This window comes from Aliidiomarina taiwanensis, from assembly GCF_003987015.1.
Taxonomy (GTDB): Bacteria; Pseudomonadota; Gammaproteobacteria; order Enterobacterales; family Alteromonadaceae; genus Aliidiomarina; species Aliidiomarina taiwanensis.
The window spans coordinates 1-50510 of sequence record NZ_PIPQ01000010.1; the positions used below are offsets into that span (position 1 = coordinate 1).

Annotated in this window: 36 protein-coding genes; 22 read left to right on the forward strand and 14 right to left on the reverse strand. The window is 48.8% G+C overall.

Features of this window, described 5'->3' with window-relative positions; all coding sequences use genetic code 11:
* The first annotated feature begins 523 nt into the window (after positions 1-523).
* Positions 524-2218 (forward strand): DEAD/DEAH box helicase, encoded by a 1695-nt coding sequence (locus CWE15_RS10840; protein ID WP_126758113.1) that lies wholly within the window; start codon positions 524-526, stop codon positions 2216-2218.
* Between the two features lie 33 nt (positions 2219-2251).
* Positions 2252-2803 (forward strand): superoxide dismutase family protein, encoded by a 552-nt coding sequence (locus CWE15_RS10845; protein WP_126758114.1) that lies wholly within the window; start codon positions 2252-2254, stop codon positions 2801-2803.
* Here CWE15_RS10845 and CWE15_RS10850 read toward each other — a convergent pair.
* The 5 genes from CWE15_RS10850 to hemC are packed head-to-tail and all read right to left on the reverse strand — an operon-like array spanning position 2800 to position 12219.
* Positions 2800-6372 carry a translocation/assembly module TamB domain-containing protein gene (locus CWE15_RS10850; RefSeq protein WP_126758115.1) on the reverse strand — a complete coding sequence of 1191 codons (3573 nt, stop codon included), beginning with the start codon at positions 6370-6372 and terminating at the stop codon, positions 2800-2802. The genes CWE15_RS10845 and CWE15_RS10850 overlap by 4 nt on opposite strands.
* Complete coding sequence (locus CWE15_RS10855; RefSeq protein ID WP_126758116.1) at positions 6369-8120, reverse strand: autotransporter assembly complex protein TamA; 1752 nt, start codon at positions 8118-8120, stop codon at positions 6369-6371. Before CWE15_RS10855 ends, CWE15_RS10850 begins: the two co-directional genes overlap by 4 nt.
* A gap of 12 nt (positions 8121-8132) precedes the next feature.
* The gene (locus tag CWE15_RS10860) at positions 8133-9290 is read right to left on the reverse strand and encodes a heme biosynthesis HemY N-terminal domain-containing protein (RefSeq protein ID WP_126758117.1); all 1158 of its coding nucleotides are present in this window, start codon (positions 9288-9290) and stop codon (positions 8133-8135) included.
* A complete protein-coding gene (locus tag CWE15_RS10865; RefSeq protein WP_126758118.1) occupies positions 9283-11265 on the reverse strand; it encodes a uroporphyrinogen-III C-methyltransferase in 1983 nt (660 codons plus the stop codon). Before CWE15_RS10865 ends, CWE15_RS10860 begins: the two co-directional genes overlap by 8 nt.
* Positions 11266-12219, reverse strand: coding sequence for a hydroxymethylbilane synthase (gene hemC, locus CWE15_RS10870; protein WP_126758119.1), 954 nt, complete (start codon positions 12217-12219; stop codon positions 11266-11268). It abuts the gene before it with no gap.
* A gap of 106 nt (positions 12220-12325) precedes the next feature.
* Between hemC and lptM the strand changes: the two genes are divergently transcribed.
* From lptM to xerC, 4 genes are read left to right on the forward strand one after another with little or no spacing between them, the layout of a single operon-like run.
* On the forward strand, positions 12326-12463 hold the full coding sequence (lptM, locus tag CWE15_RS10875) for an LPS translocon maturation chaperone LptM (protein WP_126758120.1): 138 nt from the start codon (positions 12326-12328) through the stop codon (positions 12461-12463).
* A gap of 10 nt (positions 12464-12473) precedes the next feature.
* Complete coding sequence (dapF, locus tag CWE15_RS10880) at positions 12474-13301, forward strand: diaminopimelate epimerase (protein WP_126758121.1); 828 nt, start codon at positions 12474-12476, stop codon at positions 13299-13301.
* Complete coding sequence (locus tag CWE15_RS10885) at positions 13298-13996, forward strand: DUF484 family protein (RefSeq protein ID WP_126758122.1); 699 nt, start codon at positions 13298-13300, stop codon at positions 13994-13996. Before dapF ends, CWE15_RS10885 begins: the two co-directional genes overlap by 4 nt.
* Before the next feature lie 3 nt (positions 13997-13999).
* Entirely contained in the window at positions 14000-14887 is an 888-nt protein-coding gene (xerC, locus tag CWE15_RS10890) for a tyrosine recombinase XerC (protein ID WP_126758123.1), read from the forward strand.
* A gap of 15 nt (positions 14888-14902) precedes the next feature.
* Here xerC and CWE15_RS10895 read toward each other — a convergent pair whose 3' ends face one another.
* Positions 14903-15529, reverse strand: coding sequence for a hypothetical protein (locus CWE15_RS10895; RefSeq protein ID WP_126758124.1), 627 nt, complete (start codon positions 15527-15529; stop codon positions 14903-14905).
* Positions 15530-15534: 5 nt separating this feature from the next.
* The gene (locus CWE15_RS10900) at positions 15535-15882 is read right to left on the reverse strand and encodes a hypothetical protein (protein ID WP_126758125.1); all 348 of its coding nucleotides are present in this window, start codon (positions 15880-15882) and stop codon (positions 15535-15537) included.
* 406 nt (positions 15883-16288) lie between these two features.
* Here CWE15_RS10900 and CWE15_RS10905 point away from each other — a divergent pair, with 406 nt between their 5' ends.
* Together CWE15_RS10905 and uvrD are read left to right on the forward strand one after the other, a co-directional pair.
* A complete protein-coding gene (locus CWE15_RS10905) occupies positions 16289-17008 on the forward strand; it encodes an HAD-IA family hydrolase (RefSeq protein ID WP_126758126.1) in 720 nt (239 codons plus the stop codon).
* Between the two features lie 86 nt (positions 17009-17094).
* A complete protein-coding gene (uvrD, locus tag CWE15_RS10910; protein ID WP_126758127.1) occupies positions 17095-19263 on the forward strand; it encodes a DNA helicase II in 2169 nt (722 codons plus the stop codon).
* 25 nt (positions 19264-19288) lie between these two features.
* Here the strand turns inward: uvrD and rarD are convergent, their stop codons facing one another.
* The gene (gene rarD / locus CWE15_RS10915) at positions 19289-20203 is read right to left on the reverse strand and encodes an EamA family transporter RarD (RefSeq protein ID WP_126758128.1); all 915 of its coding nucleotides are present in this window, start codon (positions 20201-20203) and stop codon (positions 19289-19291) included.
* Positions 20204-20508: 305 nt separating this feature from the next.
* On the opposite strand from rarD, the gene recQ reads away from it, so the two are divergent.
* A complete protein-coding gene (recQ, locus tag CWE15_RS10920; protein WP_126758145.1) occupies positions 20509-22344 on the forward strand; it encodes a DNA helicase RecQ in 1836 nt (611 codons plus the stop codon).
* Between the two features lie 235 nt (positions 22345-22579).
* A complete protein-coding gene (locus CWE15_RS10925) occupies positions 22580-25816 on the forward strand; it encodes a TonB-dependent receptor (protein WP_126758129.1) in 3237 nt (1078 codons plus the stop codon).
* Between the two features lie 175 nt (positions 25817-25991).
* Here CWE15_RS10925 and CWE15_RS10930 read toward each other — a convergent pair whose 3' ends face one another.
* Genes CWE15_RS10930 through CWE15_RS10940 form a run of 3 tightly spaced genes read right to left on the reverse strand, consistent with a single transcriptional unit; the run spans position 25992 to position 30350 of the window.
* Positions 25992-29288, reverse strand: a complete 3297-nt coding sequence (locus CWE15_RS10930; RefSeq protein WP_126758130.1) for a S41 family peptidase — start codon at positions 29286-29288, stop codon at positions 25992-25994.
* 15 nt (positions 29289-29303) lie between these two features.
* Positions 29304-29894: a DUF502 domain-containing protein gene (locus CWE15_RS10935; RefSeq protein ID WP_126758131.1), complete on the reverse strand. Its 591-nt coding sequence runs from the start codon at positions 29892-29894 to the stop codon at positions 29304-29306.
* Positions 29895-29921: 27 nt separating this feature from the next.
* Positions 29922-30350 carry an MAPEG family protein gene (locus tag CWE15_RS10940; protein ID WP_126758132.1) on the reverse strand — a complete coding sequence of 143 codons (429 nt, stop codon included), beginning with the start codon at positions 30348-30350 and terminating at the stop codon, positions 29922-29924.
* 125 nt (positions 30351-30475) lie between these two features.
* Between CWE15_RS10940 and CWE15_RS10945 the strand changes: the two genes are divergently transcribed.
* Positions 30476-33859, forward strand: coding sequence for a PAS-domain containing protein (locus CWE15_RS10945; RefSeq protein WP_126758133.1), 3384 nt, complete (start codon positions 30476-30478; stop codon positions 33857-33859).
* Here CWE15_RS10945 and CWE15_RS10950 read toward each other — a convergent pair.
* Both CWE15_RS10950 and CWE15_RS10955 read right to left on the reverse strand, forming a co-directional pair.
* Entirely contained in the window at positions 33836-34501 is a 666-nt protein-coding gene (locus tag CWE15_RS10950) for a response regulator transcription factor (RefSeq protein ID WP_126758134.1), read from the reverse strand. The two genes, CWE15_RS10945 and CWE15_RS10950, sit on opposite strands and share 24 nt — an antisense overlap.
* A 130-nt stretch (positions 34502-34631) precedes the next feature.
* Positions 34632-36929 (reverse strand): TonB-dependent receptor, encoded by a 2298-nt coding sequence (locus tag CWE15_RS10955; RefSeq protein WP_126758135.1) that lies wholly within the window; start codon positions 36927-36929, stop codon positions 34632-34634.
* A gap of 175 nt (positions 36930-37104) precedes the next feature.
* Between CWE15_RS10955 and CWE15_RS10960 the strand changes: the two genes are divergently transcribed.
* The 11 genes from CWE15_RS10960 (at position 37105) to CWE15_RS11005 (ending at position 50287) form a co-directional block, all read left to right on the forward strand.
* Positions 37105-38403, forward strand: coding sequence for a GntP family permease (locus CWE15_RS10960; protein WP_126758136.1), 1299 nt, complete (start codon positions 37105-37107; stop codon positions 38401-38403).
* A 14-nt stretch (positions 38404-38417) separates the two neighbouring features.
* Entirely contained in the window at positions 38418-40058 is a 1641-nt protein-coding gene (locus tag CWE15_RS10965; RefSeq protein ID WP_126758137.1) for a long-chain fatty acid--CoA ligase, read from the forward strand.
* A gap of 13 nt (positions 40059-40071) precedes the next feature.
* The gene (locus CWE15_RS10970; RefSeq protein ID WP_126758138.1) at positions 40072-41256 is read left to right on the forward strand and encodes an E22 family MetX-like putative esterase; all 1185 of its coding nucleotides are present in this window, start codon (positions 40072-40074) and stop codon (positions 41254-41256) included.
* Positions 41257-41565: 309 nt separating this feature from the next.
* The gene (locus tag CWE15_RS10975; RefSeq protein WP_157980757.1) at positions 41566-42291 is read left to right on the forward strand and encodes a sulfite exporter TauE/SafE family protein; all 726 of its coding nucleotides are present in this window, start codon (positions 41566-41568) and stop codon (positions 42289-42291) included.
* 95 nt (positions 42292-42386) lie between these two features.
* A complete protein-coding gene (locus CWE15_RS11955) occupies positions 42387-42542 on the forward strand; it encodes a hypothetical protein (protein WP_157980758.1) in 156 nt (51 codons plus the stop codon).
* 41 nt (positions 42543-42583) lie between these two features.
* A complete protein-coding gene (locus CWE15_RS10980; protein ID WP_126758140.1) occupies positions 42584-42853 on the forward strand; it encodes a hypothetical protein in 270 nt (89 codons plus the stop codon).
* Between the two features lie 107 nt (positions 42854-42960).
* Positions 42961-43227, forward strand: coding sequence for a CxxCxxCC domain-containing protein (locus tag CWE15_RS10985; RefSeq protein WP_126758141.1), 267 nt, complete (start codon positions 42961-42963; stop codon positions 43225-43227).
* 84 nt (positions 43228-43311) lie between these two features.
* Positions 43312-44880 carry a glutamate synthase-related protein gene (locus CWE15_RS10990; protein WP_126758142.1) on the forward strand — a complete coding sequence of 523 codons (1569 nt, stop codon included), beginning with the start codon at positions 43312-43314 and terminating at the stop codon, positions 44878-44880.
* A 50-nt stretch (positions 44881-44930) separates the two neighbouring features.
* Positions 44931-46006 (forward strand): IS3 family transposase gene (locus tag CWE15_RS10995; RefSeq protein ID WP_420807758.1). Its coding sequence is split into 2 segments (ribosomal slippage): positions 44931-45180 and positions 45180-46006, totalling 1077 coding nucleotides; the frame shifts between segments, so codons are not numbered across the junction.
* Positions 46003-49641 carry an RHS repeat-associated core domain-containing protein gene (locus tag CWE15_RS11000; protein ID WP_126758143.1) on the forward strand — a complete coding sequence of 1213 codons (3639 nt, stop codon included), beginning with the start codon at positions 46003-46005 and terminating at the stop codon, positions 49639-49641. Before CWE15_RS10995 ends, CWE15_RS11000 begins: the two co-directional genes overlap by 4 nt.
* Positions 49628-50287 (forward strand): hypothetical protein, encoded by a 660-nt coding sequence (locus CWE15_RS11005; protein ID WP_126758144.1) that lies wholly within the window; start codon positions 49628-49630, stop codon positions 50285-50287. Before CWE15_RS11000 ends, CWE15_RS11005 begins: the two co-directional genes overlap by 14 nt.
* On the opposite strand, the gene CWE15_RS11980 is transcribed toward CWE15_RS11005, so the two are convergent.
* Positions 50284-50510, reverse strand: a 227-nt coding sequence (locus CWE15_RS11980; RefSeq protein ID WP_206750091.1) for a hypothetical protein, incomplete at its 5' end; no start/stop codon positions are given. The genes CWE15_RS11005 and CWE15_RS11980 overlap by 4 nt on opposite strands.

Sequence of the window (50510 nt, forward strand, 5' to 3'; positions counted from 1 at the left end):
TTCAAATAAAACAGCCCTTCGCGAAAGCGAGGGGCTTTTTTATTTGTATTCTAAAGCGTGTATTTACTCGAGCATGGGCATGTGACAAAACCGCAGGGAGCGGTTTTGAGCGCTGCTTGCAGCGACCTGAAGGGCGGAGGGCAGGCACCGCCTGCCGTGAATAACATGGGCTGTCGGTGAATTGACCGCTCCTGACGAATTAACAAACAAACAACAACAGTTTGTGTTGCGTCCTGTTAGAATGCGTGTCCGCTTGGGTAACTAAGTGGAAAAGAATGACAGTGGTCCCCTATCTTGCAGGCGTTCAAGCCTGGCAACTTTAAGAAGCGGTGTAGATGAAAAACCCGCTCACATGAGAACAGGGTCTAAGGGGCAGTTGTCGGTTGCGTTCATGAAGAACGCCAATGCCCAGCCTTGGTTCTATCAGCGCCCCTTCGCGGTCAGCGCGAAAGCGATCTGTATGCCGAGTCTGATTAAATAAGATTTCCGTCTTCGGTGACGGTCGTTTATTAGTGGGAAAAATATGACTGAATTTAATACCTTTTCAGCTTTGGAATTACCAGAGCCAATTCTTAGTGCTATCTCTGAAATGGGTTACACAAGCCCAACGCCTATTCAGCAGCAATCTATTCCAGCGTTGCTTGCACACAAAAACGTTCTAGGTGAGGCACAAACAGGTACAGGTAAAACCGCAGCTTTTGGTTTACCTGCCCTTGCAAATATCGACACAAAAGTACGTGGTGCGCAGCTGCTTGTGGTTGCACCAACACGTGAGCTTGCTATTCAGGTAGCAGAGCAAATTGAAGCTATGGGTAAAAACATGCGTGGCCTGAATGTGGCGACTGTTTATGGTGGTTCAGCATACGGCCCACAGGTGAAACTACTGCGCGGTGGTGCGCAAGTTGTGGTGGGTACACCAGGCCGCTTAATGGACCATTTACGTAAAGGCACTCTTTCATTAAGCCAGCTTAAAGTAGCCGTGCTGGATGAAGCCGATGAAATGTTAAACATGGGCTTCTTAGAAGACATTGAATGGATTATGGAACAGGTACCAAGCACTGCACAGCGCTGCTTGTTCTCAGCCACCATGCCGCCACAAATTCGCAAAATTGCGAATACCTTCTTAACAGACCCTGTGCATGTAAAAATTGCTTCTACCCAAGCAAATAAAGCCAATATTGCGCAAAAAGCATGGCGTGTTCAGGGCCTAACGAAAGACGCAGGCTTAGAGCGTATTTTAGAAACCAGTAACTATGAATTAGTACTGATATTTGTACGTACTCGCCAAGACACGCTAACCCTAGCAAGTCATTTGCGCGACCGTGGCTTCGCAGCCGCTGGTTTGAATGGTGACATGAACCAAGACCAGCGTGAAGCAACGGTAAACGAATTGAAAGCAGGGAAAGTTCGTATTCTTGTGGCCACAGACGTTGTTGCTCGTGGTTTAGACGTCCCTGGCGTAACGCATGTAATTAACTATGACCTGCCACAAGACGCCGAGTCGTATGTACACCGTATTGGTCGTACAGGCCGTGCAGGACGCTCTGGTGAGTCTATTTCCTTCGTGCGTCCACGCGAAATGTACATGCTGAAGCGCTACGAGCGTGCCACCAGCGGCAGCATTGAAATGATTGATGTGCCACGTGGCCGTGAACTGACCAAACACCGCATTACCAAAGCACAAGAAGCTTTAGTAAGCGTGATGGACAAAAAAGATATGGAACAAATGGCGTCGCTGTTGAACCAAATTGTTGAGGGTTCAGAGCGTACTTTAGAAGATGTGGCTGCCGCTTTACTTTATGAGTTCCAAAAACAGCGTCCATTGATTGTGAAAGAAGAGCCTGCACCACGTCGTGACCGTAATAGTCGTAGTGACTTTAACCCTCGCGACCGTCAGGGTCGTCGTAGTGATCGCGGCGACCGTGGTGGCCGTTTTGACCGTAAAGGCAAGCCAGGTGCTCGTGAGCGTAAGCCGCGTATGAACATTGAGTTTGACACGTATCGCGTAGCGGTTGGTAAACAGCACGGTGCACGTCCAGGTGACTTAGTAGGCGCTATTGCCAATGAAGGCAACCTAGACAGTAAATACATAGGTGAAATTCAGCTTTTCGACAAACACGCGACGGTTCAATTGCCGAAAAGCATGCCTGGCGAAGTACTGCGAAAGCTGCAAAAAGCACGTGTACGTCAACAGCCTATCTCTATGACCTTAGTATGATAAGCTAGTCTCTTCATCACAGAGGAGACGACTATGTTAAAACGCACTTTCATAGGGCTCGCACTGGTTGCGAGCCTTTCTGCTTGTAATTCAGAACCCCACCATCACATTACGCCAGTCGTTCCAGGCACTACCTACAGCGCACACTTAATGCCAACTGCTGGTAATGAAGGCCTTCAAGGCACTATTCACTTCGAGCAAAAGCCACAGCATGTAAGCATACGCGTGCATGTAGAAGGTTTGCCTGCAAACAGTACCCATGGGTTCCATGTGCATGAGTTTGGTGATTGCAGTGCCCCTGATGCAACCTCTGCCGGTAGCCACTTTAACCCACAAGAAACAGCCCATGGCGGCCCTGACTCTTCGGAACGGCATGTGGGCGACTTAGGGAACATTGAGTCAAATGCGCAAGGTGTCGCCGTGGTAGAGCTTGCCGACACAGCTTTGGCAATGGAAGGAGCCCATAATATTTTAGGGCGTGCCGTGGTTATTCATTCACAGCACGACGACCTAACCAGCCAACCGGTAGGAAATGCCGGCTCAAGGCTATTATGTGGCGTTATTGGTGTTGCGAAAACACGCTAACGTTCAATACTGTAAAACAGATCGGCACCTGACCCTAAGGTGCCGGTTTGTGTTTCAAAGTTTAAGTAATCGGTAAGACGGTAACGAATAAAGAAGGTATTCACTGGCTCCACTAAGCCAATGCCGTATTGAATATATAAACGTGGCGACAAATGCTTGCCTATGTAGAGCGAGGTACTTTCAAGTGTATCGCCTGCATCAAGCATAATTTCGTCAACCCCCAAAGAAGCGCTTAAGCGTTCACCCAACAAATTACCACCCTGCATACCTAACGCTAAGCTGGCTTTGAGCAGCATGTTTTCGTCTTCGCTTTTTTCGTCACCAAAGCCTCTTCCAAAAGCTAAGTACGAAAGAATTTCAGCGTCTTGCATGGTGGGCGTCGAATATAAATTAAACCGTGGCTCTTGTAGGGCGCCGCCAATGCGGGCGCCGACAGTGACATTCTCAACCGCAAAGGTTCGGCTGACCCGTAAGTCGAGACCAGGGTTCGACACCACTCCACCGGTATACACTAGGTTGCCACGTTCAATCGTAAGGCTTTGGCCATACAGCTCGTACTCCCCTTGCTCCACTTGTATGGTGCCAACCGCTGTGGTTTCTTGGTTTGGTTTTTCGATAACCCGTAACTGGCCTGTTAGCTGCCCTTCAAAACCATAGGCGGCTACCTGGAAGTCGTTGCCAAGGCTCACCTGTATATCCACATCGGCGGTATTGCTCGTGGTGTTTTGCCACAAGGTTTCGTCGCCTCGTACAATCATGGTGTCAGCAGAAGCTAACTGCACTGAGTCGAAGTCAGGCGGTGTAATAAGTGCATGGTCTACGTTTAATTCACCTCGTACCTGTAATAGGTCGGTACCTATTCGCACTTGCGCATCAGGGCTGACCACAAGCTGGATTTCACGGCTGTTCATTGCGGTAAAGTTTGAGCCTGAAATATTGACCTCTGCAAGGTGGTTAGCGAGATCGTACTGGCCAGTAACGAATAAATCACCCTCACCGGAACGCGCTGTAGCTGACATTAAAAATGGTGCGTCAACCGCACGGGGTGACTCGACTAGCACGTTAAAGTTAGATAACTGCAAGCCGGCGGCAGGGACTTCCGCCGCGCCTTCACTTATGGTCATGGTGCCACCAATGGCAGGCTTGAATAAGGGGCCAGACAGGTTAAAGCTGCCGTCGAGCTTTCCTTCAACATTTTGAATATCCGGTACCAATATGCTGACAATGGTGAGGGTATTGAAGTCGAGCGTCGCCCTCGCGTCTATGGTGGCCTCGTCAAATGGGCGCTGAATACTAAACTCAGCCTGTAAACCGCCAGCGACAGCATCTGTGGTTAAACCAAGTCGCCCGTCCATTGTTGTTTCGTCGCCTTGGAAATGAAACAGCTCACCATTGGCAAAGCGTAAATGAATGTCTTGGGCCGGTAAGCGAAAGCCGACATCATGTAGAAAAGCCTCCCCCTGGTAATTACGTTGTGCATCTTGTTGTTGGAAGCGCAATTGAATATCGGCGGCCCCTTCCACGGTTAGCGCATTAGGCAGCAGCGGCCCTAACAAGGACAGTTCAACCTGGTTAATATCTAGGTCGGCTAACAAGGTGTTATTGGTTGCATGCCAGCCTAACTCTGCACAAATATGAGTCGGTCGGTTCTCAACACGTAAACAAAAGGGCTCTACCAATGCCCTTTCTGCGCTATACGCTATGGCGGTAGCACTAGGCAGTGTCCAGCGTCCGTATTCTTGGCTGTCCACGTCCAGAGTGGTTAACTGCCCTTGCCATTGATGCTGCTGCCAGTCACCGGTCAGGGCTAAACGGGCACGCACAGGCTCGCTGGTAAGGCTTGCCTCAAGGGAGTAGCTAGTGTCAAAGGTAACAGCGGCTTCGGCAGCGAGAGAGGGGGCACTGTCACCGATACGCAGGCCGCTAAACTGAATATGCCCTGTGGGTAGTTGGGTCAGGGTGGTATCGACGGAGAACTCGGATGTCAAAGTGTCGACGGCATACTCCATGAAAGTGAATTGTTCGGCAGCAAGCTGAACTTCGAATTGTTGTGTCGTTCCTTGAGCCGTTGCGCTGACCGCGCCGTCGCCTAAAGTGACCTCAAGCATGCTGAGGCTCAGCTGTTGCTGCGTTAGGCTGGCTTGGGCTTGAACCGATAAAGCTTGTTGCTCAACGGTGGTGTTGAGTTGCTTTACTTCAAGGTGAAGCTGTTGCTCCGCTTGGCCCCATACGCCTTGCGAAAGAATATGACTGGTTAATTGACTTTCAGCCAAATAAGGCCGTACCGCCTTCGGCAAAGGAAATAAACTTAACTGCGCATTTTCAGTGGTGAGGGCTAGATCCCAGCGTGGCGTGTGCCGCCATTCGCCCGCGCCTGTCAGCTGGAAATGACCGCGTTCACTGGACAGGGTAAGGCTCAGGTCATCCACATGCTGAGTGCTGCCTTGGTAGCTCAGCTGCATTGCAAGCTCAGGATAGTCGGCCCACAAAGTGGTGCTTTCAAGCTGCATGGTAAGCTGGTCGGAGGCGCGTTGAATTGTCCCTGTTATGTTCGTATCCAAAGCAAGTTCACTAGCGTTTACTTGAAGCTGATCAAACTCGATCCGCTCGGGTGTATAACGCGCTGTGCTGCGCACGCTAAGAAAGCCGTAGTCATGGGCTGTGGCGGTTGCGAGTAAGTTGCCACGGGCCTCTGCCAGGTTGCCAGCGCCGTCAAACTGAAGTGTAAACTCACTCACATACTCGGCCACTGTAGGGTGGTTTAACTGGTAAACAGAGGCCTCTAATTGCCATCTTGGTTGGCCCGATGTGGCTTGGTTTATCTGACCTTCAATCAGAGCGCCGATGTTGTCCGTTAACTCAATACGCCCGTGCAGGGCTTCTTGCACATTCCCGCTGATATGAAGCTCACTGGAAACAGGGCCAACCTGTGGCACCGTAGTGTGAACTTGGCCCTCAAGGTTCACCGGGTAATTCCCTTGGGGAGTGACCTTCGCCTGCAGCTGAGCGTGGCCTTCAGGCATACTGAGCTGGAAGTCGTGAATGCGTAATTGGTTGTTTTCGAAGCGCCCTCGGGTTTGCAGGCGGTGAACTTGAAAAGAGCGAGCGGGCATATGTATGCTCGCGTTTTCAATAAGCAGCTGGTCAACGCGCACATTAAAGTTGAGCTCTACATGAGGCAACACAATGGCATTGTTGCTGTTGTCTGAGCTCGCTTCTGTCGTGGCAAGCTGCACTTCTACTCCGGCTACATCGAACAAGCGAATATGCGCCTGCTGCTGCAGAAGCTGCCAAGGCCACCAGCGAAGCCGAATCGATTGAATATAAACTTGGGTTCCGTTTTCCGCAGTTACTTCAACACCTTGTAAAGTGAAATCGTGCAATAAGGCCCCTTCAAAAGACTCATACTGAACCCAGGGTTCAACCCAGCGCTGGGCTTGGTCGAGCGTAAAGCGGCTACCCGGCTCAGTGTTTAACAAAAAAAGCAACAGAATGAGTAGGACCATGGCGGCAGCCACAAGATAGGTCACCGCCTTTACAAGCCAATAAAGTGGGTATTTTAGCTTCATAAGTCGGGTCCTATGGTTAAATGCAGACGTAATGAGTCGCCAGGATCAGACAAGCCTGAAGCAAAGTCGAAACGGACAGGGCCTATCGGGCTTTGCCAGCGAAAGCCAAAGCCTAAACCCACTTTAAAGGACTCTTGTATGTCATTAAACGCATTACCCGCATCGACAAAAGCGGCCACACGCCAGTTCGGACGAAAACTGTAGTCGAACTCGAGGCTGCTCACCACCAAGTTGCGTGCACCTTCCACCTCGTTGTTGTCATTGCGGGGGGAAATGGAACGGTAGGCATAGCCACGCACGCTGCGGTCGCCCCCAGTAAAAAACCGTAATGAAGTAGGAACTTGGTCAAAGTCGCTGGTAATCGAGGTGCCAAGCTCAATACGAGCAAGCGCTCGGGTGCGGCTGCCAAAGGAATGCACATACTTGGCTGAAGCAAGGGTTTGCAAGAAGTCGGAGTCAGAAAACAACTGTTTTGTAGCACCCCGCAGGGTCAAAGAAAGCCGCCAACCGTCAAGCACATTCAGGCGGTTCGGGGTTTCGACACGCGTCCATTGGGCACTTGGCATTAGGTATTGGGTTTTTCGAATGTCCCCTTCAAAATAGTCACGCTCGTCTTGCCAATCGATGGAGTAAATACGTTGTAAACGCTCCCGCTGACTCTGCCAGCTGGCACCATAGGTAAAACGCTCAGAACGAATGGTGCTACTGTCTTCGTCGGTCCACAAAGCCCGTAAAATATACTGATCAGACTGTGGTTGTGAACCTGGAATAACATAGCGGGTACCAATATTGGTCAGAATTTCTGAGGCCTGTAGCTGCGCATTGAAGCGATGCCCTCGGGTATTCACCCAGCGTCTGTTCTGCTCGAATTTTAATCGCGCTCCTGTGTCTGTCCCATAACCAAGTCCCACTTGGTAATGGGTACGCTTGTTGGGCTCGTATTCAATATTAACAGGTACTTGGTGTTTGTCTGAGGCTTCGGTCCAGAGCGGTTGTACTTCAACCCGGCTAAAATAGTCGCTATCGGACAAGCCTAGTTGCAGGTTAATAAGCTCCGTCGCCGACACGTTATCGCCTTTCTCAAAGGGAATAAAGCGACGCATAACGTCTTCGTCTAAATGGCCTGGAGCAATGCGAATGTCTCCGAATTGATAACGAGGCCCGGTATTCAAGATCAGTTCAATATGGGCTTGGTAGCTTTCCACGTCGATACGCAAGGTACTGGTTTGATAAGCGGCTTGGTAGTAGCCCCGCTCCGAGGCATGCCGCCGTAGCTGCGACTTGGCGCTTTCATAATCAGAGTGCAGCAAAGGAGCACCCGAACGAATGGGCAGTCTGTTAATGAGCTTTTGAAAGGAAGGGTCTTGTTCGCCAGCTCCTTTAATTTGAATGCTCACATTGCCAATGGGAATAGGGTCACCTAAGGCGACGGTATAAGTGGCATACCAATCATGATCCCGTTTTTCTAAGTGGCTGTTGAGCTGGTAGTTATAGTAACCATAGGGGGTGAGAGCACGGAAGAAGTCACGTTCGGCTTGGTTGTGTAAATAACGCACCCGACCATCGCCAGGTGCCACTTTAGAATGGTATTCGTAAATACGCAAAAGCAAGGCAGAGTTAGTGAGCACTCGGCCATTGAGGCCTTCAATTGTAACGAACACCCGGCTGATTTCGGTTTCTTCTTGCCCATATACCTTAGAGGCAAAAAGAAGAACGAAGGCAAAGAATACGGTCCATGCTTTACGCAATCCGCCCTCCAGTTACTGTAATCCACTAGCTTTACGAAAAGCTTGTAAAGCACCGTCGGGCTTATTTGCAGCCAGCAAGGTTTCGCCTAACAGGCGGTACGCATAGGGCTCTGGTTGAATGACGAGAGCTTCCCGAAGCGCCCGTTCCGCTAGCTCGTACTCTTTTTCTATAAAGCGCGTCGCTGCATAAAGTTTTAAGGCGTCGGCACTGTCTGGGTTGTCTTTCACCGCTTGGCCAGCCCAGTTATTTAAGGCGTTGTCTTTTGCCCATAACTCAGGGGCTAAGGCAACAATCTCGTGAAGCTTTAACTCGTTACGCTTCAGACCACGCTCGGTCACTTTAGCCGCAACACTGTGGTGCCCTTTCATCACTAACACTTCAATATAGGCAATGCGAATAGCGGGCGTACGACGCTGGGCTTTGGACAGGCCTTTCCAGCAGTTTTCTAGGCTTTCCAGAGACAGCTCAGCCTTAAACAGGGCTTGGTAACAAAGCCGTTTTAACTTGTGTAAGCGAATGGCAGGTAGCGCCTGTTGCTTTTCAATGCGAGGTAAGAGTTCGCGCAGGGTGCCCCAATGCTCAAACCGGGCTAACTGTTCGGCAATGGCACGCCACAATGCGGGAGTTAATTTTTTCCGGGCGCTTAAGCGTTCGGCCAGGTCTAGGGCTTCGGCGGCATCGTCGGTGCTGAGCAAGCGCAAGACTTCTAAGCTTTCCCCGGTAAAGCCAGCTAACTTGGCCTCGCTTAAAATACGCTTTTGGTCGGTGTTGGCACCGGCCTCGCCATAGGCCGCCGCAGCTAGCGCATAAGCTAACTGTGGGTCGGGATGGTGCTTTTTGCTCTTGTCGGCAAGCTCGGCACTGGTTTGAAAGTCGCGGTTTAACCAGGCGTCAAGCGCGTTACGTAGTAAGTGAATGGCTTTTTGTTCGCGCCGTGCTTGCAGCCACTTTTTGGTGGCCACTTTGCTGAGTATTAGCTGGCGCAGGAAGCGCAACAGCAACCACACCAGGAATGAACCAAGCGCAAGAATAAATACAGCAACGACTACGCTGGTTTCTATGGTATAGCCTGCAAGCTGCACCATGACATAGCCAGTATTTCCACTCCAGTAAGGTGCGGTCAGTAAGCCAATGATAATGGCTAAAACCAGTAAGGCACTCTTAATCATTCGCGCCCTCCGTTACAGCAGGCATGGCACTTTCTAAGTCGTGTAAACGTTCGCGCAACATGGCCCGCGAGATCAGGCTGGTGGGGTAGTCGGTGGTTATATCGAGGTCTTTTATCGAACGTAAAGCACTTAAAAACTGACGGGTACCTGTGCTTTCTGCCAAGAAGTAATCACTCACTAAGGTATAGGCTTCTTCAAGGGTTGTGGCATATATCTCTTGTTGTCCACGCTGGAGCGCATTTTGCGCTAACTGTAGCTGTAGCTCGATACGGCTTACCAAAGCCAGCCGCTGCTCTTGATTAATACGCAGGGGCAATTCGGCATTGCGCTCTATGCGAACTAAGTCAGCGCTTAAGGCTTGCCAAGCATTGGCTAAGTTGTCGCGCCAATTGCTAACCTCACTGGTCACCTCAGCAGGCTCTTCGGGTGTCTCTGTGTCCAGTTTGCCATTGTGTACTTGCAGGCTATGCACCTGCTTTTGTAGCTCTTGCAGAAGCAGCATAACCCCTGTGTAGTCAATGGTGGGGACTGCGGCAACCATGGCAATGTCGCGCTCAAGCTGGTCGATGATCGTTTGGTAGCTGGTGCTATCGGCTTCGAGTATTTCTTTTGCAGACTTCAGTAGGTTCATAGCAATGGCTACGTCGCTACCACCCATACTCAACCGCTGCACTGCCACAGTAACGCGGTCATAGGCTTCACTAAGCAATAAGCCGTTTTGGTTACGGTTTTCCGAAGCGCGAACCCGCTGACTTAAACGCAATAAGTCTTGCTCTTGCTGTGCTACTTGCTGGCGCAAGCGAGTTTGTTGCGTTTCCTGCTGATCGCGCAGGTTTTGCAGCGCTTGCTGTTGCTCTTGCTTCTGTTGGTTGAGTTTGGCTTGTGTGTCTTGTTGTAAGCGAGCCGTTAAGCGTGCTTCAAATTCAGCATCGGTGCGCTGCGCCTCAGAAAGACGCGTGCGTAATTGGTCAAACTCTTGTGCTGTGCGCTGCTGAATGCTTTGTTGTTGCTGCCATAAATACCAGCCGCCACCGCCCAAGGTCACAACAGAAAGCAATAGCACCACCAAGAAAAAGCCTGTCCAAAAGCCAGAGCCCTTGCTGGCTTGTTTGGCAGGTTTTGGTTGCTTCGGCGTTTTGCTCTTTGCTTTTACTTCTTTTGTTGCTGTGTCTGGTTTGTCAGTGTCTGGCATGGAAGTGTCGCTCTCAGGTGTTGGCAAAATAGTGTGAATGGGCACAGCAGCGGCTACAAGGTCGTCGGCCATGGCGCTGGCGGCAAAGTGGATATGCGCCTCAGGAACGCCCAGTGGTCGAATGGCGTCGGCAATTCGCTCACTCGGCACCACCCAATGACAGCTTTTTCCCCAATCGGTTTTTTGCGCGTGTTGTAAATGCGCGGCCAACAACTCGGCCTGCTCTTTACTACTGACCAGAATACGGTCGATCTGTTCAAACCAATCTGCCGGAATGTGCGCGCGCTCGCCCGTTTTAGGTACACGTTCATACACGCTTGCAATGGTGACGCGGGCCCCACGCTCCGTCAGCGTGTCTGGAATAATACTGCGGCCAGGCGCACCGTTAATAATAAGCCACTGCTCTTGATCCACCTGCTGTAGCTCAGGCAGCTCAAGCAGGGCTGTACTATTATGCGCTGTGGTTGGCCAAGTTACTGGATATTTAGAAAAATTTAACAGGGGCTCGCCTGTGCCTGGACCTACAGCAAAGTAGTGTTTGCGGGCTTTCGGCCAGGCGGCCTCATTTACAATGCGGTTAAAAAAGCGGGTGGCGTTTGGGCTAACGGCGACAATGCCGTCCCAATGGGTTTGTAACCACTGTTCTTTCACCGCGTCGGTAGGCGGTAGCGCATTAATATCGACCATTGAATGACAATAGGCATCCAACCCACGTTCACGTAGTTTGAGTTCAAGAGCGCTTTGCTCTTGCTCGGCACGAATAATTAATACGCCTCGGCTCATTTAGTTATCCTTGGTTAAATAGACAGCCTGTAAAATGTCACCCGCTCCTTGTGCGAGTAAGTCCTGTGCAACTTGTTTGCCCATAGCTTCAGCGGTTTCCCGTGGGCCTCTGAGTTCCGCGCGAAGCACATGCTTGCCGTCTGGGTCACCCACTAAGCCGCGTAGCCAAAGGGTGTCCCCTTCAAGTACTGCATAAGCTCCAATGGGCACCTGGCAGCCGCCCTGTAAGGTTCGGTTCATAGCACGCTCTGCCAGTACGCAGTCACGAGTGTCAGCGTCGCTTAACGGGGCTAGTAACGCTTTTACACGTGCGTCGTCGCTGCGACATTCAATACCTAAGGCACCCTGGCCGTTCGCAGGTAGCGACTCTTCCACGGACAGTAAGGAGGTAATGCGCTCTTCTAATTCTAGGCGAATTAACCCAGAAGCCGCTAAAATAATCGCGTCGTACTCGCCGTCGTCGAGCTTTCTTAACCGAGTTTGCACGTTGCCGCGTAAGTCTTGAATCACTAAATGGGGATAAGCTGCAGCTATTTGGCAGCGGCGGCGCAAGCTACACGTGCCCACAATAGCGCCTTCGGGCAAGTCGGCCAACCCTTTGTATTTATTCGAAACAAAGGCGTCTCGCGGGTCTTCACGCTTGGTAATAGTGGCAAGCTCTAGGCCTTCAGGAAATTCCACCGGTAGGTCTTTCATGGAATGCACAGCAAGGTCGGCACGGTTTTCCAGCATCGCCACTTCAAGCTCTTTGACGAACAAGCCTTTCCCGCCAATCTTCGCAAGCGGCGTGTCCAAAATAATATCGCCGCGGGTGCTCATGGGCATCAGCTCAACGGTGAGGTCGCTATGAAAAGCTTCAAGTTGTGCTTTTACATGCTCTGCTTGCCACATGGCCAACATGCTTTTGCGGGTTGCTATGGTAAGAGTTTGTTTCGTTGTTTGCTTTAAAGTCATTAGTACGCCATTACCGTAAAGTCGAGTGTATTTTTAGGGCTAAAGGTGACAAATAGCCCAGTGAATGCGATTATGAGCTTCTTTTTAGCTTAGTGTAACGTGGCTTATGATAAAACGCACGAAACTCACAGTGTTGCTTATGTTAGTGATGTTTTCTATTGTCGGGTGTGGGCAAAAAGGACCTTTATACTTACCTGACCCCCCGCCAGTAAATGACAAAGAACCGGCGGACCCGGAAAATTAAAGGCAATTGAATGCAAATGTACTTTTCCAAAATGCATGGGCTTGGCAACGACTTTATGGTGGTCGACAATGTCACCCAGAACATTTTTTTTAATCCAGCGCAAATTAAGCAGCTTGCTGACCGCCATTTAGGCGTTGGTTTTGATCAGTTGCTGCTGGTGGAGCCGCCTTACGACCCGGATGTAGACTTTCACTATCGTATTTTCAATGCCGACGGTAGCGAAGTCGAACAGTGCGGTAATGGTGCTCGCTGTTTTGGTCGCTTTGTGCGCATGAAAGGGCTGACCAATAAAGACACCATTACGGTGTCTACCAAAAGTGGTGTCATTCGCATTCGAGTGGAAAGTGAAACCCAAATAAGTGTGGATATGGGCAAGCCACAGCTGGCCCCCCATGCCATACCCTTTAAGGCAAATAAAGAAGAGCTCACCTATATTCTTCGGGCCGAAGAGCAAACCTTCCTGTGTGGCGCTGTGAGTATGGGCAACCCCCACTGTGTCATGCTGGTGGAAAATGTACAGGAAGCCCCGGTTGCCGAAGTGGGGGCCCTGCTGACGTACCACGAGCGTTTCCCGAAAGGGGCGAACATAGGTTTTATGCAATTAACCGGTGAGCGCAGTGCGCAGCTGCGGGTTTACGAACGCGGGGCAGGCGAAACCCGTGCCTGTGGTACGGGGGCTTGTGCGGCTGCCGTATGGGGTATTTTACAAGGCAAACTGATGTCACCGGCAACCATTAGTTTGCCCGGTGGTAGCTTAACAATTTCTTGGCAACGCGGGCAAAGTGTCTGGATGCGTGGCCCAGCGGAACATGTATACGACGGACAATTAACCCTATGAGTGATCAAAAATCGACTGCCGAACCTTTAATGGGCGACGTTTTAAGTGCTGAAATGGTGGTGGAGTATTTAGAACAACACCCGAATTTTTTTGTCGAGCACGAACATCTATTAAGCCAAATGAACCTGCGCCATCAGCAAGCAGGTACCGTTTCCTTGATTGAACGACAGCAGCGTGTGTTACGAGACAAGGTTGCTGCTTTAGAAGAAGAAATTACATCGTTAATGGTGAATGCGCGCCGCAACGAACAAATTTTTAAAGGCTATAGTGCCTTGTATGTGCAGTTGCTGCAGTGTGAAACACTGGACGACATTCTGGCAAAAATGAAAGAAACCTTTAAACAGGAATTTGCCTTGCCAGAATTGAGCTTGAAGTTTTTTGACAGTCCCATTGAATTGCCAGAGCAATATTCATTTGCTTCAGACACGCATAAGCAGTTGCTTAGCAAGCGTTTTAAAGACACCAGCATTTATTTAGGGCGTATCAGCAAAGAAGAACAAAAGCTCTTGTTCCGCGACGAGCAAGTCGAGTCGGTGGCCTTGGTGTTGCTTGGGCGACATCAGGAACTAGGCATGCTGGCCTTTGGCAGTAAAAACCCAGCACACTTTGAACCAGACATGGATTACTTGCTGATGACCCAGCTACAAGCACTGTTGAGCGTTATTTTGCCACGCATGTTGGCAGAGCAGGAGTAACCCATGCAAACCGAGGTGGATCGCTACTGTGCTTATTTAGCGGAGGTCCGTGGTTATTCGCCTCACAGTGTGGCCAGCTACCGCCGGCAGCTGACCCAAACCGTGCAAGACCTGGTTTACCTTAAGCTCTCTGACTGGCCTGAGTTAACCGCACCCGATGTCGAACAGTTGGTGCTGCTGTGGCGGCGTAAAGGCAGCGGCATAGCCACCATTCAGCAGCGTTTGTCGGCCTTACGCTCGTTTTGCGACGACTTGCTTCGACACGGCATTCTTATGTCGAACCCGGCGCGCCAAGTGCAAGCGCCCAAAGCCCCCAAGCGGTTACCCAAGAACCTTGATGTCGACGCCATGATGCAACTGCTTGAAATTCCGCCGAATGACCCGCTGGCGCTGCGAGATCGGGCCATGTTCGAATTGCTATATAGCTGCGGCCTACGTTTAGCCGAATTAGTGAGTTTAAATGTGGCAGACATTCATGCAGACCGCGAGTTGCGGGTGCTGGGTAAAGGCCGAAAAACCCGTATTGTGCCTGTGGGCAAAGAAGCGAAGCGTTGGTTGGAGCTTTGGCTGACCGAGCGCAGTACCTGGGCGGGTGCCAGTGACCCAGCCTTGTTTTTAAGCAAACAACAGCGGCGCATTAGTGCCCGCTCCGTGCAATTACGCTTGCGCAAATGGGGCATAAGCCAGGGCGTGACCGAAAATGTGCACCCCCACAAATTAAGGCACAGCTTTGCCACACATATTTTAGAGTCGAGCCGTGACTTGCGTGCTGTGCAAGAACTGCTCGGCCATGCCAATTTAAGTACCACGCAAGTGTACACCCAAGTGGACTTTGCTCACTTGGCTAAGGTCTACGACGACGCGCACCCGCGGGCTAAAAAGAAAGACTAGTTTATTGCGACCGTTTTAACCACCCCAAGCAATATAAATCTCATGAGGTTCGCCGTCGCTCTTTATAGTCATGGTTGTTTCGCCGCTTGCATCATACCAGCCTTGTTCCACCAGCAACTTTTGCAAATGCATCAGGGCCATAAAAGGTTGCCCATCAACATGTGTTTTTATTTGACAAATAGAACTCTTGCACTCTATAGCTAGCACATTAAACTTTTCTAGCTCTTTAGCATGTACAGTAAAAAGGTCGGTGAGTTGTTGTGTAGCTACATACGACCAATGAGCATTGTAGCCTTGCTCATAATATTGCGTTGTATAATCCGTCACTTGCTGTTGTACTAATGCCGCCACATCAGGAGTTGACTCTGAGTTAAAAACGATAGCTGGTTCATGAACGGCTTTAGGCTCACCTTCTATAGTCGCGCTGAGGGTTGGATCTGACCCCAATAGTTCATCTGCTTCTGATCTCTCCATTTCAGCCCCTAGGCCGAATAATTCAGGTTGATTATCAACAGTTTCTATAAAATTTGTTGTGTCGGCCGGAGCAGTTTGTTCTGGCCCTGATATTTGGTTTTCGAAAAACCAAGCGGTAATGAACCCCAAAATGATAATCAGGTAAATAATATGAATACGTTTATTCATCAATACTACCTAAACTCAACCAGTATGTGCGACACGCTAGAGAAGTTATGTTTGCCGAACTGCTCTAATGCTTCCTTTTCAGTAGCGCAGGCAGGGCATATGTTTTCGTCGATGGTAAATAAAATAGCCGTGCCATTTTTACCCAGTGTATTAACGGGTATTTTTTCACTTATTTCGTTAAAGTGAAGCGTGGAGATGGGGGTGTTGTGTTCCGATATGTTTACGGCTATTAAAGAGTCGTCAAGCGTACCCGCATGGCTGTAAGTATGCTCACCCTGTGAATTAAAAAAAAGAGTGAGAGGGTATTCAGTTTTTATCTTGTGTGCTGTCAATAGAGGCTGTAATTCTGACATGGCTGCTTTTTTCGTAGCAGCTAAAGTATTTGGTAAGTAAATGATACATAGCAATATGAGCAAGGAAAGTCTCATGATTCACTCCAATATAAATCTTTATTTTTCCATGACAGGCTTTCAGCTGCCGGAGCTTAGATCGCATATAACACAAAAAGAATTTACACAATGAATGCAGGTGGTTGCATTACAAACGGATGAATCGCTATTTGCTAAGTTTACAGATGGGAATGCTGCTAAACTAAATAAAAAATAAAACATAAAACGTTTAAACATGGCTTTACCTTATTATTTGATAGTTTAATCTAGGTTTAACTTGGGTAAAACAACTCACAAGCTCAAGGTAGCAGGTGGGTAACACTTCTGCAACATCTCTGTTTTTATTTCATACATATAGCGAGGTTACAAAGTGAATTGGCAAATTCATCGCCGTTTAGAGCCTATTCGTATTTTAAGTTTTGATCTCGACGATACCTTATATGCCAACGCGCCCGTGATGGCTCATGCAGAACAGTATTTAGTAGACTACCTAGCCGACAAAGCACCGGCGTTAGCCGATATTACGGTCGCTCAATGGCGTGAGTTGCGGCAGCAAGTCGCTGCAGAAAATGCCGAGTTAGCGAGTGATATGTCGGCTTTGCGTCGGGCGACGTTTGTGCAGGAGCTTAAAAGGCGTGGGGTAGCACAGGTGGAAACCCTTGCCGACGAGGCCATGGCGGCATTCTTTGTAGTGCGTAACCAAGTTGATATTGAGCAAGACATACATACCTTGTTAGGGAAACTGGCAGAAAAGTATACGCTGATTGCGATAAGCAACGGCAATGCCGACATTCACCGTATTGGAATAGGCGACTACTTCACAGCCGCCGTGCGCCCGGGGCCGGGTGTGCGTGGCAAGCCTTTCACGGATATGTTTGAGTTAGCAGCTGAAAAAATTCAGCTAGAACACCCTCGTCACATGCTGCATATTGGCGACCATCCCGTGAGCGACGTGCAGGGAGCACTGCGTTTTGGTGCCCAAGCCCTTTGGTATAACTCGCCGTTTAAGCCGGCAGAAGGGGTACCCGCCGTCACTTGGTTGCCCCATGCCAGCATTCAAAATATTCAAGCCTTGCGGGCCCTGCTGTAATGGGACTACTGGTTGCATATACAGCCATAGGCCAGTAAACTTGCGCCAACACTTTTTTCAATACTTCTTTCAATAATAGGTAGGCTATGGACGTTTCTCATCTTCTCGACGGTATGAATGATCGCCAGCGTGATGCTGTGAGTGCAGATGAGCGGCATATGCTTGTTCTAGCAGGTGCCGGAAGCGGTAAAACCCGTGTGTTGGTACACCGTATTGCTTGGCTCATTCAAGTGATGCAGTACTCGCCTATGTCGATTATGGCCGTCACCTTTACCAACAAAGCCGCGGCAGAAATGCGCGGGCGAGTGGAACAACTGCTAGGCCGCGATGTGCGCAGTATGTGGCTTGGGACCTTCCATGGTTTAGCGCACCGCTTGTTACGGGCCCACTACCAAGACGCCAAACTGCCCCAAAACTTCCAAATTCTAGACAGTGACGACCAGCTGCGCTTAGTAAAGCGTATCTTGCGCGCCTTAAACTTAGACGAAAAGCAGTGGCCGGCTAAGCAGGCGCAGTGGTATATCAATGGCAAAAAAGACGAAGGGCTACGTGCCGAGCATATCGACGCCTTTGATATTACCGACAAAACCTTAAAAGAAGTCTATGCGGCCTATCAAGAAGCGTGTGACCGTGCTGGCTTAGTCGACTTTGCTGAGCTATTACTGCGGGCTCATGAGCTCCTACGGGACAACAAATATGTGCGTGAACATTACCAGAAACGCTTTCGCCATATTTTGGTGGACGAGTTTCAAGACACCAACCAAATTCAATATGCTTGGGTGCAAATGCTGGCGGGCACGCAAAACTATGTCACCATTGTAGGTGATGACGACCAGTCTATATACGGCTGGCGCGGTGCCCAAGTAGAAAACTTGCAACATTTTTTGCGTGACTTCCCCAGCGCTGAAACTATCCGCTTAGAGCAAAACTACCGCTCCACCAATATGATCCTGCAAGCAGCCAACGCAGTGATAGCCAACAATGAAGACCGCCTAGGGAAAGAGCTTTGGACCGATGGTGCCGACGGAGCGCCCATTTCTTTGTATGGCGCTTTTAATGAGCAAGAAGAAGCGCGCTATATCGTTTCACGCATTATGCAGTGGCAAGAACAAGGTGGGGCGCTGTCTGACATAGCCTTGTTGTACCGGAATAATGCCCAGTCTCGGGTGCTGGAAGAAGGTTTGCTGTATGCACAAATACCTTATCGTATTTATGGTGGTTTGCGTTTCTTTGACCGCCAAGAGGTGAAGGACGCGGTTGCTTATTTACGTCTCATAAGTAATAGAAACGACGACGCCGCCTTTGAGCGGGTGGTGAATACGCCCACCCGCGGCATTGGTGAGCGTACCCTTGGGCTGGTACGTGAGGCGGCAAAAAATGAGCAAACTACCATGTGGCGCGCCGCGCAACAGCTGGTGAACGAAAAGATATTAACCGGACGTGCCCGTACCGCAGTTACTGGCTTTTTAACCTTGGTCAACGAGCTGGAGGAAGCTACACACGCTATGTCGCTTTCAGCTCAAACCGACAAAGTGCTCCATGGTAGTGGCTTGCTTGCCATGTACCAAGCTGAAAAAAGCGATAAAGCAGAAACCCGTGTAGATAACTTAAAAGAGTTGGTGAGCGCAACAGAAACCTTCGTGCCCACAGGGGAAGAAGGCATGACTCCACTGGCAGAGTTTTTGTCTCATGCGGCGCTTGAAGCGGGTGAAGAGCAAGCCGATGCCCACCAAGACGCCGTGCAGCTTATGACACTACATAGCGCGAAAGGATTAGAGTTTAAACTGGTGTTTATGACCGGTATGGAGGAAGGTACTTTCCCATCGTTGCAATCGTCGGCCGAGTCGGGCCGTTTAGCTGAAGAACGTCGCCTGTGTTACGTCGGCATGACCCGCGCCATGGAACAGTTAGTACTTACCTACGCAGAAACTCGTCGTTTATATGGGCAAATGAATACCCATAGGCCTAGCCGTTTTATTGGTGAGCTGCCGCCAGATCATGTGGAAAACGTGCGTGAGCATGTGCGGGTGGAAACACCAAGCCAAAGCCGAAGCCGATTCCACACGGGCGTTTCCCATGAAAGCTTTGTAGAAACCGGCTTTAAGCTAGGTCAACGGGTGCTGCATAGTAAATTTGGCGAGGGTACCGTGCTGAACTATGAAGGCACAGGCTCTCAAAGCCGAATTCAAGTGAACTTTGCCACAGGTAGCAAATGGTTAGTTGTGGCCTATGCGCGGCTGACAGCCCTTGACTAACATGCTGGCAGGCATGGCCTACCGTTTACGACGCACGCTGCGCTTTTAACCGCTTATGGGTGCGAAGTGCATCATAGGAATACAAAGCTAAGGCACTCCAAATAATTAAAAAAGTGAAGAGACGTTCAATTTGCAGCGGTTCGTGGAACACGAAAATAGCGAGCAAGAACATAATGCTTGGTCCTATGTACTGGAAGAAACCAAGCGTAGAGTAGCGCAAGCGCTGGGTTGCAGCGGTAAAACAGAGTAAAGGCAATGTGGTGACGACACCTGCCGCTGCTAGCAAAGCATTCAGCTGCCAAGAATTTAGCAGTAAGTTGCTGGCGCTGCTGTCGGCAAAAAACACAAAGTAAAATAGCATGACAGGTAACAGCAGAGTCACTTCAAGCCACAAGCCAGTAAGTGAGTCGAAGGGAAGCTTTTTGCGAAGGGCGCCATAGGTAGCAAAGGAAGCGGCTAAGCCCACAGCCACCCAAGGAATGGAGCCATAAGTAACTAACTGCACTAGCACACCAGCGCAGGCCATGCCAACGGCTAACCACTGCATTGGCCGCAACCGTTCCGCAAACACCAGCATGCCAATGGCAATGTTTAATAGTGGGTTAATAAAATACCCCAAGCTAGCGTCCAGTACATGGTCGTTGGTGGTTGCCCAAATGAATAAAAACCAATTGTTGGCGATTAATAAAGTAGCGAAACCGAGCAGTGCTAGCTGTTTCGGCTGTTTTAGTGCAGCACGCACTAACGCCATTTTTTTTAGTACAATAAGCAGCAATAGCACCAAACCAAACGACCAGAAAATACGGTGGCTTAATATTTCCATCGCGGGTACATGGCCCACAGTTTTAAAGTACAGTGGTGCTACACCCCACATGCTATAGGCGGCAGTAGCAAAGAAAACACCCTGTTTGGTTTGATGTGACGCAGCCTGTGTTTGCATGAGTACCTTGTTAGCTAGAACCGCTGGAATGAGAAAAACTTATTATACCCGTGTGTGAATGCTAGCGGAATATACAGTTCCGCTTTTAGCTACGACCTATAGCTTGCAGCGAAACAAACAGCTTCATATAGTGTAATTATTGAGCAGTCAAATAAGCCAATAGCGGAACTCATGGTTATTCGTATCAGGGAAGCTTACAATGTTACTCTCAAGCAATGAGAACAGGTTTCATCCCTAGGTACATACTTTAACAAAGGCATTCTCTTCACGTGGTCACCTCAAGCGTAGCGCATTCGTCGGCACACATGGAAAATGACAACCATCAGCCTGGGGCTGCTCCTTCTTTAGCAGCTGCCCAGCAGTTATTGGAGGATGTGTTTGGTTATAAGTCGTTCCGATTTGGCCAAGCGGACATTATTCAGCAAGTTCTCGCGGGCGGTGACACCCAGGTGCTGCTGCCAACCGGGGGCGGCAAGTCACTTTGCTATCAGCTCCCTGCCTTGCTTCTTCCCGGGCTTACCTTGGTTATTTCACCTCTTGTTTCCTTGATGGACGACCAAGTGTCGGCGCTAAAAGAGCTTGGTATTTCTGCTGCGGCTATTCATTCGGGCATGCAGTCGGTCGAGGTGATGAATACGCTGCGTGGTATTCAAGAAGGAAACATCAAGCTGTTGTATTTATCCCCCGAGCGGGTATTGCAAACGCATTTTCTTGAGCGCCTACAAGGCTTACATATTTCCCTTATTGCCATCGACGAAGCCCACTGTATTTCCCAGTGGGGCCATGACTTCCGCCCAGAGTACGGCCAACTTGGGGTGCTTCGCAACTGGTTGCCAGGGGTGCCTATTTTAGCCCTTACTGCCACCGCCGATGCAGTGACCCGCACAGACATTGCCGAAAGGCTGCACTTGCAGAACCCGCATTTAGTGCAGGGAAGTTTTGACAGGCCCAATATTCGTTATGTGGTACAGGAAAAGTACCGAAATAAGCCCCAAGTTGTTGACTATGTAAAAACCCAGTCGGGAGCTTCAGGCATTATTTATTGCGGTAGCCGGAAACGCACTGAAGAAATAGCTGAGCGCCTCGTTCGTGCAGGCGTAAAAGCGGCTGCTTACCATGCGGGGTTGCCCCATGAAATTCGACAAAGCACCTTGTACCGCTTTTTACGCGATGACTTGCATGTTGTGGTTGCAACTGTAGCTTTTGGCATGGGCATTAATAAGCCTAATGTGCGTTACGTAATGCACTACGACTTACCTCGCAGTATAGAAGCGTACTACCAAGAAACAGGCCGTGCCGGACGCGACGGCGCACCTGCCGAAGCCATTATGTTTTATGAGCCAAACGACGCCCGCTGGGTGCGCCGTATGTTGAATGAACAAGACGACTCGCCGCAAGTGGCGGTTGAACGGCAAAAGTTCCATGCCATGAGCTTATTTGCTGAAGCGCAAACGTGCCGCCGTTTGGTGCTGCTAAATTATTTCAATGAATTTCGCGACAAGCCCTGCATGAACTGCGACCTCTGTTTAAACCCACCACAGCAATATGACGGCACGGTGGATGCACAAAAAGCCTTAAGCTGTGTGTACCGCACAGGGCAGCAATTTGGTGTGCAGCATGTAGTGGATGTATTACGCGGTAGTAAGCAGCAAAAAATAAAAGACTACCAGCACGACCAATTAAGTACGTGGGGCCTGGGTAAAGATAAAAAGCAGGAGTATTGGATTTCAGTCCTGCGCCAACTTATTCATCGCGGGCTTTTAGTGCAAGATATTCGTTTTCATAGCGCATTACGACTAACGGAAGAAGCGCGCCCAGTATTACGCGGCGAAGTCGCATTAACTTTGGCCAAGCCAAGATTAGAAGCTATTTCGTCGGAACAACATGTGGAAGCCCGTGGCCAGCACGACAAAGCCTTGTTCCGCCGCTTGCGCAAATTACGCAAAGAATTAGCGGAAGAACATGAATTAGCCCCTTATATGGTATTTAGCGACGCAACCTTACAAGAAATGGCATTGCTGCTTCCCACCACCCCTAGCCAAATGTTGGCTGTCTCTGGCGTGGGTAAAATAAAGTTCGAACGCTACGGATATGACTTTATTCATGAAGTCATTCAATATTTAGACTCCTCCCACGCATAAAAAAAATCTTGTCATATTTTATTCATGTTCTACGTTTAATGTGGTCATTCTCTGAATTTCAAGAGGCTATTAGTACATATATGTACGAATACGCTGAAATTAAATATGAAATGAAAGAGAATTTATCATAGAATACGCTCGTTTCTTGTCCAAGAGTGACATCAGGTGGTCCCCACTCTGCGGCATGGACATAGAAATACCTTAGTTCTCACACACAACTATTCAGGTAAATGGCATGATTAAAATGAAACTGACCCGTATTGCGACCGTTGTAGCGCTTACATTGGGTCTTTCTGGTGTAGCCGCTGCGCAAACATCTTCTTCTATGCGAGGACAGATTGTTGGGCCAGCAGGGCAAGTCGTTGCAGACACCCGCATCATTATTGAGCACGTACCTTCAGGTACACGTACAACAGCCGTAACGAACGCGTCAGGTACGTTCGTTGCCGGTGGTTTACGTGTTGGTGGCCCATACCGAGTCATGATCGAGTCGGACACTTACGAAGGCCAAACGCTAGAAGACATCTTCTTGCAATTAGGTGACGCATACCGTTTGAACGCACAGCTTGAGCCACGCGCTGAAAAGTATGAGCGTATTGCTGTAACCGGTCGTGCTATTAACTTCACTTCACTACAAGCAGGCTCTTCGAGCACTTGGGGTGAAAACGAAATTCAAACCTTGCCTTCATTTGACCGTGATTTAAAAGACATCGTGCGTCAAAACCCACTTGCAACCGACCTTGGTGACGACAACCGCTCGCTAACTGTAGGTGGTAACAACCCACGCTACAACAGCATCACGGTTGACGGTATTGGCCAAAACGATGACTTCGGTTTGAACTCTGGTGGTTACCCGACAAACCGTTCACCTATCTCAATTGATGCAATTGAGCAGGTTTCAATTGAATCTGTGCCATTTAACGCGCGCTACAGTGGTTTCACTGGTGCTCGTATTAACGCCGTAACCCGTTCTGGTACGAACGAGTTCTTTGGTTCGGTCTTCTATGAGTATGCAGGTGACAACCTAGCGGGCTCTCCAGACCCAAGCAAGTATGAACCAAACCACTCAGCTCCAGAGCTTGACTATAAAGAAGAAAGCATTGGTTTTAGCGTAGGTGGTCCAATTATTAAAGACCGTTTGTTCTTCTTCGCAAACTACGAGACCTATAAAGAGCCAACGTCAATTGCACAAGGTCCAGCAGGCTCTAGCGCAATTGAAGCAAAAGAAATTGACCCTTTCTTAGTCAGTGAAGTACAACGCATTGCACAAGAAGTATATGGTGTTGACGCAGGTGACTGGAACGTTCAGCCAGATCAGAAAGATGAAAAATACCTTCTGAAACTAGACTGGAACATTAACAACAATCACCGTGCTGCCTTTACTTACCAGCGTGCTGATGACGAAGCAGCAAACAACACGCGTACAGATGGAAGAACCAATCTGCACTTGAACTCTCACTGGTACACGCGTACCCAGTCTATGGACAACTTCGCACTGCAGTTGTTCTCAAACTGGACAAACAATTTCAGCACTGAACTAAAAGCCTCTGTGAAAGATGTAAAAACAGACCAGATGCCTTCATTAGGTAAGCACATGGGTCATGTTAACATTCGCTTCACAGACGACGAAAATAGCATGGGTGACGCTGGTGAGATCAGCATTGGTCCAGACTACTCACGTCATTTAAACAAGTTAGACACGACCACCACAGAACTTAAGTTCCACGGTGAGTACCTACTTGATGCCCACAACATTCAATTTGGTGTTGAGCACCAGAAAATTGACGTTTTCAACGCCTTCGTTCAGCGTTCACTCGGTGAGTTTACATTTGACAGCCTTGCAGACTTTGAAAACCGTTTTGCAAGTGAAATCAAGTACCAAAACGCTTACACCAACAACGCAAATGACGGTGCGGCGGAGTTTGCTTACGGGAACACAGCCCTCTACATTCAAGACACTTGGGATGTAACTTGGGACTTAACCCTAAACTTCGGTTTACGTTACGAGCGTTTCTTCTCGAACGACCGTCCAACGTTTAACCAGAACTTCTTCGACCGTTACGACTTTGCTAACACCAACAACCTTGATGGTCTAGACCTGTTGTTGCCTCGTTTCAGCTTTAACTACGAATGGACAGACAACCTAACGGTTCGCGGTGGTATGGGCTTATTCGCAGGTGGTCGTCCGAACGTTTGGATTTCAAACGCTTACACGAACGACGGTGTAACCATTGTATATGCGGATGCGCTTGAAGATTATGCTGGTGCAGACATCACCAAAGTACCGCAAGAGATGCAAGATGCACTTCAGCAAGGTGACGGTAACACCACGCCAATCGACCCGAACTTCAAAATGCCATACGACACACGCTACAGCATTGCGTTTGACTATGACAACCTAGATTTAGGTCCGCTAGGCTCAGGTTGGTTTACGTCTGCTGAGTTTATTTACACCAAGAAAGACCGTGAGGTTGCTTGGACGAACTTAGCAAAAGCACCACTACTTGATGAAAACGGCAACCAAGTTACATCAGCGGGCGGACGTCCATTGTATGTAAACTGGGACCCACTTAAAGGCCCACGTCCAGATACCATTGGCGGCTACAACACGAACCGTTTCGACATTCTGTTAACCAACGTTTCTGGTGGCGACAGCTTAATCTCCACCTTCACTATGGGTAACGCTTGGGACAATGGTTTAAGTGTTCGCTTTAGCTACACCAACCAAGACGTTCAAGACATCACTTCAGGTGGCTCTTCTACAGCTCACTCAAACTACAACTACCAAACAGCAGTGGACAAAAACCACGCAACTGTTGGTCGTGCGTCGTATGAAATTGAGCATCGCTTTATGGCGAGCGTGAACTACACCAAACAGTTCTTTGCTGGTTACGACACCAACATGAGCTTGTTCTGGGACCGTTCTTCAGGTCGTCCATACAGCTACACGCTTAACGCGTTCCGCTTCCGTGGCTTCGGTGACGGTAGCTCAAGCGGCTTGTATAGCGGTACCAACTACCTGCCGTACATCCCAACAGGAGCTGATGACCCGAACGTTGTATACGCAGGTGGTTTAACGTATGAAGAGTTTGCTGGTTACTTAAATGAAGCAAACTTAACGCAGTTTGCTGGCGGCTATGCAGTACGTAACGAAGGTAACCGTGGTCCGTGGAACACCAACCTAGACTTCCGCTTCGAGCAGGAAATTCCAGGTCTGTTTAACAACCATCGTGGTGCTATTTACGTAGACGTTCGCAACGTATTGGCTATCTTCACTGATAACCAACGTCACACTGTGAGTCACTCAGACACAGGTGTTCGCTTAGTTGATGTTGATATTGACCCAGTAACTGGCCAGTACATCTACAAGCGCCCGTTTGGTGGTTTCGACACCTCACCAAGCAACGCCACGCGTTACAACGCACGTGCTTCCACGTGGACTGCGAAAATCGGTGTTCGCTACCGCTTCTAAGCAGTACCTATAAGCAGCAAGCTTTGTATGCAATAAACGGCTCCTACGGGGGCCGTTTTTTTATGCCTAACACACAGACACTCTCGGCATAAAAAAGCCCTGCTTACAGTGAAGCAGGGCTTGTAATGTATACACCAACGAGCGCTTTACTCGTTGGGTATAAGCTTCTTGCTCATCAATCACGGTTCACTGGGTCAGCTCCGTATGGTGCATCGAGCGAGCCGGGCGTAAGGGTTGGGCGTGGGTTTTTCTCAAGCAACTCACGCAGCACTTCAATGCCACGCTCTAGCTGGGCGTCGCTGCCATTAAAGGTAACATAGGGTAGGTTCTCTACTTCAATGTCGGGCTCTACACCATAGCCTTCCACGACCCAAGTGCCGTCCATCGCATGTTGCGGGGTTTCGGCAACGCGGGCAACACCGCGGTCGGCTAAGCGGTTCCGGCCTGAAAGCCATACACCTGCACCCGTTGTGCGTTTCCCAATAAGCGGACCTAAGCCAAGGGTTTTCACACCGGCTGAGAAGGTTTCACCGTCCGAATACGTCAGCTGGTCTGTCAGCACTACTAGTTGGCCTCGGAAGGTTTGCTGCATGTTGGTGTAGCCTTCGCCTTGGCGTGGTTGCCAGAACATCCATGCACGGCGCAGTAACTTTTCAATAATCCAGCTGTCGATATTCCCACCGCGGTTACGACGAACGTCAATAACCAAGCCGTCCTTGTCTACGTTGTCGTAGAACTCACGGGCAAAGGCGGCAATGTCGTTTCCACCCATGGCGTAAATATGGATGTACCCGAACTTGCCATCACTGGCTTCGGCAACTTTTGAACGGTTCTTTTGGACCCAATCTTGGTAACGCAAACGGTGGTCTGCATTCGGGGTCACAGGCTCAACAATGGTGGACCAGGTTTCTCGGCCACGTTTTAAGTCGACCCGCACTTGCTTACCTACCTGGCCGCGTAAAGCGGTGGTGAGATCGCCTAAGTGTTTCACAGGCGCACCGTTAATGTGGGTAATAACATCTCCCACCTGGGCTTTTACACCTGGTTTTGCAAACGGTGCTGCAGCCATAGGCAGCTCAGGGTCTGTTTGGTAAATATGCGCAATCTGCAAGCCATCGCGGTGGTTGCTAAAGGCCGCTGCTAAGCTTGCCGCTGCTGGGCGGTCTGCTCGCTGGGCATACTCACCACCACGCACTTGAGAGTGCAACACATTGAGCTCACTCAAAAGTTGAGCAAATAGGTCGTCAAGCTCACGGCGGTCTGTTAAGCGTGCAACCAACGGCTGGTATTGGGCGCGCATGGCATCCCAGTCTACGCCCCGCATATTGCGGTCGAACAAGAAGTCACGGTGCATAATCCATGCGTCATGGAACATTTGCTGCCATTCAACCTGCGGATTAATAGCTAGTTGCCATTGGTTCGTAGCAATACGCGCTTTGCTTAGGTCGCTTGGCGCTTTCGCACCAGTATCCACAATATACAACTCATGTGGTTTGCCTTGGCGGAAGAACAGGCGCTTGCCGTCACGTGATACCTGATAGCTGTTCACATGACTCGCAAACACTTCGCGGCTTATATCCGTTTGTGCAAAGGGAATTTGATACAAGCTTGCAGGTCCATTGTCGCGCGCTTGCACGTACAGACGAGTGTCGGTTACTTCTAAGTTGTAATAGTTGTCTGCAGCAACCGGTACTTGCCATAGGCGGTCGGTTAAACCGTCCCAGTCAATCGGCTTCGAACGCAGGCGGGCCGTACGCTCTTTTTCGGCAGCTTCGTTGTCACAATGCACAACTTCTGCCGGTGGTGCAAATGGGAAGCAGGCTTGGCGCTTTAGGGCAAGCGCATAAATTTGTGTGCGCTTGTTAAAAACAGGCCCCATATTCCGGTCGCCCCACGGGCTTGTAGGTGTCGCTTTGAAGTGGCGATCGGATAAGAAGTACAGCCAATTGCCGTCGCGGCTAAAGGCCGGAGAATAGGAAGCGTACTTGTTTGAGGTGACAACTTCGGTTCGGTTGTCTTTTAAAGAGTACAGCAGAACTTGGTGACGTGAGCCTTGCAGGTCGGTACGACTAAAGGCAAGAGCCGTACTGTCGTGGGACCAAGCTAGTTTGCCTAATGGCGTATGGCCATTGGCCCCGGTAAAAATACGCTCGTTTTTGTTTTTTTCTAAGTCAAGCAACCAAAGGTTTCCGTCTTTGTCGTCATGGGCTAAATAGCGGCCATTGGGGGACAAGTAGAGATTCCAGCGGAAGGTGTTGCCATCGTGGGTTAGTTGCTTTGCGTCTGAAGAACCGTCTGCTGCAAAACGCCAAATTTCATTTTCACCCGTGTGGTCATTAATAGCGTATACCCACTTGCCGTCGTGGCTAATAATAGCGTGGCGCGAACGGCTTGCTTCCGGCGTGTCAATTTGAACCAAGCGGCGAGGCGCTTTTGCAGCTAAGGCAACCTGGCTGCGGGCCGTTAACACAACCTGTTCGTCACTGCCGCCAAAGCTCATGTGTGTGAGGTAGTCAAGAGGCTTCGTTAGCCAACGCTCTTGGCGTTGACGGAAGTCGCTAGCCAGACTAAGCGTTAATGGGGAGGCTTGGTTATTGTTCAGGTCGAACACATGCAAGTCGGCCCCTTGCTGGTACACAATGGTGCCATTGGACAGGGTGGCGTCCCACACTTGCCAGGTATCAAAGTGAGTATGCTGGGTAAAGTCGCCGCCTTGTTCTGAAACAGACCAAATATTAGGTGTGCCGTCTGCGTCACTAATAAAGTACACGCGGCCTTGCCAGTACATAGGTTTACGCACAGACCCTTCATGGCCTGCAGTTAAATGAACGGCTTCTTGGTCACTGCCTAGTTGGTAGCGCCAAATTTGTCCCATTGCCCCGCCACGATACACCCGAGCATTGTCTGTGGTGGCTTGTAAACCAAAGCGGGTAAAAAACAACTGCTTGCCATGCGTATCGGTTACGCCTTCAATGGCGTCGATAAGAGGAATGGTTTCAGTATGCAGAGTGCTGGGGTTAACTTTGCGCAGCACCCACTGGTTGGCAGGTCCCATAACATGGTCCGTAGCGTAAAGCAGGTGGCCGTCTGGGGTCCAGCTTTGCAGGCGAACGCGGCTTTGCTCAAAGCTAACCCGTTTTGGGGTGCCGCCTTGGGTAGGCATGACGTAGACTTCGCTGGCGCCTTCGTAGTTGGCCACAAAGGCCACCATGTCACCATTGGGCGAAAGTTTCGCATGGTTTTCTTCCGCTTCACTCGAAGTAAGCCTGCGGGGCGTGTTGCTGTTCAGCTGGGTTAGCCAAATGTCACCTTCGGCGGTAAAAACAAGCTGATCATTCACTAAGTGGGGTGCACGGTAATAGCCGTTGGTCGAGGAAAGGGCTGTTTCGGTAGCGAAGGAGGCAGGTGCCGTCGCTATACCGGACAACACCAACCCCGTAAGCACCAAAGAAAGAGATGCCTTACGTTTCATGATAAGTTCCTGTTGTTATGAGTTGTTGCCGAGCCCTCCACTAATAACAAGTTGCAGGGCTTCAGCGGGCTTCATGTCGATACTGCGGGTGCAGCTTTGCGGGACAATAATGGTATACCCGCCCACGTTGTACGCCATGGGGAGAAAGACAGCTAATTGTTCTTCTTCAAGCAGTTCCGACATTCTGTCTCCAGTTATACCCCCTTTCTTAGTCACAATGCCAATGAGTTCAACGTCAGACTGAGGGAGTTTAACGAGAACCACCGACTCATCTGCGAAGTTCTTACCGGACATTACGTCGACAATGTCATGCAGCATGCCGTAAATTTGCTTGGTACCGGGAATACGAAGAAGTACCTTGCCTGGTAACTGCCAAAGCCAACCTATGCCTTTGAAACGAGCGCTAAACCCAATAAAAAAGCTAAGAGTAAGAAAACTAACAATGCCTAAGCCAGGTAAGTACCACTCGCCTGGCAACACGTAAGAAAGCAGGGGAGCCAACCAGGTTTCCATTTTTAGAAACAGCCAGCGCAAAAGCTCAATCGTAATAATGACAGGCAGCAATATGGCCAAGCCGCGGAAAACAGACTGCAGAATAAACTTCATAGAAAGCTCCAAGAGCCAGCAGGCTCGTTAACCAATAAGAGCGGCAAAGCCAAGGCCAATTAGTACGGCGTTTGCAAGCCAAGCGAGCATAAAAAACCAAGTACGTGGGCTTGGGTTCTTATTGGTGGCAATGGCGTAGTACAGCACCATGTGAGCTAAGCGCGCAATGGCAATAATGGCCAAGCAGACTTGAGTCCACACAGGGTTTGCACCGGCAAAAATGGCAAACACAGCCCCCCCTAAAATAGTGCCTAGGTTTTCAATGGAGTTTTGGTGTGTGCGCCAGGCACGGAATACAAAGCTTTTATGCGCCCGCTCCTGAGCTGGGGGCATGCCAGGAATGGCGCCTGGCTTACTGGCTTTGGTTAAGCTGGCGACCAACCATTGCACCATAACCATAGCAATAATAACGCCAAGCCAAAGAATACTGCCTGTATATAAAGATAAATCTAACATAGCGACCTCAATAAGTTGTGAGAGTTACTTTAGAATAACGCATAACTAACAAGAGATCGCTACTTGCTGCATGGCATGTAAAAATAACGTTGTTATTCACAAAGTTCCATGCTGATAATAGCCGTATGTTACCTGTATCTTTTGTTTTATTTACGGCGCTCGCCTACTTGCTAGTGCTCTTTAGTATTGCATATCGTGGCGAACGTCGGCGGAACGACAAACCGAAACCGTGGCGTTATACGCTGGTACTAGGCGTGCACTGCACAACCTGGGCTTTTTACGGCACCATTACCCAAACGGTTCACTATGGTTGGAGCTTTGCGCCAACCTATGCGGGAGCCATTTTGGTGTTTTTATTTGCCCACGGCTTGCTTATGCGTGTACTGACGGCGGTCCGCGAGCATAACATTACCTCCATAGCCGACTTTATTGGCTCTCGCTATACCAAGTCGAACGGTATTTCTGCCGCTGTTGCCATTATTGCAGTGATTGCCTTGGTGCCTTATATATCCTTGCAGCTACGCGCTATTACCGCCAGCTTTGCCAGCATTACAGGCGCTGTGAGTGGTGAAACCCGGTGGTTTTTAGACTTGTCTGCAGGCGTTGCCCTGGCCATGGTGGGCTTTTCTATATTATTTGGAGCACGCCGGTTAAGTTTGGCCGAGAAACACCCAGGGCTTATGGACGCTGTGGCTTTTGAGTCGGTGGTGAAGCTGCTGGCTTTTGTTATTGTTGGCTTGCTAAGCACCTACTATTTGTTTGACGGCATGAACGACCTGCTGCTGCAAGCGGCACAAAACCCTGCAACCCAGACTATTTTAGAAGCCAAGCCCAATGGGGCCTATACCTACCTGACCCATATGTTACTAGGTGCCCTGTCTATGTTTGTGCTGCCACGGCAGTTTCATGTGAATTTTGTGGAAAACACCCATCCAAGTGAGTTACGCACGGCGCGCTGGGGCTTTCCCTTATATTTGTTTGCCATGAATTTATTTATTTTGCCCATTGCTCTAGCGGGTGGGCTATTGGTGCCAGAACTCATACATCAAGACACTTTTATGCTGGCGCTACCCTTATATGCAGACCGTCCTAGCATTGCCTTGGTGGCCTTTATTGGTGGCCTCGCAGCAGGCACCAGTATGGTCATTATGGCAACCTTAGCTTTGAGTATTATGGTTTCAAACGACGTAATTACCCCCCTGTGGCTAAAGCTGCGCTCGGCACGAAACCTGGCCTTAAGCTTAACGCCCACGGTGGTGCTAACCATTCGTCGGCTCACCATGGTGGTGATTATTCTCTTGGCTTATTTGTATCACTCGGCGACCCAGTCGGGCTTGCCGCTCGTGAGTAATGGGCTGATTGCCATGGCATTGATGGCACAAACCGCCCCTGCGCTCGTTGGCGGCTTATTTTGGCAGCGAGCCAATAAACACGGTGTTATTGCAGGGCTAGTTGCCGGTACGGCGATTTGGGGGAGCTTTTTATTACTCCCTTCGCTACAGCTTACTACGGGCGGCATTACCCGACTAACCGACACCGACATTAATCAAGGCGTTTGGTTAAGCTTAGGAGTGAACCTGGCCTTGTATGTGGCGGTTTCCTTTCTGACGCGAGATCCTGCTGCCGAGCAGGAATACGCACAGCGTTTTGCTTATGCAGGCGAGTCGAGTGGTACGTTTGAACGTCATGTCAGCTGGGGACGTTTGCGTACCGTTCTGGCGCGGTTTATTGACCATAAGGACGCCACCCGGTTAGACCAACGCTTAGGCATAGCCATAGGCGCAGCACCAAGCGACAACTTGGTGCCCGTTGCCACTTTAATGCGAATAGAACGAGAACTTTCAGGGGATATTGGGAGTGCCGCAAGCCGCTTACTTATCGACGCTTTGGCACGTCAGTCGCATATTTCGGTTGAAGAGGTGGTGGACTGGGCTTCGGAAGCGTCTGAGTTGTATCGGTTTAACCGTGAGCTGCTGCAGGCCTCCGTCGAAAACATTCCACAGGGTATTAGCGTGATTGACGCGGACTTGCGGTTAGTGGCCTGGAATCGGCGCTATATTACTATTTTCGACTACCCAGAAGGCTTTATTCAGGCGGGTATGTCGGTTGCAGACATTCTGCTTTATAACGCTAAGCGGGGTCTGTTTGGCGAGCCAAATGAAGACATACAAGCAGAGGTGGAAAAACGTTTAAACTACCTGCGTACAGGCAGTGCCTACCGCTACCAACGTACTCAGTCAGACGGTCATGTCATCGAGCTGCAAGGCTCTCCTATGCCAGACGGTGGGTTTGTCACCACTTACACCGATGTAACAGAGCTGGTGCAAGCACAACAAAAATTAAAGCGTATTAATTTAGAACTCGAACAGCGTGTGTCGGAACGTACCCATGAACTCTGGGAAGCGAAGCAAGCCGCTGAGCAAGCCCACGCGAGTAAAACCCGCTTTTTCGCCGCTGCGAGTCACGACTTAATGCAACCCTTTAATGCTGCTATTTTATTTTCTGAAATGCTGGAAAAACACAGCGAAGGTGAAGCGCTGAAACTTACCCAGCAAATACAGCGGTCGCTACAAAATGCCGAAGAGTTACTGACCATGCTGCTAGAAATGACCAAGCTCGATGGCGGTAACTTACAACCACAGCTGCGTAAAGTACCCCTCGTGGAAATTATGCAGCCTTTGGTCGACAGTGCTCAGGCTATTGCTAGCGAAAAAGGGTTGTGCTTGCGCGCTGTTATGTCGTCGGCCGTCGTGTCTACAGACAGCCAGCTCCTGCGTCGAGTACTACAAAACTTACTTTCAAACGCTATTCGCTATACAGACCAAGGCAAGGTGTTATTCGGTGTGCGTCGTCGTGCAGGGTATGTGGAAGTGCAAGTGCTCGACACGGGCCGTGGCATCCCTCTCGCCCAACAGGAAAAGATATTTCAGGAATTCCACCAGGTTGAAAAAAGCTCAGAAAACCCAGGCCTGGGGTTGGGCTTGGCCATTGTTGAACGTATGTGTCGGTTACTCAAGGTGCCGATTCAATTGCATTCGCAGCCAGGAAAGGGCACTTGCTTTAGCGTGAGCTTGCCAGTGGTTGGTTGGCAGGCTCAGGCACCGGCATTGCCTTTACAGCAGTTTAGCGCCGAGTCGGGTACCCAGTTGTTAGCGGGTAAACGCGTGATGGTGCTCGACAATGACCGCGCAATTTGTGAAGCATTAAGCTCTTTGTTGGCTGACTGGGGGGCCCAAGTTTTCCCTTGTCACACGCTCGCCGATGCGCTTGCTTTGCCTGAAGCGCCCGAATTAATGTTGGTGGACTACCACCTTGACGACGGCGAAGTGGGAGTCGATGTGATTCGACAAATGCGAGCTAGGTGGGGCAGTGTCATTCCAGCCATAGTGAACTCCGCCGATCCAAACGAAGCGATACGCGAGGAAGTGGTGGAAGTGCGAGCGCAGTTCTTACCTAAACCCGTGAAGAAGGTAGCCTTACGTCGGTTAATCAAGCGACTCCGTATCTAATTCTTCCTCCGCTCTTAGCATGTCTTTAAAAATAACGCCCGCTTGCGTGCGGTTAATCACCCCAAGCTTACGCAATATAGCTGACACATGCTGTTTTATGGTGGTTTCTTGTACTTGTAATTCCCAAGCAATTTGCTTGTTCAGCAAGCCGTCGGCTATACAGCTAAGTACTTTAAACTGCTGCGGAGTCAACTGCTCTAACTTATAAGCAAAGTCTTCACTGGCGGTGTCAGGCTCGTTGGCGGGTGTTTGGCGCAGGTGTTCTGGTAGCCAGTTGTCGCCATTTAGAACAACCGACACGGCTTCTTTTAACATGGGTAAGGGAGACGACTTAGGTACATAGGCGCTGGCGCCAAAAGCCATGGCCCGCCGTATGACCTCAGGGCTTTCATTCGCGGAAACAATGACCACCAGGATGTCGGGGAACAGGTTACGCAGTGCCGTTAGGCCCGTTAACCCCTTATTTCCAGGCATGTTCAAGTCGAGTAGCACCAATTCCACGTCGCGTTCGGTTTCCAGCAAGGCCTGCAAGGCTGGAAAGCTTTCCACTTCAAGCACCTCGCCCGCAAGGGTTTCAGAAAGGGCTTGTTGTAAGGCGGCACGAAACAGCGGATGGTCGTCAGCAATAACAGCTTTTGCCATTTTTCCTCTAATTGTTGTTATGAATTACTTGTACTTGTTGTATCACAAGCCTGGGACCGAGCCAAATACATAAAAAAAGCCACCGCCTAGAACAAGCGGTGGCCAAAACCTAACAGGGAGGTTGTTATGCTTAGAAGCGGTAACCCAGGGTTAACGACACAGTACGTGGTTCACCGTAGTAACCGATTAAGGTTGTGTCACCACCTAGACCAGGTAAATATTGGCCTGGGTTGTTCGGGTCAGCACTTAAGAATGCATAGTTACCTACCAAAAACTCTTCGTCGGTTAAGTTCTTCGCATGTAAGCCAACGTTCCATTTACCATTTGCGCTGTACCAGTTCACACCAAGGTTCAAAATACCGTAGCCGTCTTGGGTTAGGACGTTCCCTAACTCGTTTAAGGCATAGCTGCTACGGTAGCTGTAGTTACCATTAAACACTAAGTCGCCGTTAGCAAAGCTGGTGTCGTAGCTAAAGCCAATATTGGCGGTTGTTTCAGGTGTGTTAGTAATCACAAACTGATCGGTAATATCAATTTTATTACCCTGCGCGTCATAGCTCATGACATTGCTAAAGTCAGAGTCAATCAGCCCTAAATTACCGAAAATGGTCAGGTTGTTTGTCGCTATCCAGGTAACTTCAAGCTCAAGCCCGGTGGCGTCCGACTCACCCACGTTGGCTAACCGCTGGTTAAGTACCGTTGGGTCGTTCGGGTCTGGAATAACAGACACATACTGACGGTTCTTATGGTCGAGCATAAAGGCCGTTGCGTTTACACGTAGGCTGTTCGTAACATCGCTTTTCACACCCACTTCATAGGAGTAAACGTCTTCAGGGTTCGCAGCAGGTTCTGCAGTTTCAGCACGCGGGTTAAAGGTACCCGACTTAAAGCCTTGGCCAAAGCTTGCATAAAACATGGTGTCGCCACTGTGACGATATTCAACACCCACTCGTGGCGTCAACTTGTTCCACGTTTTGCTGTCATCAAGTACTACGGGTGTTTGTAGGTTCGGGTCGCGCACATAGCCAGGAATCCAGCCCGACTCAGGGTAAACAGTATCAAAGATGAGACCGTTACGAACGAGTGCTTCCTTCTTATCTCGGGTATAGCGTAACCCGGCAGTCATCGACCACTTGTCACTAAAGAAGTAAGTTCCTTGTGCGTAGGCAGCTTGGCTATTGCTGTCTGAGCAGCCTGCCACTTCACGAGTTAAGCCAGGCGTACCAAAAGCACCTTGCCCCAATACTTCTAAAATGGCATCAAACACACCACAAGACTCAGCGTCGTAATAATAAAGACCCGACACCACTGAAAGGTTGTCTGAGCGGTAGTTCATTTGGAATTCTTGCGTAAACCATTTGTCGTCGTAAATGGCAGGCACATCAAAAATACGCTCGGAGGTGTTGTCAAAGTCAATGTTCACCGGCGAGTAGTTTTCGCGGCTCGAGGTAATAGAGCGCAAGGTAATGCTGTCGCTCATTTCCCAGTCCACCGTTAAACTAAGGCCTTTCGTTTCCACTTTGTTTTCAGTTGGCAAACTTGTGTACGAGTCATAAATGCTGTCAGGAACAGGCGCGTTGGTCACAATACTTGGCAGTAAACGGTAACCCCCTTTCGAGTTCGACTTGTCGTCGGTTTGGTCATAGGCCAAACGCACAAAAACATCGTCGGAAGGGTACCACTCAAGGGTCGCCCGCATGGCTTGTAAGTCTTTGTTGTAGTTTTCTAAGTCTTGGTCGGGTAACGCGCTGGTTAAGAATTTACCATACCCATCACGTTGTAGGTTGGCGTATCCAAAACCAAAATAGAGGGTGTTGTCGATAAGAGGTACTTCACCGGTAAGCTTTAGGTCGCGCTGATTAAAGCTGCCCACCGTACCGGAAACAGAAAACTCACGTTCGCCTGTCATACGGCGGGTGACATATTTCACAGCACCACCAATGGTATTTTTACCATACAGGGTACCTTGTGGACCACGCAGCACTTCCACGCGCTGCACATTCAGAATGTCCAACACCGCACCTTGAGGGCGGGCAACGTATACGTCATCAATATAAATACCAACCCCTGGCTCGTAACCCCATAATGGGTCTTCTTGGCCTACCCCACGAATAAATGCGGTAATTGTCGAGTTAGTACCACGGCTTTGTTGCAATGTGGTGTTTGGTGAGAACTGGGCGACTTCAAGAATGGTGGAAACGCCACGCTCCATTAAGTCCGCGTCACTAATAGAAGTGACCGCCACAGGTACTTCCTGAATGCTTTCCACCGTTCGGCGGGCCGTTACTTCAATGCGCTCGAGGGTGCGGGTTTCGGATTTGTTTTCTTCGCTTTCTTGCTCTTGTGCTATGGCGGTGGTGACAGTACCAGCCATAGCGGCAGCAACCGCTAAAGCGCACAGTGAGCGTTTAAAGGTGACTTGTTTCATTTTATTCCCCTTGGGTTCGCTTTCTACTAGCTCAACGCCAGCAATTTTTATTGTATGCGAACAAACTTTAGCCCAATGTTAACAGTTTGTGACCTGTACCATAGTACTATGGGTATGTGGGTCATCATGCATAACAATACATGCAACCTAAAAAAGAAGAATAAGAGAGGCTTATATGTTGAGTATGTTTGGTTTAGTTGGCGGCTTGGCGCTGCTGATCATACTAACATTACGGGGTTGGAACCTATTTATCAGTGCTCCTTTGTGTGCGTTATTTGTTGCGGTGACAGCCCAAGTGCCCGTGTTTGTCGGCGAGGTGAACTTTGTCGACAGCTACATGAACGGCTTTTCAAGTTTTGTGGCCTCGTGGTTTTTAATGTTCTTGCTGGGTTCTATTTTTGGTAAGTTCATGGAAGACACAGGCGCGGCCGACAGTGTGGCCGCTTGGATTATTCATAAGCTAGGCAAACGCCAAGCGGTGCTAGCTGTAGTGCTTGCCTGCGCCATACTAACCTATGGTGGTGTGAGTGTGTTTGTGGTGGCGTTTTCCGTATACCCCATGGCACTTAGTTTATTTAAAGACGCCAACTTACCACGTCGCTTTATCCCCGCGGCCCTTGCCTTTGGCTCTGTGACTTTCACCATGACCTCGGCAGGCTCACCCGAAATTCAAAACTGGATTCCCATTCAATATTTAGGAACCTCACCCTGGGCAGCGTGGGAAGTTAGTTTAGTGGTGGCCATTGTTATGTTTGTTATTGGCTACTGGTGGCTTATGAGCATGATCAAAAAAGCCGTAAGCCGAGGCGAGCACTTTGTGGAGCGCAGTTCAGACCCAACCCTGGTTGAGCGAGAGCTACCGCACCCAGTGACTGGCATTATTCCGCTTTTAGTGGTGTTAGGGCTGTCCTTTGCGTTTCATGAAGCCTTAGCCCAAAAAGCTTTAATTGTGGCGTTAACTGGTGGCGTGCTGGCCATTATGCTGCTGAACTGGCGCTTCTTTGTTGATATGCAAGAAGCACTCGGAACCGCCACCACAGGTGCCCTTATTGCGATTGGTAACACCGCGGCAGTTGTAGGATTTGGCGGCGTAGCAAAAGTAACCCCTGCTTTTCATACTGCGGTATCAGCAATGACAGCCATACCGGGCAATGAACTGGTAGGTGCAGCTATTGCTGTCAGTGTTATTGCGGGCTTAACCGGCTCGGCATCGGGCGGGCAAGTGATAGCACTACCAGAAGTGAGCCCCCACTATTTAGACCAAGGCGTTAGCCCGGACCAACTGCACCGAGTGGTCTCTATTTCTTCGGGTGCTCTCGACTCGCTTCCTCACAACGGGTATGTGGTCACGACCATACGCGCCATTTGTAATGAAAAACACAGCGACGCTTACTGGGCTGTAGGTGCGGTCACCGTGGTGGTGCCGGTCATTGGTTTAGCTATTGCTATTGGTTTATTTAATATTTTCGCATAAGAGGTACAACTATTATGGGGCATGTGTCTAGCCGCGGTAATGCCATGGAAACACCGTTACTCATTATCGATATGCTGAAGTATGCACATCAGCGCTACCCGAACCAAGAAGTGGTGTCGCGCCTGCACGACAACAGCATTCACCGCTCTACTTACGCCACCACGTGGACACGTACAGCGCAATTAGCCCACGCACTGCAAGCTCTGGGCGTTAAACCGGGCGACTTTGTTGCCTCGATGGCTTGGAATACGCACCGCCATATCGAGCTTTATTACGGCATAGCGGGCATGGGTGCTGTACTTCACACGGTAAACCCGCGGCTTTTTTCCGAGCAAATTGAATATGTTATAAACCATGCAGAAGACACCTATGTATTTGTTGATATTGGGTTTGTTAAACAGATTGAAGCCATTGCACCTCAGCTGAACACCGTGAAGGGCTTTGTGGTGTTATGTGAAGCCCATGAAATGCCTGAAACCAGCCTGCCTAATGTTCATTGTTACGAAGCCTTATTAGCTAGCCAGCCGGAAAACTACGACTGGCCAAACCTAGACGAACATCAGGCCGCAATATTGTGTTACACCTCAGGCACTACAGGAAACCCTAAAGGCGTGTTGTATTCCCATCGTTCCATGGTGTTGCATGCGCAAGCTTCTGCATCGGCAGACTTGCTGGATCTACGTGAAGAAACCGTGCTTTTGCCTATGGTCGCTATGTATCACGTGGGCGCCTGGGGAGCACCTTATGCTGCGCCTCTTGCTGGTAGTAAGTTGGTGTTACCAGGGCACGGCATGGACGGTGAAAGTATGTGGCACCTTATTCGTGAAGAGCAGGTGGACGTTGCGCTTGGTGTCCCCACCATTTGGCTGACCTTGCATAACTACTTTCAAGAGCAAGGCATTCGAAGCACACCACTGAAGCGGGTCTGTGTAGGCGGTGCTGCTTCCCCCTTGGGTTTGGTAAAGGCTTTTGACGAAGAATACGACATTTACTGGCAGCCTATTTGGGGGATGACAGAAACCGGCCCATTAGTGACTTCCTTACCGCCTACCAAAGCCATTTTGGCCATGGACAAAAATGACCGTTACGGCATTCAAACCACAGCGGGTAAAGCCTGCTTTGGGATCGACATGGAAATTTTCGACGAGAACGACCAAGCGCTCCCACACGACGGAGTGACATCGGGCGAGCTGCGTGTTCGTGGGCCGTGGGTTATTGAACGTTACTTTAAAGACCCAAGTACAGGCAAGTTTCCGAACGGTTGGCTTGCCACGGGTGATATCGCCGTGATTGATCGTGAAGGTCACATGAAAGTGGTGGATCGCACTAAAGACGTTATTAAAAGTGGTGGGGAGTGGATAAGCTCCCTAGAAATAGAAAGCATAGTCAGCCAGCACCCTGGGGTAAACGAATGCTGCGTGATAGGAGTAAAACACCCGAAGTGGGACGAACGGCCGTTGCTGCTGGTGGTGCCAGAAAAGGGCCATACCTTAACTGCAGACATGATGGTAGAACACCTCACAGGGCGTATCGCCAAGTGGTGGATGCCAGACGCCATGGTACTGGTGCAGGAATTTCCGCGCACGGGCACAGGTAAAGTGTTAAAGCGGGCGCTACGCGACGAATACATGCATTACTTATTAAAAAGCGAATAAGGGGAGCACACACATGAAACGGATTGGGTTATGGCTAACGAGCATTGCGCTTATTTTTATGCTGGGCTGTTCGCCACAAGCGACCAGTTCGCAGTGGGTTACTAAGCAAAGCTTTACCACGGAAAACTTTACTACCTTGGGTGGCGAGGTTATTCCTGAAGTGCAAGTTGGTTGGGAAGCGTATGGCGAATTAAATGAAGCAAAAGACAACGTCATTTTAATTACTCACTTTTTTTCGGGGAATAGCCATGCTGCAGGCAAGTATGCAGAGACGGACCCTATGCCAGGGTATTGGGACGCGATTATTGGTCCGGGCAAGGCCATTGACACCAATAAATACTATGTGATTAGTTCCGACACCTTAGTGAACCAAGAGCCACATAACCCAAATGTGATTACTACAGGGCCCGCCAGTATTAACCCAGCCACAGGTAAGCCCTACGGCCTCGACTTCCCGGTAGTGACCATTCGTGACTTTGTGAATGTGCAGAAGCTGTTACTAGAAAGCCTAGGGATAGAACGTTTACATGCAGTTGTTGGGGCCTCCATGGGGTCGTTACAGGCCCTGGAATGGTCGGTTGCTTACCCCGACAAGGTGGAGCGCCTAATTTCTGTTATAGGCATGGGGGAAAGTGACCCTTGGACCATAGCCACACTCCAACAATGGGCCAACCCCATTCTAGCGGACCCTCACTGGAACCAAGGGGACTACTATGGCGGCGAGGCACCAACAGAAGGGGTCATTCAGGCATTGATGTCGATTACCCTGCAGGCGCAGCACCCTGTTATTTTCAATCAGCTGCATGCAGCCAGCTCGGCAACAGAAAAAGCGCCCTTACAAAACATAAATGAAAACTTTGCTGCCGTAGAACAACTACGAGCTATGGCAACTGCGCGGGCAACCTATGCAGATGCAAACCATATTCTTTACTTGGTGCGAGCGAATCAGTTGTTTGTCGCAGGCCATGGCAATAGCTTAGAAGAAGGCTTGGCCAATATAAAAGCGAAAACCTTATTGTTACCTGCAACCAACGACGTGTTATTACAACCCTACTTAGCGAAGCGCATTTATAACATATTGACGGATCAAGGCAAGTCTGTGATATATGATGAAATACAGGGCCCATGGGGTCACTTAGACGGCATTATTTCTATATCTTCAAAAGAAGATTTATTAAGAGACTTTCTAAGCAATTAAACATTAATGCAACATAATTTATACCGCATACCCTTGACAGGACTTTTCCGTATGATAACATGCATATTATTCTGGGTTGTTATGTTGTATTTGCGAGTAAGTAGGGACTGCTTACCAAGTCTTAGGGTTTGGGCTGGAAGGTCAACATAACACCTAGAATTCAATACCGAGTGCACACAGGGACGTGTGCTTTTTGGTTTCTGCTTCGGCATTTCCTCTCTACAAATAACACTTCTTTTATATGTCTCAGGCATGGGTCTTGCGTTATGCTTGTGCGACACAGAATGCTTTTTGAAAGGATCGTTTTATATGGCAGTTGAATGGGTGCTGCTAGGCGTATTTATTTGGTTGGCTTTTACCAGCGAAGCCATTACCGGTTTTGGTAGCATTGTTATTGCGGTGGCACTAGGCAGTATGCTGTTTTCTATTCCAGAACTACTGCCTGTGTTAGTGCCTCTTAGCGTGATCATGTCGACCACCCTTATTATTAAATTCCACCGCCACATAAACACTAAACTTTTATTCCAACGAATTTTTCCTTTTATTGGCGCCGGTATGGTCGTCGGTATTGTGCTGCTTGAACGCTTAAGTGCAGAGGCGCTGAAAGTGGCATTTGCTTGTTTGTTAATTTGGTTTGCCAGCCGCGAGCTGTACAAGTTATACAACCGCTTAGAGCCAAAACCAAAGCCGAATTGGTGGCAGCCTATTTGGACATTTTGTGCGGGTATAACCCATGGGCTGTTTGCTTCAGGCGGCCCTCTATTGGTGTACGCATTAAACAGCGAGCAAGTTCCAAAAGCACAGTTCCGCGCAACCCTGGTAAGTGTGTGGTTTGGTTTAAATGTGGTGTATGTCAGTGTCATGTTCTGGCAAGGCAAGGTACAGCCCGTGCTGCCTTATATAGCCTGCTATGTGCCCGTGCTGGCGCTTTCCTTTTGGGGAGGCCACAAACTGCATCAGCGGGTGTCAGAGCGTCAGTTTAGGGTGCTGGTATACTGTTTACTGCTCTTATCAGCGTTGACCATGTTGTTTTAATACCTCTATACAGCAGCTGCTTTCTTGATCTGGGTCATAGCCTTATTATTTACGCAGGCTATACTGACAGTATAAAAATGCAAAGGAGCTGAAGCATGAGTTTATTAAAAGCATATATTTCGAACCCCATTTTCTTTTTTACATTCACAGGGCTTGGAATTTTATTGGGTATGTTTGTTTTCTTTGGCTGGTTCTTTTGGCATAAAACCAATGAAGCCGTAAAAAAAATGGAAAACAACGCCAATTCATAAATAAAAGCCCTACCGACTGATAGTAGGTAACGATAGGGTATATGAACACCACACCAAAGCTCCCCAAGGTTCTGTATTTAGCGATGGGCGGAACACTTTCTGCCCATCACCCTCAACGAACCGAGTTAAGGCACTACCGAACAGGCCACTATAACGGACAGCAACTTATTGCCGCCCTTCCTGAAGCGGAAAGCTTGGCTTCAATAACCGCCGATGACTTACCTCCCCAAAAAGCACGCATACTTCTTATGCTATGCATCATGGCAAAGTGCGCAGAACAAGATATTCAGCAAGCGTTTGAAACACACTAGCAACAAAAAGAGCCAAAAATGCGGCCTAAAGCGTCGAAATTAGACTAATTGCACGGAATGTCCTTTAATAGCGTTCTTTTTTGATTTGAGCAGGAGGGCGCAAGTTCGTGCGTGAGTTGTTTTGGGAGCGGTATTCCCTTGGCGAACTGAACAAGAAAGAATGGGAGGCGTTGTGCGATAACTGGCTCCCCGAAACTTGTGCATACCGAGTAGTGCACCGGGGTGAGCCATTGCCGAAATGGCATCCACTGCGTACCGGAAACCGTAACAAAATGCGTAAAAAAGGCATTAAAGTTTCGACTTATGCCGTGCCGGCCAAGCAAGTGCCACGCCGTAAAAAGTCCCAATATATCATTGCCCGTTGGCAAGTATAGGCAGGTTGCGAACTGCCGTTGGTTTGCTATCTTGGTTGTTACCTAACAAAGATTCCTCAACGTGGGTAACCTAGGAGCACCAGCATGAAACCCGTGATTGCAGACAATCGTCCCGCAAAAGTGCAGTTAGAGCAGGGTAAAGAATATTACTTCTGTATGTGTGGGCGCTCCAGCAAGCAGCCTTTTTGTGACGGCTCCCATGTGGGGACAGACTTCAAGCCAAAGCAGTTTACAGCTGAGCAAAGTGGAGACGCCTATTTATGCCAATGTAAACACTCTGGCAACTTACCCTATTGTGACGGTAGCCATAAAGTCTTTGACCATGATCAGGTAGGACAAGAAGGACCCGGACCAAAAGAGGATGACAAGAAAGCGCCTACTGCAGAAGCTACTAAAGAAGAGCCAACCGTTGCCTTTATCCACCAATTAGCCCGCGAAGGTTTAAGCAAACTAGGCGGCCACGGGCCCATGGTGGCTATGGGTGTGCCTGGTTACCAGTTACCGCGTTGGGACGACATTCAAATAATGACAGCGCAAATGGCAACGCAGCCCCTGCCGGAAGATACACCCGTCAATGCCGAACTGGTGATTGGGCCTCACGCCAAAAAGCCGCTTAAACTGTCTATGCCCTTGTTTGTGTCCGACATGAGTTTTGGTGCATTGTCTGAAGAGGCAAAAATAGCCTTAGCCAAAGGCGCAGAGCTTGCGGGAACAGGTATTTGTTCCGGTGAAGGGGGTATGTTGCCGGAAGAGCAAGAAGCTAATTCACGCTATTTCTATGAACTAGCCAGCGCCAAGTTTGGTTACGATGAAGAAAAGCTGAAAAAGGTGCAAGCGTTTCACTTTAAAGGGGGCCAAGGGGCCAAAACAGGCACAGGTGGCCACCTACCAGGCATTAAGAATGTGGGCAAAATATCACAGGTGCGAGGCATACCGGAAGGAGAGCCTGCCGTATCGCCGCCTGCTTTTACCGACCTGCATACAGCCGAAGACTTTAAAGCCTTTGCAAATCGAGTACGGGAAGTTACCGGTGGTATTCCTATAGGCTTTAAACTCAGCGCAAACCATATAGAAGAAGACATACAGTTCGCCTTGGATGCCAGCGCCGACTATATTATTTTAGACGGACGTGGCGGCGGCACAGGAGCCGCACCAGAAATGTTCCGCGACCACATAAGTGTGCCGACCATTCCCGCTTTAGCGCGAGCAAGGCGCTACTTAGACAAGCAAGGGGCCAGTGGTAAAGTGACCTTGATCATAACGGGGGGCCTGCGCACGCCTATAGACTTTGTAAAAGCCTTAGCCTTAGGCGCTGACGGCATAGCCCTTGCCAATAGTGCCATGCAAGCAATAGGCTGTGTTGCCGCACGTATATGCAATACCAACAATTGCCCAGCGGGAATTGCGACGCAAAACGCAGACTTACGCCAGCGCTTAAATGTAGATAAGTCGGCCAAGCAGCTGAATAATTTCTTACAGGCTTCTAATGAGCTGATGCAAGTTATGGCGCGCGCGTGCGGACACGCTGACTTGAACCACTTTAATATGAACGACTTAGCCACCTGGCAGCGCGACATGGCACACCTAGCAGGAGTTCGCTACGCAGGTGTGTCCGCGAAGGATGTAATGGCCTGTAACTACCCCGTAAAATAATACAGCTCACTCGTAGAATTTCTTTTAAACTAAAACAAAGGAGTTTTACGATGAGCAAACGCATGACAGAAAGCCAGATTGTGGCGATTTTAAAAGAAGCTGAAGCCGGTATGCCGGTGAAAGATATCTGCCGTAAGTACGGTATCGGTAATTCAACGTTTTATAAATGGCGCGAAAAGTACGGCGGTATGGAAGCGTCGGATGTGCGCCGTTTAAAAGAGCTTGAAGAAGAAAACCGCCGGCTTAAGCAGATGTATGCAGAGCTGAGCCTCAAGTCACAGATGCAAGAAGACATTATAAAAAAGCTCTAGCACCTGTGGCAGAACGAAAAATCTGGGCACGCGAGTTGCAGGTGCAGTATAAGGCAAGCGTTGTAAAGTGCTGTGATGTGGTTGGCATCAGCCGAACCGCCTACTATTACGAGCCGAAGCTGACCGATGATGATGAAATCATTGATGTTTTGAATGCTTTAGTCGAAAGGCATCATCGGTGGGGCTTCCCAAAGTGCTTCAAACGCCTTCGTAAGCTAGGCCACCGCTGGAATCACAAGCGTGTTTATCGCGTTTATACTGAGCTAAAACTGAACCTGCGACGCAAAGGTAAAAAGCGACTACCCAATCGCAACCCAGAGCCGCTAGCTGCTCCAAATGCACTGGGTAAGTCCTGGTCGATGGACTTTATGAGCGACAGCCTGCACAACAAAGTGAGGTTCCGCACATTTAACGTGATTGATGATTTTAACCGCGAAGTATTAGGTATTGATATTGCGACCAGCATGCCGTCATTGCGCGTCATACGCTATCTTGACCAACTTGCTGACTGGCACGGCTACCCTGAAAAAATTCGGGTTGATAATGGCAGCGAATTCACTTCAAAAGTATTCGTGAACTGGGCAAAAGCACATGACATTATGATTGATTACATCAAGCCCGGCTGTCCATACCAGAACGCTTACATTGAACGGTTTAACCGAACTTATCGTGACGATGTACTCGATTGCTACATCTTCAACAACCTGAACGAAGTGAAGCAAATAACCGAAGACTGGATTGAGCTATACAACAACGAACGACCGCACGATTCACTCAATGATATGACGCCGTTTGAGTACCGAAATGCGGCATGAATACTCTACGAGATGACTGTGTTATAAATGGGGTATTTACAAACGATATTCAAAAAGCGACATTCACATACTATGGAAGTGGTTTACTGCAGTCAGAAACAACTTATTTCGACACAAGTGATTATTTGACAACGACCTATAGTTACGATGCTGCAGGTAATGTGACGCATGAGAGTCGGGTTGGTGTGACAGGCGGGTCTTCGGAGACAAGAACCACAATCAACACTTATGACAGCTTATATGACCGAGTTGTAGCTAGGCAAAATGCAGAGGGACTCATTAGTTCCTTGGCCTACAATATTTCAAACGGGCATATTACGAAGGTAACCACTACAGGGGCAAACGGAGAGCAAAGTCACAAATATTTTGATGTTTTTGGTAGAGAGTATCGCTCTTCTGTATCTTTCGGGGGCGCAGAAGTAATACAAGAGAATCAAACATGGACAGTTTGTGGAAGTTGTGGCGTATCGAATGCACGGTATAAGCTTTCAATTTCAGGCGATGGTAGACCTTCAAGTTGGAAGTATTTCGATGCAATGGGTCGAGAGATAAGGACCGAAACACAACTTTTAAATGGCAGTATCAGTAATATCAGAAAGACTTACGATACAAGCGGTCGTCCTCGAATTACATATGAGCCTTCTACATCTTCATCTGGTGGCTCATATACTAGGTATGATTATGATAGACATGGCCAAGTATATCAGACACGGGCTCCTAACAGTAGTTATACGGTAGCCGTTCTGTCTGGATTATCAACGATAGAGACCGATGCTTTAGGTAGCTCGACAACCACTTTAAGAGACTATAGTGGGCGCCCTATTAAGGTCACAGATGACCTTGGCACTAGTCTTCATTACTTGTATCACACCTCAGGAAGGGTCCTAAAAGTTATTTCTCAAGTCGGTAGCTCCAAGCTTTTAAGAGTCGCAAATACATTTGATAGTAATGGTCGCCGTATTCAGATGTTTGATCGCGATAAGGGGACATGGCAATACCAATACAATGCTTTTGGGGAGCTTATTTCGCAGACAGATGCCAGATTGACGACTGTCGCTATCGAATATGATTCTATTGGAAGAGAGATTCGAAGATACTCCGAGTTGAATGGTGGAGCTGGAGAAACGGTATGTCATGAGTACGAAAGCAGTACCAGTAGTGTTGCCAATGCTCGAGGAAGACTCACAGAAGTTGCTCATTATTCAGGGAATCGAGGGTGCAGTACGACTGCAACGCCTACATATAGAGAACGTTATACGTACAACAGTAAAGGCCTCATCTCGAGAAAGGTTGTACTCAATAATGGTCAGTCAGCAACATTCGACTTTACTTTTGACGCATATTTACGACCTTTGTTGACGCGTTATCCAAATAACTCAGGTCTCTCTAGGTTAGTTGTCGAACGCGTCTATTCGAATGGCTATTTTAAAGGTTACCGAGATTACTCGACAGGAACCATGATTGAGCAGGTTACGAATGTAAATGCTAGAGGGCAAGGAGTGCGTGTAGCCTATCAAAACGGTGCTGAATCCCTATATACCTACAGCTCTTCAACGGGTTGGCTAACTAATATGACCGTGAACCATTCAGGACTGATTCGAAGTATCGATTATGGGTATGACTTTGTTGGTAATTTACTAGTTAGAACACAAGAGTTTAAAAGTGGCACCGGTACAAACACTACAGAGTCCTTTTTGTATGACGAATTGCACCGGTTGATTCGATATGATCAAGATATGGATGATACCTCTGGTGGAGATGATGGCGGCTCCGGTGGTGGAGGCGGTGGCGGAGGCTTCCCACCTCCCGGCGGAGAAATCGAATTAATGCGAACAGTCACGACGTACTCCACATCAAGTACGAGTAGTATCACGCATACTTATAACTATGATGCATACGGCAATTTGACCTATAAAGGTGATGTAGGGACATCTGGGTTATCGTATAGCTATAATTCTACTACCTACAGACTTAATTCAGCTGGTTCATATGCTTTTCAATATGATGCGAATGGAAATGTTATCCACGATGGAGTTCAGAGCTTCACTTACGGGGTATTAGATAAGCCTACTGAGGTCAGGGTCTCATCAAACCTTAGAACGTTATTCAAGTACGGTCCAAAGCGAGAGTTGGTTTATCAAAGGAACATCAGATCGAGTGGTACGGAAACGAGATGGATGTTTGGTGGTTATGAACGTTTTCAAAAAGAAAATGGTGATATTGAGCATCGTTTTCTCGTTGGAGGTTCAGTTGTAACTCATACCGATCGTAGTTCAGGAACAATTTCAAAAACACGTCACCTCCACAAAGATGGACAGGAATCAACTGTCACGATTACTGGTGAGGCTGTAAGTGGGAATGTTTTAAAACAACAAATTAATTACGATCCCTGGGGCAAGCAATCCACGTTGTGGAGTCATACTTCGTTTGTCTATGGTCTCAATCTAGGGGATATGCGCGGGTATACCGGGCATACGGTGGTAGATGACATGGATTTAATACATATGGGGGGAAGAACTTATAATCCGGTTCTAGGACGCTTTATGCAGGCAGATCCGTTTATTCAATCAGGTGCAAATACGCAGAACTATAATCGGTATAGCTATGTTTTAAATAACCCTTTGAGCTATACAGATCCAAGTGGCTACTTTTTTAACAAAATAAATAAAATGCTCGGTGATTGGGCGCCAGTTGTTGGTATGGCTTTGATGTTTTTGCCCGGCGGGAGCACCGCAGGTCAAGCTATGATAAAGGGGTTTTTAGCTGGAGGCGTAAGTACTGGTAATCTCAGAGGTGCTTTCGCTGGAGGAATTCAAGCCGCGGCGTTCTTTGGGATTGGTCAGAAGTTTAAGGCTGCGTCAATAGAAAACCAACTTGCTTTAAAGTCTGGGGATGCATTGAAAGCAGATTTTATTGACTTTGGCGGAAACACACTAACTGGCGGTCAAGTTGCAGCCCAAATCGGATCACATGCCGTCGTTGGGGGAATTGGAGCAGTTATTCAAGGCGGGAAGTTCTCCAGAGGCTTTGTTACTGCGGGGGTTACGAAAACCTTAGGGGCTAACATGAACTCAGCGATGGACTTCGGTGACGTTGCAGGAACTATTCAGTCAGCGATAGTTGGAGGGACGATATCTGTTATTACCGGTGGAAAATTTGCTAATGGAGCCACAACAGGAGCTTTGCAAGCTCTGTTTAATCAATACTCCTCTTCGAACCTTGAGGATGTCAGTGAGAGAGATTTAGACTCCATCTCAAGATTATTAAAAAATATCGAATCAATGCAATCGGTTGCAGAGTCAGCTAATAGCTTTCATGAGTTACTAGAGTCGTTAAATGTCGACCAAGTTTATTTACTTGGGAAAAGTTTAGGAATATCGGGAATGCAGCAGGGAAATTACAGGAACATGAATGTTAATATAATCAAAGCAACGATGAGCCGAAGGTTTTTGCGACAACAATTACCATATGCAAGAGAAGCTACAATGTCTACTTTGGAGGCTCTATACGCGGATCCGTTTACCGACATAGCACTAAGCAGATTATTAAGGCCAAGCTTATACCGGGCATACAAGACTTATAATAATATAGAAGTAATGCGCACTATTTGGGAAATACAGAATGAAAGCAATTAACATTAAATTGAGCTTTTTGGCTATTATGTTTCTGTTCTCTTTAGAGCTCGAAGGGTCTAATTTGTCAACGCCTGATCCTAGCGATGGAGACCTGTATATTAGTGTTGGTGAGATGGCTCTCTCTATTCCTTCAAATTTTTCAGTTGACCTTATAGCAGGGGAGTCTGGTGGAAATCCAATGACCATTGCAATGGAGTCATCACAGTCGGAGTTTCTCTACATTATAGTTGACAATACAATGACGCCTGAATTTGATTCTTTTTTCGATGAAATTTTAAATTCGCCTGGTACATACGACTGCTCCCAGCTTCAATATTTTTCAGTGTTATGTACATACCTTGGACCAGGCATTCATACAATCTCCCAACCAAATCAGGATGTAGATACACTTCAAGTGATTTCGGCACATCACGACAAAGAGAATGAATTTAAGTTAATACAGTCTCAAGCACGAGCAATTGTAAATGTCGTTATATCATTCGCGTTACATGATTCGATAAGAGTTTTTAAGCCTGACACATTTGAGCAAAACTTACAGGACGATGATTCTGCTTTGTGTTTTGATTTACTCATAGAAAATTTTGTGATGAAAGGTGAGGTGCCTCCCAATAATTCCTCGGATAGGGCCTCTTTTTCTTGCCATTAAAGTCCCGATAGGCCTCGATTGAATATCGTGGCCAGCTTGACCTTTCTATTGAAGCAACACCTTACCTCATCGGTATCTTGGTTCTGCTCGGGGAAGTGTAATCCCCCCGAAAAATAAACGGGGTCAAAAGTAGAATTTTCTCGTAAACTAAAACGCAGGAGATTCTGCATGAAAACATCAAAATTTACAGACAGCCAAATCATGGCGATTTTGAAGCAAAACG

Bases quoted from the DNA above. Each gene is read 5' to 3' on its own strand.
- CWE15_RS10990 (WP_126758142.1), top strand. From the start codon at position 43,312: ATGAAACCCGTGATTGCAGACAATCGTCCCGCAAAAGTGCAGTTAGAG.
- CWE15_RS10975 (WP_157980757.1), top strand. From the start codon at position 41,566: ATGGCAGTTGAATGGGTGCTGCTAGGCGTATTTATTTGGTTGGCTTTT.
- dapF (WP_126758121.1), top strand. From the start codon at position 12,474: ATGCAAATGTACTTTTCCAAAATGCATGGGCTTGGCAACGACTTTATG.
- CWE15_RS10930 (WP_126758130.1), bottom strand. From the start codon at position 29,288: ATGAAACGTAAGGCATCTCTTTCTTTGGTGCTTACGGGGTTGGTGTTG.
- CWE15_RS10895 (WP_126758124.1), bottom strand. From the start codon at position 15,529: ATGAATAAACGTATTCATATTATTTACCTGATTATCATTTTGGGGTTC.
- xerC (WP_126758123.1), top strand. From the start codon at position 14,000: ATGCAAACCGAGGTGGATCGCTACTGTGCTTATTTAGCGGAGGTCCGT.
- CWE15_RS10940 (WP_126758132.1), bottom strand. From the start codon at position 30,350: ATGTTAGATTTATCTTTATATACAGGCAGTATTCTTTGGCTTGGCGTT.
- CWE15_RS10955 (WP_126758135.1), bottom strand. From the start codon at position 36,929: ATGAAACAAGTCACCTTTAAACGCTCACTGTGCGCTTTAGCGGTTGCT.
- CWE15_RS10965 (WP_126758137.1), top strand. From the start codon at position 38,418: ATGGGGCATGTGTCTAGCCGCGGTAATGCCATGGAAACACCGTTACTC.
- CWE15_RS10845 (WP_126758114.1), top strand. From the start codon at position 2,252: ATGTTAAAACGCACTTTCATAGGGCTCGCACTGGTTGCGAGCCTTTCT.
- CWE15_RS10900 (WP_126758125.1), bottom strand. From the start codon at position 15,882: ATGTCAGAATTACAGCCTCTATTGACAGCACACAAGATAAAAACTGAA.
- CWE15_RS10970 (WP_126758138.1), top strand. From the start codon at position 40,072: ATGAAACGGATTGGGTTATGGCTAACGAGCATTGCGCTTATTTTTATG.
- CWE15_RS10850 (WP_126758115.1), bottom strand. From the start codon at position 6,372: ATGAAGCTAAAATACCCACTTTATTGGCTTGTAAAGGCGGTGACCTAT.
- uvrD (WP_126758127.1), top strand. From the start codon at position 17,095: ATGGACGTTTCTCATCTTCTCGACGGTATGAATGATCGCCAGCGTGAT.
- CWE15_RS10945 (WP_126758133.1), top strand. From the start codon at position 30,476: ATGTTACCTGTATCTTTTGTTTTATTTACGGCGCTCGCCTACTTGCTA.
- rarD (WP_126758128.1), bottom strand. From the start codon at position 20,203: ATGCAAACACAGGCTGCGTCACATCAAACCAAACAGGGTGTTTTCTTT.
- recQ (WP_126758145.1), top strand. From the start codon at position 20,509: ATGGAAAATGACAACCATCAGCCTGGGGCTGCTCCTTCTTTAGCAGCT.
- hemC (WP_126758119.1), bottom strand. From the start codon at position 12,219: ATGACTTTAAAGCAAACAACGAAACAAACTCTTACCATAGCAACCCGC.
- CWE15_RS11005 (WP_126758144.1), top strand. From the start codon at position 49,628: ATGAAAGCAATTAACATTAAATTGAGCTTTTTGGCTATTATGTTTCTG.
- CWE15_RS11000 (WP_126758143.1), top strand. From the start codon at position 46,003: ATGAATACTCTACGAGATGACTGTGTTATAAATGGGGTATTTACAAAC.
- CWE15_RS10960 (WP_126758136.1), top strand. From the start codon at position 37,105: ATGTTGAGTATGTTTGGTTTAGTTGGCGGCTTGGCGCTGCTGATCATA.
- CWE15_RS10865 (WP_126758118.1), bottom strand. From the start codon at position 11,265: ATGAGCCGAGGCGTATTAATTATTCGTGCCGAGCAAGAGCAAAGCGCT.
- CWE15_RS11955 (WP_157980758.1), top strand. From the start codon at position 42,387: ATGAGTTTATTAAAAGCATATATTTCGAACCCCATTTTCTTTTTTACA.
- CWE15_RS10935 (WP_126758131.1), bottom strand. From the start codon at position 29,894: ATGAAGTTTATTCTGCAGTCTGTTTTCCGCGGCTTGGCCATATTGCTG.
- CWE15_RS10840 (WP_126758113.1), top strand. From the start codon at position 524: ATGACTGAATTTAATACCTTTTCAGCTTTGGAATTACCAGAGCCAATT.
- CWE15_RS10885 (WP_126758122.1), top strand. From the start codon at position 13,298: ATGAGTGATCAAAAATCGACTGCCGAACCTTTAATGGGCGACGTTTTA.
- CWE15_RS10860 (WP_126758117.1), bottom strand. From the start codon at position 9,290: ATGATTAAGAGTGCCTTACTGGTTTTAGCCATTATCATTGGCTTACTG.
- lptM (WP_126758120.1), top strand. From the start codon at position 12,326: ATGATAAAACGCACGAAACTCACAGTGTTGCTTATGTTAGTGATGTTT.
- CWE15_RS10950 (WP_126758134.1), bottom strand. From the start codon at position 34,501: ATGGCAAAAGCTGTTATTGCTGACGACCATCCGCTGTTTCGTGCCGCC.
- CWE15_RS10925 (WP_126758129.1), top strand. From the start codon at position 22,580: ATGATTAAAATGAAACTGACCCGTATTGCGACCGTTGTAGCGCTTACA.
- CWE15_RS10980 (WP_126758140.1), top strand. From the start codon at position 42,584: ATGAACACCACACCAAAGCTCCCCAAGGTTCTGTATTTAGCGATGGGC.